Raw genomic sequence first — 57,671 nt, forward strand, 5'->3', positions numbered from 1 at the left:
ATTTCCATACCTTCGGGTGAGAGGCTCCCAGCCAGACTACTGGGTTGATAGGCCAGATGTGGAAGCGCAGTAATGCGTGTAGCTGACTGGTACTAATAAGCCGATGACTTGATAAACACCCCCCTCCGGGGGTGGCATGATTATATTTTTGCTTGCGTCCACTGAGTGGTTCTTGATGTACGGTCGAGAACCCGCAACGATTGCTCGTTGTGCTGATTGAAACATCAATAGTGTTTCGGCGGCCATAGCGAGAGGGAAACGCCTGGTTACATTCCGAACCCAGAAGCTAAGCCTCTCAGCGCCGATGGTACTGCAGGGGGGACCCTGTGGGAGAGTAGGACACCGCCGGACTCCTTTTCAGACGAAAGCCCTGACCAACGCTGGTCAGGGCTTTCGTCGTACCCACACCACAACAACACCCACCCACGAACAAACCGTCCAAACGGCTTGATCGCGGGTGGGTGTTCTGGGTTCAGCTGCGGAGCGCTTGCATCAGCGTCTTCATCAGTCGCGGAATGTTCCCGTCCATGCGGAAACGCGTGAATCCTTCACTCACCGCTGCGCCCGTGCGGCTCGTGACGAACCACGGCGGCTTCGGGAGAATGGTCCTCGCTCCGCCACCCAACGAGCGCGGGAACGGACGGAACGGGCCGGTGAGCACCGACCGCTCGACATGGTCGATCAGCAGGCCGTTGTGCACCACACCGATCCCGCTGCCGACATCCGAGAGGGTGTGTCCCGGGAAGGCGCCCCACGACAGCGTCGGGGCGGTGAAGGAGAACCCCGTCCAGCCATTGATCGCGATGTTGCCGTAGTGAAGGTTGTCGATGGCTCGATCGAATCCGGCCCCGAGCGCGCGCTGTGCCCGCGGATCGATGATGACGTTGGCGCCCAATGTGCCCGCCAGCTTCTCGTTGGCATGTGTCACGGCGGCATCGAGGAATGGCTGGCCCGTTCCGGGAAGGGAGACGACGCCGAGCACGGGCGAGAAGTACTCCGTGTTCTCCAACGCGGTGGCGTCGTCGGTGTCGTCGATGATGACCAGTCGCCGCTCGCCGAAGCGCTCCGCTGCGGGGTACGCCTCATCGGCGGCCGCCAACTTGGGTGCGGAGTTGGGGTACCAGACCGGCCTGTCAGGCGCCGCTGCATAGGCGCGGCGGAGGGCGTCGAGAAAGTCCTCCCGCTGCACCCACTCGGCCGAGAGGATCAGCACCTGCCCCGAGATGCAGTTGTGGCCGCCGTTCTGCAGCCGCATTGTCACCACGTGCTCGGCCTGATAGTCCAGATCCGCCTGCGTCCACTTCCCCGGCACCACGATGATCGGAGCGACGCCGCCCAGCTCGCCTGTGATGGGTGTGTGCAGCAGCGGCTGACCGTTCTTGCGACGCTTCTGTGCTGCGGCGCCGGTGCCCCACACGATCGCGTCGAACGTCACCGCCGAACCCGTGATGTGGACGTGAGCGAAAGCGTCTGACGCCGTGAGGTGCGCGCCCACGGCGCCATCTCCGGAGATGATGCGCACGAACCCGGCCTCGACGAGCGGCAGCAGCGCACGTCGGTACACCGGGAGCAGCCGATCCTGCGTGGGGTTGAGCTTCAGCAGCGAAACGCGGTTGGCTGCCAACAGCTCATACAGAACATCCAGCACCGGGATGGAGGTGATGTTGCCGGCACCGAGCACCAGACCGACGCCGCCCGAGGTGCGCGGGGTGAGCTGCGCGAGGCCGGCGCCCCGGACGGCCTGACCGGCATCGACGCCGGGGCGCAACCAGACCTGTCCCGTGAATCCTGACAGCAGCGTCGCGTCCACGCCGTCCGCGGGGAAGACATCGACGCGGGTCCGACCACTCGGAGAAACCGAGAACTTCTTGCCGTCCAGTGGGCTTCCCCCCGTGGCCAGCGTGCGCAGCGTGCGTTCGTAGGTGCCGAGTGCGGAGAGGACGGCGTATGGACCGCTCAGCCATTCCTCACCGCGGAGGGGGTGACGAGCGTCCAGCCCCTTGGTCTCGGCGGCGATCCTGGCCCAGTCTTCGGCGGCGGCGGACACGCTTGCCTGCAGGCGGCGTAGCAGCGTGGCACGTTGCGCCAGCGTGAGCGTCGACCAGACAGCCGACCCAATCCGCAGCGCATCGATCTCGGCGTCGATAGCCGCGACCGTCTCGGCAGAAACCGACGGACGCGTGGGAGATGCCACTGCGGAGTCGCTGACCGCGGTGGATCGCTGCGGTCGGGGCGAGCTGGACGCGCGCGGCTTGCGAGCCGCCGCCGCGCCGGAGCGCTCGGCCTTCTTCGGCTTCTCACTCGCGCCTTGCGCGCTGCTTCGGGACGCGCGAGCGGGCTTCGCAGATTTCGTCGGGGCTGCGTCGTTCGACTCCGGCGTTGCGTCAGCGGGTGTGCTCACAAGGAACCTCCTGGTCTTCCGTCAGCCTATGCCTCGCCGCCGTCATCCGGCCGGGGTGACGGTGTCGATGTCGTGCTTGGTCAGTCGGTATCGCGACAGGCTCACCAGGCTCAGCAGGGTGAGGGCGGCCGGGATGATGCTGAACGCGATCACGATGCCGGCCACAGCCGAGTCGGGCTGCGTCACCGACATATCCGCGGTGGACGAGATGTAGCCCGTGAGAGCCAGCACCGCGGTGAACGCGGACGCCGAGATCGCGAAGCCGACCGTCTCGCCCGCGGTCCACACCCCGCTGAACGCTCCGGCCGAGGCTGTCCCGTCACCGTCAGCCGAGATCACATCGGGAAGCATAGCCATCGGCAGCGACTGCATCCCGGCGTAGGCGATGCCGGCCAGGGCCACCGGGGCATACAGCCAGTCGCCCGGCGCGAGGAGCGCGCCAGCGATGATGATCGCGGCGACGATGAACAGCGTGGAGGCGAGTCGGAACGCGCGGGTCTTGCCGATGCGCCGAGCGATCACACCCCAGACGGGGGCGGCGATGAGCGCCGGCGCGATGAGTGACACGAACAGCAGCGTGACGGCCGCTTCTGAGTGCATCACCCACGTCGCCAGGTACTGAGCGCCTGCCAGCATGAGACCGGTCGCGAGCGCCTGGAGCACGTAGGTGAGCAGCAGGGCGCGGAAGGGTTGGCTCCGCCGGAGCGCGCGCACCCCCTCGATGTAGTGCGCTCGCACGTCCAACCGTGTGACGTCGGCACGGGGAACCGGCCGAGTCCCGCGCGCGGTGACCGTCGTGGAGATCAGCATGCCGAGCCCGATCAGGACACCCGAGACGGCGCCCATGACGAGGTAGCCGGTGGTGGGATCGCCCGTCAGATCACGGAGGATCGGTCCTCCTGCGCCGAACAGCAGGATCGCAAAGGTCAGCACGATCACCCGCCACGTGAGCAGCCGGGTGCGTTCGTCGTAGCCGGGCGTGAGTTCTGCAGGCAGTGCGATGTACGGCACTTGGAACAGGCTGAAAGCGGTGGCGGTCGCGGTGAATGCGATCAGCACCCAGATCGCGCCGATGGCCGGTGCGAGTCCCGGTGGGACGGCGAAAGTGAGGGCGAAGAGGAACGGCAGTGAACAGGCACCCACCAGCATGTAGCCGCGTCGGCTGCCCGTGTGGGCGCGTTGGCGGTCGGTGAGCGCGCCGATCACCGGGTCGATGATGACGTCCCACAGCTTGGCGATCGTGATCACCACCCCGGCGAATGCCGCGGCGACGCCGAGATTGTCGGTCAGGTAGTACGTCAGCACCAGGCCGGGAAGGGTCGCGAAGCCGCCGGTGCCGAGGGAACCCACGGCGTATCGCGCGATGGTTCCCGCAGACAGGCGGTGCTCGCCGGTCACGGGCGGGTTGGGGGTCGGGTGTGGAGCGCCAGTGCTCATCGCGCCAGTGTATCTGCGCGATCTGGCGTCGTCAGGCGGCGCGCGACAACGGTCGGCCCGTCATCGCGGACCGACTGGGGCACGGACTCAGATCAGGTTGAGCTCGGTGAGCTTCGCCTCGACATCGGCGTTACTCGGCTCGACGTGATGCGAGGAGTCGGGGTACACCACAACGGGGATGTTGGTGCGACCGGAGATGTCCTTGGCGACGTCTGCTGCAGCGGGGTCCGCCTCGAGGTCCACGTACGTGTACGCGACGCCGAGCTCATCCAGCTGCTTCTTCGTGCGACGGCAGTCAATGCACCAAGCGGCGCCGAACATGGTGATCGTGTCAGGTGCGGGAGTGGTCATGTATCCAGGCTACGCCCCGCGTGACGCTACCGGCTCACGCCCGCCCGCAGGTGACTCGCCACGTCATCGGCGGCGAAGGCGGCGCGCAGCTTCTGCCACGCTGTGCCGTCCAGAGCGGCGACCGTGCGCGTGCCGCGTTCGGCATCAGACGTCGCCGCGACCCCGTAGACGACGTTGGCCGCCCCCACCGAGCGCAGCTGGGTCGTCAGCTTCTCCAGCGTGGCGTCACCGAACTCCGGGAGAACGATCACCCCGGTGTCGATCGTCTTTCCGTCCAACGCCGTCGGTGCGCTCAGCAGCCGCGCGGTGCCGTCCAACACCGCCTGCTGCCGCCGGAGGCCGCCCGGATCGGACTCCAGATAGTCGGTCACGGTACTCGGGCTCATCGTGAGAGGTCCGCTGGGAAAGGTGAATCGGTCGGTGGTGATCTCCGACGGATTGACGATGTCGAGGCTTCCGGCGCCGGCAAGGCCCGCCAGCCCCGGCTCGGTGATCACCAGGGTGTGATCGATTCGGATGCCGAGCGACTGCTGCATGGTGGCCCGCAGAGCTGCGGCTCCCCCGAGCACCAGCGCGTCTGACAGTGTGCCCTCGCCGTGTTCGGGGATGGCGGCCCAGGTGTCGGACGGCAGGGAGACGGCGGAGATGCTCGCACGATCGGCGGAGAAGTCCACGAGAGCGATTGCGGTTGCTCCGACACCACCATCGGAAGCAACTGCCGCGGCGTTCTCTTCAGACGCCGCGAACACGATAAGGACGTTCGTCTCGCCGCGACCCGTGCCCAGCATGGCCGCAGCCGAGCCGATGTGGTTCGCCAGCAGGGCGATCACCAGTGCAGTCCCGACCGCGAGCAGAGCGAGCAGCCAGAGGAGCGCGATACGCCGCGGCGTCGTCCTGATCCAGTGCCCCGCGCGCGCGAGCGGAGTCCGCTGGGTGTCGATCACGGTCACATCGCCTGCGAGGACGCGTGAACCACGCGATGATTGCGGCTCGCGATGGTGAGCCCGCGAGCCCGTCGAGCCTCGGACGTCCTGCGCGCGGGCGGACACGGCGCTCCCGTGCGTCACGGGCGCGGGCAGCGTCTCCTCCGGAATCTCGTCATCGTCATCACTGCCATCGGATTCCCGGGCCAGCTCGGCGGAGGGGAGCGGCAACTGCAGGGTGCGAGTACTGACGTTCTCGTTCGCCGGGCGCACATCGGCCGGCGCGGCATCGGGCAGCCCCAGCGCGCTGGCGTCGTCCTCGGACGGGTCCGCCGCGGCGCGCAACGACATGAGGGTCGCGTACGGGATGGTGCTCGCGTCACGGAAGTAGTCGGTGTCGGTGTCGGTGTTGGTGTTGGTGTTGGTGTTGGTGTTGGCGGACGGCGCGTCGGTGCCGGTCGGCGGCGTGGTGGAATCAGAGCTTGTCCGCACGTCTCGTCGCAGGCGACCGGTCGCCTGCGACCCCGCGAGGCCAGCCGCCTCGCGGGATCGGATGAACTCGGCTCGGCTCACCGTTGCCGCATTCTCGGCGAAAGCGTCCGCGTCCGTACCGAAGACCCGTTGGGCGGAGTCCTTCCGGTGCCCCGGCACGTCGCTCCGGTGGGCTGCCGTGTCGCCGTCGACGCTCTCGACGTCGGGACGAGGTGAGGCCGTCTCAGGATTGGGCGCATCTACGTCATTCCCGGTGCGACGCTCTGCGCGGAGCTGCTCGAGAACGTCTCGGCTGATTGTGGCGTCAGCGTCAGCGTCAGCGTCAGCGTCAGCGTCGGCGTCGGCGTCAGCGGCAGCGACGAAAACGTCCGTGTCGGCATTCGCGGCAAAAACGTCCGCGGCGGCGTCAGCATCAGCGTCAGCATCAGTGGCAACAACACCGGTGTCGGTGTCAGCATCCTCGGCAACCGGCTCGGCGCGGTGTGCCGCCGCGAGCTCGGCGCGCATCGCGGCGAGCTGGGCGCGATCGATGGTCGGCTCATCGCCCTCGTCGTCGCGGGAATCAGTTCCCTTCGGGCCAGTGTTCGCCGACCCTTCGGGCGGCGGCTGCGCTCCCCAGCGCGTCATGTCAGTCCCCTTGCGCGACGCATCGTCGTCATCGTTGACGATCGACATCCGATGACGACCGCCCGGTCCTCCCCAGGGCCGTGGGACCATCATGCCCCGAGAACCTGTGCGGATGAAATCTCCGGTGATTCGGTCAGGGAGTGGAGACGGGGCGCTCCAGCACTTCCAGCGCCGCGCGCAGCCGTGTCGAGGACGTGTGGGTCGTGTACGGGAAGTAGACCACTTCGACTCCGACCGCGCGGAATTCGCGCTCCAGCTGCATCCCCCTGCGAGTGCCGCGCCAGTCGTCACCCTTGAAGAAATGGGTGAAGCCCACCTCGCGCCACGTCACCACCTTGTCGGGTTGAGTCTCGATGAACACATCGTCGACAACGCTCAGCGAGCGCACGATCTCCGCCCGCTCGTCAGTGGGCACGATGGGCGTGCGGCCCTTCGCGCGCAGCAGCATTGCGTCATCCACCACTCCCGCGATCAGCCGATCACAGTTCTCCCGGGCGTGACGCAGGATGTTGAGGTGGCCGATGTGGAAGAGGTCCCAAGCCCCCGCGGCGTAACCGATGCGCATCTTTCCTTCTCCTGCACTCATGGCGTCTGCTGACGATCGCGCGCATAGGCGCGGTGAACATGACCCCGAGCGCCGCCGAGCATGCCGCGACCGCGATGGAGCACTCGCCAGCCGCGGGCGTCCAGCTCCGGGCGTGAGGCGAGTCGGCCCGCGCCGCGCATCAGCAGCCCACTGATGATTCGAGCCGTGCCGGTGATCGCGAATCTGCAGCGAAGCGCCGCGATCCGAGACGAAACGGACTCCTCGAGGAGGGCGATGTGCACGGTCGCATTGCCGCGCATGTACGCCCGCTCGCGCGCCCAGGCGCGAGTGAGACGTTCCGGCACCACGGTGTCGACGGCCACCGATTCCGCGCACCACACGATGCGCTCGCCGGCTCGCACAAGAGCGCGGGTGAACAGCGTGTCCTCGCCACCGGTGAGGCTGAGACGTGGGTCGAAGCGAGCTCCCACGCGGCGCACCCGGGACAGATCGAGCAGTAGGTTCCCCGTGGCCGCGGCGGGCATCTCGGTCCCGGTGGCATGAGTCGCGCGACGGAAGGTGCCGGTGGCCACCAGCCAGGGATCCAGATCCGCGGGAAGAACCGAGCGCACGGTGCCCATCACAGCGGCGCAGTCGTACGCGCGCCACGTGTCCACGAGCGAGCGCAGCCAGCCGGGTTCGGGCACTTCGTCGTCATCGATGAACACGAGGACATCGGCACCCGTCTCGCCGATCGCGCGCATGGCGTTGTCCGCCTCGTCGAGGGCGCGATTGCGCACATGCGCGACGCCGGCCCCCGTCTCGACGACGAACCTCGCCGACAGACCGGACTCGGCCACCGTGGGCGCCGCTGATCCGCCGGAGTCGTTGTCCACGACGAGAACGGCCGCCTGGTCTCCGGGGTCGAGTTCGGCGAAGCGTTGCGGGAGCACGGCGAGAAGCGCAGCCAGCAGCTCTGGTCGGCGGAACGTGGGAATCGCGACAACGATCCTCATCGCGACCTCCGGTGCGCGCGAGCCGCCTCGTAGGCGTCTGCGTGCCGACGTCCCGCCTCGCCCCAGTCACGCCGGGACAGGTCGGGGGCGGCATCGGAATCCAGGAGCTCCGCTGCGGCGATGGCCTCCCGCAGCACGGCGCCGTCGAGGCTGTCGTAGCGGATGACCCACTCCTCGCCCACATCGGCGGCCAGCGCGTCGGTGGAAGCCGACCGCGGCACCAGGACCGGTCGGTTGAGCGATAGCGCGGCCAGCGCACTGCCGGAGTTGTGCAGGTCGCGGTACGCGAGCACGACGAGCGACGCCGACGAGACGATCCGGACGAGATCCTCGTCGGGCACGAAGCGCAGATCGAGGGTGACGCCCGCGCCCGCGGTCGCCAGCAGACGCGCGGTGAGCTCCGCCGATGTCGGCCGACCAGCCACCGTCAACGACAGCGCGGGATCGGCGGTGTGCGCCTGGCCGAAGGCCGTCAGGAGATCCTCGACGCCCTTATAGCCGCGCAGCTGTCCGAAGGTGACGACATGACCCGCGCGACGCGGGGGACGGGAGTGACCAGCGAACCAGGCTCGGTAATCGCCATGCGGAATGTCGTGCACGAGGACGCCGGAGTCCACGACGGTCGTGGGGTTGAGTCGGATGACCACATCGGCGTCCGCCTGGATGCGCGCGAGCAGCGATTGCTCGTCGTCCGCGAGGTCCGGCAGATCGGGGTTGTGCGCCGTGCGGACCACGCCGATGCGGCGCGAGTGCCGGTGCCGATGGGCAAGCAGGCGCAGCAGGACCTTCTTGAGACGACGGCGCAGGGGTGAGCCGGACGCCAGCCGAGCCTCGGGCCAGTGCCAGTGAAACGCCTCATACCGACCGATCAGCGCTCGCGGCCAGGAGAACGTGACCAGCTCCACTCGGGGCTCGTCGCGCAGCGATTCGGCGAGCATCGTGATGTACGGGTTCGTCGTGGTGCGAGGAGTCGTGAACGACTGCATGACTCGCAGGCGACGCGTCATTCCGGGTCTCCCAGTGCGGTCAGCGAGCGGTACCAGCGCATCGCGGCCAGCGCGAGAACGGCGACGGTGGCCGCGGCCATGAGGGTGTACAGCGTGGCGAACGGCACCGGAAGCCAGAGCAACAGCATGGCCAGGCAGAGCAGGCCGTAATCGGTGGGGAGGACCGCGAGCGCGTACAGCGGGCTGGACCGATATGCCGCCCCCGATCCTGCACCTGGGGGCGCGCCGGCGGCACGGCGAAGGAAATCGGCGCCGATCATTCCGAAGAAGTACGTGGAGGCCACGGCGCTGTAGACGAGCGGGACGGTCAGCATCGCGGGCGGGAGCTCGTCGGAGCGTGCCCAAGAGATCAGCACGGCGAGATGGATCGTGGCTGCTTTGAGCGCGTCGAAGAAGTGATCCAGCCATTCGCCCGCGGCCGAGCCCGTGCCGGTGAGCCGGGCCAGCTGGCCGTCGGCGGAGTCGAGCGCGTACCCCAGCACGAGGAGTGCGGCTACCGCCACAGACGTCGCTGCGTTCGGTTCCGCCGCTGCGATGAGCCCGATCGCGCTGAACGTGCACAGAGCGCTGAGCAGGGTGACCTGCGTGGGCGTCAGCCCCGCTGCCGCGGCTGCCGCAGCGAGCGGACGACCGAGCGGGCGATTGATGAATCGCGAGTACGCGGCGGCACCGGACGAAGACTTCTGAGCTGTACGCAGCTCGGCCAGTGCGGTGCGAAAACGCCAGCGCGTGCGCGTGCTCGTCACGATTCCCCTCACGACACGGGACGACTGCACCCGCGTCGATTGGTCAGCGTAACCACCCGGCGGTGCCGGTAGCGGCGGCCTGTGGATAACTCGAATCAGCGGGTCGCGGACGACACGATCGCCGATCGCAGCTCGCGCGCAGCGGCACGCCAGCTCGCGTGAGAGAGAATCCGCTCGCGCGCCTGCTCATCGCCCGCGGCATGCCACCGCGCATCGATAGCGGCGGCCGCTGCGGCTGTGTCACCGACCGGAACCAGCTGGGCCCAACCGCCCGCCACCTCCCGGTGCGCCGGCACGTCGGAGGCGACGAGCGGGGCGTCGAACCAGGTGGCCTCCATGGCGGGGAGCGCCATGTTCTCATCAGGGGCCAGGGTCAGCACCAGCGCCGTGTGGCGCAGCATCCAGCTGAGCTCCGCGGGTGTCAGCCGACCCGAGAATCGGATCCGACCGGTGTCCCTTGCCGCGCGGTGGCGTGCGCTGAGGCGCGCCTCGACGGATCGACGGGAGGAATCGACGACCACCACAAGGGGGCTCTCGGGCGTCACCCGCGAGGATGCGAGGGCGGCCGTGACGGCGCCATCGATCCCGTCACGCATGCCCAGCCGTCCCCGGGTGAGGGCGAAGTCGGACACGTCTGCGACGATCCCCGGTCGGATCGGTGATGCGGTGGTCAGCGACGTGCGAGCCGCCACCCCGATGCTCGTGACAGGTGCCAGCGCCCATTCGTGGCGCTCGATGCGCGCCGCTTCGCTGCGCGTGCCGGTGGCCACGATGGTGGCGAAGCGGGCGCTGGGCAGGATCGCCGAAGAGTACAGGCGCTGCGATACCGGAAACCAGGTGGGGTGGTCGCGGTGCATCGCGTCGTGCACGATGGTCGCAGTCGCCCCGCCGAGGGGGGTGAAGTCGTGCACGACGAGCGCTTCTGCACGCACCCGTCGGGCCAGCCGCCCGAGCTCCACGAGGTTGGAGAGCGCGTGGGGTCGCAGGCGCACGGCGACGCGGTTCACCCCGGCGGGCAGGTCGTGGGCCGGAGACTCGGGCCGCAGCGCCACTGACAGGTGATCGCCCGGGAAGCTGCGATGCCAGGCAAGGATGAGCTCCCGCTGCACGGCTCGTGTACCGCGGGCGTCGCCATCCCACCAGTAGCCGTCGAACAGGATGCGCATGACCCTCCCGGTTTGCCTCAATACACTAGACCGCTTGGGGACGAAGGGATGGGACGTGACGCGCAGTGTGGCGATCATCGTCGTGAATTACGCATCGGCGGGGGTGCTGTCGCAGAACCTCGTGGCGACGGCTGCCGCGATGCCTGACGCCGAGGTGTATGTCGTAGACAACCTGCACTCGGCGGCCGAGCGCGCCCGCGTGCAGGAGCTGGCGGATCGGCGGCGGTGGCGGCTGATCGCGCTGCCCGACAATCGCGGATTCGGCGCCGGCGTCAACGCGGGTGCGCGTGAAGCATGGCGCGACGGGGCCACGGATCTGCTCGTGCTCAATCCGGATGCCAGTCTCGATGCCGCGGCGGCGGAGGCGCTCTCCGCGGCGACCGCGGGCGATCGGCGCGTACTGGTCTCCCCCGTGATCCACACACCTGACGGGCGCACGTGGTTCGACGGCTGCGACCTGTACCTCGGCACCGGAGAGACCCGAGGCAGGCGAGCGCGTGACCGATTCCCGGGCGCAGAGCGCGAAGAGTGGCTTGCTGGCACGGCGCTCTGGGTGACCCGAGAGGTCTGGGACCTGGTTGACGGGTTCGACGAGGAGTTCGAGCTGTACTGGGAGGACGTCGACTTCTCGCATCGGGTCCGTGTCGCCGGCGGCACGCTCGCGGTGGTGCCGAGCGCCGTGGCCGTGCACGACGAGGGTGCCACTCACCGCTCGAGCACGCAGCGGTCTGAGGCGAAGAGCGAGCTCTACTACTACTTCAACATCCGTAATCGGCTCCTGTACGCGGCACGCCATCTCGACGACGACGGCATCCGAACGTGGCTCGTGAGCTCCACCGCCAGCGCGCGCGCCATTCTCCTGCGCGGCGGGCGACGTCAGTTCCTGCGCCCGCTGCCGCCGCTGCGGGCCGCGTATCGGGGTCTGCGGGACGGCCGACGCATCGCACGAGCGGAGCTCGCCCGGCGCGCAAAACTGCGCTGAGACGTCATCCACAGGCGCGCGGGGAAGTAATCCACAACCGGGGCCATCCGAGCCGAACCGGCAGTGACCAGCGCGTACTGTTCGTGAGACGGCTCTCATGAGTCGACCGATCTGCTGGGGAGTCGATCGGGCATACCTGGGGAAGGTCGCTTCGTGAATCGTTCTTCGTTGCTCACGCGCTCGCGGGGGGTCGCCGCCCGACGCATCCGTCGTCATGCATTTCGGCGGGCAGCGGTCACAGCTGCCGTGGCCCTGATCGTGGCCGCGGGGCTGGCGGCGTTCGGCGCGGCCGTCCCGGCTGTCGCGGCGGAGTCGCCGGGAGCGAAGGCACCCGTCACCGTGACAGCGGATGCGTTGCCGACTGTGCAGATCAACGGTGTTGTGTGGACGCAGACGGTGATTGATGACTGGGTCTACGTCGGCGGGCAGTTCACCAGTGCACGACCGGCGGGTGCGGCGCGTGGTCAGAACGAGACGCCGCGATCCAACTTTCTTCGCTACAGCCTGACGACCGGGGAGCTGGACACCGATTTCGCGCTGCCGGTGAACGGCGTGGTGAACGCATCGACCGCGTCGCCCGACGGCACGACCCTCTACATCGGCGGCTCGTTCACCACTGTCGGCGGCGAGACCCGGTATCGGGTGGCCGCAGTGGATGTGGCCACCGGTGCCCTGAGTGCTCTCAACGTGGGAGCCAACGCCTCGGTGTACGGCTTGGTGGCAACCGATGATGCGCTCTACCTCACGGGCGGATTCAGCACGATCAACAACGTGGCACGCGCACGCATCGGTGCCGTCAGCACGGCCACGGGGAAGCTCCTCCCTTTCAACGCGGTGCTCAGCGGAACCGGTGTGGGCCGGAGCCTCGTCATCTCTCCGGATCACGGCAAGGTGGTCGTCGCGGGCAGCTTCGAACGGACCAACGGCGGGACCAACCCGGGTGCCGGTATCGCAGCGCTCGATGCCGCGTCTGGCGCGAGTCTGGGCTGGGCGATGAACGCGGTCATCCGCAACACCGGCACATACCGGGGGTTCATGGGCCTCAGCGCTGACGAGTCCGGGGTGTACGGAACGGCCTACTCGGGTACGTCCCTCGGGCTGGAGGGGTCCTTCCACGCGAACTGGGCGGACGGCTCCCTCGTCGCGATGGAGGACTGCCATGGTGACAGCTACTCGGTCGTACGCTTCCGGGGAGTGGTCTATAAGGCCAGTCACGCCCACTTCTGCGGCAACGTTGACGGGGGATTCCCCCAAGAGACCGTGTGGTTCTACAACCATGCGCTCGCCTACACGATGGACGAGGCATCGAAGACTCTGTCCGAGAACCAGACGAGACCGACCTACTACACCTCGTTCGGCGGGCAGCCGTCCGCCAAGATGCTTCATTGGTATCCGCTGTTCACGCCCGGGACGTATACCGGGCAGAGCCAAGCGACCTGGAGCGTCGCCGCCGGTGGCGACTACGTGGTCTATGGCGGTGAGTTCCTGACAGTCAATGGCCGCGCGCAGCAGGGGCTTGTTCGGTTCGGCACCGCGAACGTCGCGCCGAACGCGGAGGGGCCCATCGTTCAAGGCAGTTCCTTCACGGTCAACATCACCAGCCCGAAGAAGGGACAGGCGTTGCTGACATGGACGAGCAACTACGACGCGGACGATGCAGAACTGACCTATACGGTGGAACGTCGCGATAGCGCCGTTCCGCTGTATACGACAACGTCGACCTCGACACGATGGAACCGACCAGCGCTCTCTTTCCGTGACGTGGCACTGACGCCGGGTAGCACCTACGAGTACCGTGTCGTGGTCACCGACCCGCACGGCAACAGCACGCGCGGCGACTGGAGCCGCGTGGTGATCGCCGCATCCGGGGCGGTGAACATCCCACCGACTGCGAGTTTCACGACCGCCGTGGACGGCGGCGAAGTCATCGTGGACGCGTCGGAGTCTGCGGACAGTGATGGCCGCGTGATGTCTTGTGCCTGGGATTTCGGCAACGGCATCACCGGCACAGGACTGGCGCTGAAGTACGCCTACCCGGCTTCCGGTAGCCATACGATCCGGCTCACGGTGACCGACGATGAGGGTGCGACGGCGATGACGACGCGCACGGTGTCAGTGATGCTGCCGGAGGCTCCCGCGGTGACGGTAATCGCGGCGGATGACTTCGCGGGGCAGGCATCGGACGGATGGGGCGACGCCACTGTAGGCGGCCCGTGGACGCTCTCGGGCGGAGCATCGTCGTTCAGCACGGCCGACGCTGGGTTGATCACGCTGGCGCCGTCGCTCACACGCACGGCACGGCTGGACGCCGTGTCGTCGATGGATTCGATCACGACCGTGCGGGTGTCCAGCGACGTGTCGGCCGCAGGCGGAGTGACGAGCGCGACGGTGCTCGGCCGTGTCGTCGGTTCCGATGTGTATTCGGCTCGGGTGCGGTTCGAGCCGGGTGAGACGGTGAGGATGTACCTGTTGCGAGGCGAAACGCCCCTGGGGGCGATGAGCACGACGTTGGCGGGATACACGCCAGGGACAGACGTGGTCGTCGCGCTGAGCGTTCGCGGAGCATCGCCCACCGAGTTGGGCGCGAAGATGTGGTTTGCGTCGGCGATCGAGCCGGCGAACTGGCAGCTAACGGCGACCGACAGCACCGACGCGCTGCAGGGGCCGGGACGTGTCGGTCTGATGGGGTCGTCGAGCTCGCTATCGACGGTGCCGCGTACGGTGCTGAGCTTCCGCGAGTATTCGGTCACCGATGGGCGTCCTGCCGTGGCTGAGGGGGAGAACCACCCGCCGGTGGCGGCATTCACGACGGCAACGGACGGGTTGCGCGTGGTCGTGGACGCGACGGGCGCGACGGATGTCGAGGGCCCCCTGGCCCGGTACGACTGGAATTTCGGGGACGGGACGACGGGTGACGGTGCCGTTGCTGAGCATGTCTACTCCGCCCAGGGCATCTACACCGTCACTCTCAGGGTGACCGACTCCGATGGCGCCACCGATGTCCGGGAGCGGGTGGTGTCGGTGACAGAAGCGCCGACGACCGACCTCCTCGCCCAGGACGGCTTCGGGCGTGAGATCGCTGACGGGTGGGGACTCGCCGACACGGGAGGTGCCTGGTGGACGCAGGGCGGCGACTCCGCTTTCTCGGTCTCGAACGGCGCGGGGCGTATCGCCTTGGCGCCGTCATGGACGCGGTCGGCTCTGCTGTCGGCAGTGCAGTCGGACGGTGTGGTCGTGCGTGCCACGCTGCGTGCCGACACGATTCCGGAAGGAGCCGGTGCCGCAGCGCTCACAGTGGTCGGCCGGCAGACCGAAACCGGCGCCTATCAGGCCCGCGTGCGCGTGGAGGCCGGCGGGACAGTGCGCCTGTACGTGATGCGAGACGAAGCCGCTCTGGGAGGTGCGAGCCTGGTGCTGCCGGCGCGGTACCGCGCGGGCGACCCCCTCCACGTGAAGGTCCAGGTGTCCGGGATGGGCGAGACCACGATCGCCGCCAAGCTGTGGGCGGACGGAACCCCGGAGCCGGCCGGCTGGCAGCTCACGGGAACCGATCGCACGGACGGGATGCAGCAGCCGGGTGTCGTGGGCGTGCGTGGCGCCGTGTCGAGTGCGGTCACCACCCCGCAGATCACATTCACCGTGACGGATTTCACCGCGACGAGCGTGGGGCCGTGATTGTCGTTCGTGAGGTTATCCACACCGCCGCGAGTGAGTAATCCACAATGAGGCCCGCGGGCCTAAGCAGGGGGGCACAAACGCGTAGGGTGCATGAGATGGCTCTCATGAGCCTCCGGTCTGCTGGGGAGTTGACCGTGTACGTCCTGGGGAAGGCCGCTTCTATGACTCGTTCATTGTCGTTCGCGCGAGCGCGAGCGTACGCCGTCGCGCATCGTCGTCCTGCTGTTCCGCGGCTGCTGGCGGTCGGCGTGGTCGCGTTGATTCTGATCACGACGATCATCGGAACGAGCGGGATGTCGGCGCGGGCTGACGATGCGCCGCCTCCTGCGACGGTGAGCCCGGTGACCGCAGACCCGCTCCCCACCGTGCAGATCAACGGTGTGGTCTGGACGCAGACCGTGGTTGGCGACTGGGTCTACGCCGCCGGGCAGTTCACCAGTGCCCGCCCCGCGGGGTCGGCGCGGGGACAGAACGAGACACCGCGGTCGAACCTGTTGCGCTACAGCATCACCACCGGAGAGCTGGATCCGAACTTCACCCTGTCCGTCAACGGTGCGGTCAATGCATCGACGGCATCACCCGACGGATCGACCGTCTACATCGGCGGTGCATTCACTCGCGTCGGAACAGAGACGCGATACCGCGTGGCCGCGATCGACGTGGCCACCGGCGCGCTGTCGCCGTTGAACGTCGGCACCAACGCCACGGTCTATGGCATGGTCGCCACGGACGATGCTCTTTACCTCACGGGTGGGTTCAGCACGGTCAACAACGTCGCGCGCGCACGTGTCGGAGCCGTCAGCACCACCACCGGATCCCTGCTGCCCTTTAACGCCGTGCTGTCCGGCGCCGGGATCGGGCGCAGCATCGTCGTGTCACCCGACCGCGCCAAGGTCGTGGTCGCTGGCAGCTTTGAGCGAGCCAACGGCCTCACGAATCCCGGAGCCGGTATCGCCGCCCTCGATGCGACAACCGGCGCGAGCCTGCCGTGGGCGATGAACTCGGTGCTGCGCAGCTCAGGATCCTTCGCCGGATTCATGGGTCTCAGTTCGGACGAGTCTGGGGTGTACGGCACCGCGTACTCGCAGGCCGCCATGCGCCTCGAGGGTTCGTTCCACGCGGACTGGGAGGGCGGCGCACTCGTGGCGATGGAGGACTGTCACGGCGACAGCTACTCGATCGTGCGCTTCCGCGGCGTGGTCTACAAGGCTTCCCACACTCACTTCTGCGGCAACATCGAGGGTGGTTTCCCACAGGAAAGCACCTGGTTCTACAACCACGCTCTTGCCTACACGATGGATCCGACCACGGTGACGATTCTGCCCAACCGCACCGAGGCGGGATCGTATGCCTCCTACAGCGGTCAGCCTTCGGCGAAACTCCTGCCCTGGTACCCGCACTTCACCCCCGGAACCTACACCGGACAGGATCAGGCCGGCTGGAACGTGACTGCGGGTGGCGACTACGTCGTCTACGGAGGCGAGTTCCTCTCGGTGAACGGATCGCCGCAGCAGGGGCTCGTCCGCTTCGGCACAGCCGACGTCGCACCGAACGCCCAGGGGCCCGTCATTCAGGGCGCGGCCTTCAAAGTGACCATCACCAGTCCCAAGAAGGGACAGGCGCTGTTGAAATGGACGAGCAACTACGACTACGACGATGCGGAGCTGACCTACACGGTCGAACGCCGCGACAGCGCCACGTCGCTGTACACGACTACTTCGACGTCATCGCGGTGGAGCCGTCCCGCCCTCTCCTTCCGTGATGTGGCTCTGACGCCGCGCAGCACCTACGAGTACCGCGTTGTCGTCTCCGACCCGCACGGCAACAGCACGCGCAGCGACTGGACTCGCGTGGTGATTGCCGCCTCCGGGGCGTTCAATGTCGCGCCGACCGCGAGCTTCACGGCAAACGTCGACGGCGGCATGGTCGCCGTCGACGCATCGGCCTCCACTGACAGCGATGGGCGGGTGATGTCGTATGCCTGGGACTTCGGTAACGGCGTCACAGGCACCGGCCTCGCGCTGAAGTACTGGTACCCGGCTTCCGGAACCTACACGATCCGACTCACCGTCACCGATGACGAGGGCAAGACGGGGGTGACGACGCGCAACGTGACGGTGGTGGTGCCCGAGGCTCCGGCGATGACCGTGATCGCGGCAGACGAATTCGCGGGTCAGGCCGTAGATGGATGGGGCGATGCCTCCGTGGGCGGCACATGGACGCATTCCGGCGGAGGGTCCTCGTTCAGCACGTCCGACGGAGGACTCGTCACGCTCGCGCCGTCGCTCACTCGCAGCGCCCGGCTGGAGGGTGTGTCCACGATGGACGCGATCACGACAGTTCGCGTGTCCAGCGACGTGGCCGCGGCAGGTGGAGTGACCAGTGCCGCCGTGCTGGGCCGTGTGGTGGGTCCCGACATGTACTCGGCCCGCGTGCGCTTCGAGCCGGGGGGAACGGTGCGGCTGTACCTGCTGCGCGGCGAGACTCCGCTGGGCGGGAGCAGTGTGGTGCTCTCCGGTTACACCCCTGGCAAAGACGTGATGGTCGCGCTGAGCGTTCGCGGTGCGTCGCCCACGCAGCTCGGCGCGAAGATGTGGTTCGCCTCCACTGTGGAGCCGGTCGAGTGGCAGCTCACCGCGACCGACAGCACCGATGAACTGCAGGGGCCGGGAAGTGTCGGCCTCATGGGCTCGTCGAGTTCGCTGTCGACGGTGCCGCGCTCAGTGCTGCGCTTCAGCCAGTACTCCGTGCACAACGGCCGTCCCGCGGTGGCCGAAGGGGCGAACAACCCGCCCGTAGCAGCTTTCACCACCGCGACCGACGGACTTCGCGTGGTGGTCGATGCGACCGGATCCACGGATACCGAGGCGCCACTTGCTCGTTACAGTTGGGACTTCGGAGACGGCACGACGGGCGAAGGCGCCGTGGCCGAGCACACCTACGTTGAGCAGGGCGCCTACCCCGTCACGCTGACCGTCACTGACTCCGACGGTGCCACCGATTCCCGAGAGCGGGTGGTATCGGTCGCCGATGCGCCCGTAGGCGACGCGCTCGCCGCGGACACCTTCGGACGGGACGTGACCGATGGGTGGGGAATCGCCGATACCGGTGGCGAATGGTGGACGCAGGGTGGGGCCGCGGCGTTCTCGGTTGCGGGCGGTGCCGGACGGATCTCACTCGCTCCGTCATGGACGCGGGCGGCCGCCCTGTCCGCAGTGCAGTCGGATGCAGTCGTCGTCTCAGCCACAGTGCGCGCCGACGCGGTTCCGGAAGGGGCCGGTGCCGCGGCGCTGACACTGATCGGCCGACAGACAGACACCGGCGCCTACCAGGCTCGCGTGCGCATCGAAGTCGGGGGCGCGGTGCGCCTCTACGTGATGCGTGACGAGGCGGCACTCGGTGGTGCCAACTTTGTGCTGCCGGACAAGTATCGGCCTGGCGACCCGATCCACGTCAAGGTGCAGGTCACCGGGACCGGAGAGACCACGGTTGCGGCGAAGATGTGGGCGGATGGAGCACCCGAGCCGACCGCCTGGCAGCTGACCGGCACGGATCGCACGGACGGTCTGCAGCAGATGGGGACGGTGGGCGTGCGCGGCTCCATGTCGAGTGGTGTCATCACCCCGCAGCTCACGTTCACCGTGACCGAATTCGCGGCATCGAGCGTGGCGCAGTGACGGCCGCGCACGAGGAGGCCGCGGGCGGCCGTCGAGGTGGCGCACGCAGGCGCGTCGCGCTGATCGCGCTCGCCGTCGTTGCCGTCGTTGCCGTGGTCGTGGTGATCCTGGCCTTGCGAGGCAGCGGAGAGGATGCTGGGGTCGCGGGTGCCACCCTGGCTCCGTCTGATTCGCGCTCTGCGACCGCGACTGCATCGGCCGCCGCACCCACGGCTGAGCCGGAGCCGGCGGAATCCATCGCGCCGCTGCCGCCGCCGACACCGCCCGAGGGTGCGCAAGAGCAGCCCATCGCACCGGAGCAGGAACCGGTGGCGCCGACGGAGACGGCGATGGGCGCGGACGGAGCGAGCGTGGCGTTGGTGGGGACCGAGGCTCTCGACGTGGTCGGACAGCTGCCCGGGGAGGTATCGGGTGCAGGCATGAAGGTCACGGTTGAAATCACCAACACCACGGATGCACCCATGAACATGGACTACGTTGCGGTGAACCTCTACACCGGGAATGAGCGCACGCCCGCGCTGCCGATTCCGTCCGCGGACTCCGGCGGATTCGGAGGCGAACTCGCCGTCGGCGAATCCGTGACGGCAAGCTATGTCTTCCTCCTGGATGAGGACGTGCGCGGAGACGTGTTGATCGGTGTCGACTACCTTCCGGGCGCTGCAACGGTGACCTTCCGGGGCTCACTCGATGGCTGAGCCTGTCGTCGGCCATCGGCACGAGGGCCGGAGTAATCCACAGGAAGCACGACCGAGCCACAACGCCCTCCGGTCAGCCCGTAGGGTGCCGGAGGGTGGATATCTCGAGTCCGCCTCGGTCCGCTGGGGAGCCGACCGAACGAATCCGGGGAAGGTTCGCTCACGTGGCACGACTGTATTCATCCGCTCGACGGTCGCATAGCCCCTCGGGCCGCCCCCGCAGAGGCGCGCTCATTCGGGCGATCGCCGCCGTCGTGGGCGGAGTGCTCATCGGTGCGCTCGCGGCCCCACCCGCGTTTGCGGATGCCGGTGTGGTGGTCCGTGCAGAAGGGGACGAATCCGCGCCCGGAGCCGCAGGCGTCGCTGCTGGAGCCGCGGGCGTCGCATCCAGCGCGGCGGGCGTCGCTGTTGGAGCCACGGGCATCGCGTCTGGCGCAGTCGATCCAGGTGCGGGCACGCCTGTCGGAGCGGATGCCGCGGTCGCGGCTGCCGCGGACCCCGCACTGCCCGCCACCGTGACGGCCGACCCGCTGCCCACCGTGCAGATCAACGGCGTGGTGTGGAAACAGCTGGTTGTCGGCGAGTGGGTCTACGTGGCCGGACAGTTCACGAGCGCCCGTCCCGCCGGTGCCACGGCAGGGACCAACGAGGTGCCGCGTCAGAACCTGCTGCGATACCGCCTCAGCACGGGTGAGCTGGACCGCGGGTTCGCGATTCCCGTGAACGGGGCCATCTACGCGCTCGCACTGTCGCCCGACGGTCGCACGATCTATCTCGGCGGTGCGTTCACTCAGATCGGGACGGAGACGCGCTACCGGATCGCAGCGCTCGATGCGGCGAACAGCACCATCCTTCCGCTGAACGTGGGGGCGAATGCCGGTGTGTATGGCCTGGCGGTGACCGACGACACGCTGTACGCCATCGGTGGCTTCAGCACGCTCAACAATCAGCCGCGGGCTCGGGTCGGTGCGGTGAGCACAATCACGGGGAAGCTGCTCCCGTTCCAGGCGACGCTCGCGGGCAGCGGGATCGGCCGCAGCGTGATCGTGTCGCCCGATCGGTCGAAGGTCGTCGTGGCAGGTAGCTTCGAGTCCGTCAACGGCTCGACCACGCCGGGTCGCGGCATCGCCGCGCTGGATGCGCAGACCGGTGCCGTCCTGCCGTGGGCCATGAACGCTGTCATCCGCAACGCGGGGTCGGCGACGGGCTTCATGGGACTCACCTCCGACGCCACCAGTGTCTATGGCAGTGGCTACTCCTTCGAGGGCGGCGGATTGGAGGGGACGTTCCGCGCCTCCTGGAGCGACGGCAGCCTCATCACGATGGAGGACTGCCACGGCGACGTGTACGACGTCGCGCTGTTCGGCGGTGCGCTGTACGACGCGGCCCACACCCACGCGTGCGAAACCATCGAGGGCGGCTTCCCCGACGAGGTTCCCGAGTTCCATAACCATGGCTTGGCCTTCCTGATGGAGCCGAGCGGACGTGTGCTCGCTGAGAATCGAGTTCCCGACTACGCGACCTTCGGCGGGCAGCCGGCGGCCACGCTCCTGCACTGGTATCCGATCTTCAAGCCCGGGACCTTCACCGGACAGAACCAGGCCACCTGGACCGTCACCGCGGCCGGGGACTACCTGATCTACGGCGGAGAGTTCCTCACCGTCCAGGGCGTACCCCAACAGGGGCTCGTGCGATTCGCGACCAGCGCGGTCGCTCCGGAGAAGCAGGGGCCTGTGCTCACGGGCGGCGGCTTCGCGGTGCACGTGGCGAGTACCACCAGCGGAGAGGCCCTGCTCACATGGACCAGCAATCACGACCCTGACGATGCCGTGCTCACCTACACCGTGGAGCGGCGAGGGACGGCGACGCCGGTGTTCACCACCTCGTCCCGGTCGACGCGGTGGGATCGCCCGACGCTGACCTATCGAGACACCGGGCTGGAGCCGGGGTCCACTCAGGAGTATCGCGTGGTGGTGGCGGATCCACATGGGAACAACACCGCGACGGATTGGGCGCGCATCGTGGTCAGCACCGGCGGCACGCCGGAATGGAACATCATTGCTGCCGACGCCTTCGGGCGCAGCGAGACGGCCGGCTGGGGGAATGCCGCGGTCGGCGGGCGGTGGCTCACCAACGGTGGTGCGGCCGCATTCGGGGTGTCCGACGGGCGCGGGCAGGTCGCACTGTCTCCGGGACAGACTCGCAGTGTGCTGTTAGACGGTGTCTCCACCACGGACAGCATCAGCACCGTGCGCGCCTCTGTCGATCGGGCATCGGCCGGCGGCGTCGTGAGCGGAATGGTCCTCGGGCGAGTGGTGGGATCAGCCGTGTACTCGGCACGTCTCCGGTTCGAGCCCGGCGGCACGGTTCGCCTCTATCTGCTGCAGGGCGAGACCCCACTCGGCGGCAAGAGCATCGTGATCTCCGGCTACACACCCGGCGACGACGTCAACGTCGAGCTCAGCGTCCGCGGAACATCGCCGACCCAGCTGGCCGCGAAGATGTGGTCCAGTCGAACTGCAGAGCCGGGCGAATGGCAGCTCACCGCCACCGATGCGACGGCCGCCCTGCAGACTGCCGGTCCCATCGGCCTGGCCGGTTCCTCCAGCTCGCTGTCCAGCGTGCCGATCACCACCCTCAGCTTTGATGACTACGAGGTGTCCGACGGCCGTCCGGCCGTGGCGGACGGTGAGAACCACCCACCACGCGCGGACTTCACCGCGACCACCGACGGTCTCCTGGCGTCCTTCGATGCGTCCGCCTCCTTCGACGACGAGGGGCCGATCGCCAGCTACCAGTGGGACTTCGGCAACGGGACGCGGGGGGCTGGCGCTTCCGCGCAGGCCACGTACGCCCAACAGGGGCAATACACCGTCACTCTCACCGTGACCGACTCTGACGGAGCCAGCGACAGCCGATCGCGGAACATCGCGGTCACGGCCCCGCCGATCGGGGAAACGTTGGCCGCCGATACATTCGCCCGCACCGCCACCGGAGCGTGGGGACTCGCTGATACCGGTGGCCCCTGGCAACTGAGCGGCGGCGACACGGCGTTCAGCGTCGCGCCGAGAGCCGCCGGCATCCTGCTGCAGCCGTCGTGGACGCGCGCCGCTATGCTTCCCGCCGTCCTCAGCGATGCGGTAAGCGTGTCGACGTCATTCCGTGCGGACAGTGTGCCGACCGGAACCGGTGCCGTGGCGCTGACGGTCGTGGGCAGACAAACGTCGACCGGTGCCTATCAAGGACGAGTTCGTGTGGAGACCGACGGGGCGCTGCGCTTGTACATCATGCGCGATGAAGCCGCACTGGGCGGCGCGAGCGCCGTGCTGCCGGGGGCCTACCGACCCGGGGAGCTGATCCACGTGCGGCTCCAGGTGACCGGTACCGGACCAACCACCCTCGCCGCGCGCATGTGGCGCGACGGAGAGCTGGAACCGACCGCCTGGCAGCTGACGGCGACCGATCGCACTGACGGCTTCCAGCAGCGCGGGAGTGTAGGACTGCGCGGGACGATGTCGTCGGCAGCCACGACCCCACGCATCCAGGTGACCGTCACCGACTTCCACGCGACAGCCGTCGTGCCCTAACCCGGCACCCCTGGCCCGGGCACCGCACCGCGTGGCACGGGTCCGCACCCCTGTCTGGCGTGCCCCTTTCCGGGATCCCCGTCGGTGCACTGCTTGTTGTGCTAACCGCGAGACTCCCGTCTGTGGGCGATAATCGCCGCGTCGCCCAGATTCTCACCCACAGACGGAAGTCTCGCGGATGATGGTGGGGGCCGAGACGACACGGTGCTGTGGTGCCGTGGCGGTGTGGCCGTGTGGTGGTGTGGCGGCCGAGACGACACGGTGGCGTGGTGGCGTGGTGGCGTGGTGGCGTGGTGGCGTGGTGGCGTGGTGGCGTGGTGGCGGTGTGGCGCCGTGAACGAGGGCGTGTGGCGTGATCAGCGGCGCGGTGGTGAGAGAGACGACGGTGAGAGCTCCACGCGAGAGCGGGGGAGGCGTGCGCGTTCGGTGTTTGAGAGCAGGGCGCACGCGAGCAGCAGGGCAAGGGTGTTGTAGCTCGTGAGGAGTGGGCTGAAGAACATGTCCCACACGCCGAGGGCGAGCAGCAGAGCCAGCAGCGCTGACCCGCGACGCAGCGACACTCGCACGGCCGCCGCGTGCACCGAGACGGCGAGCAGCAGCAGAGCGAAGAGCGCCCCGGGCAGCCCGAACCGGATCCACAGATCGCCCAGCACGGAGTGAACCTCGAAATGGCCGCCGAACAGGTACCGATCGACGTAGCCGTTGTCGGGGTCGTAGGTGAGGGCCTCCATTCCGCTCTTTGCGATGATCACGTCCATCGTGTTCGGCAGAGTCCCGCTGCCGTATCCGAGAGGCTGCGCGCTGAGCAGTGCGGTCGAAGCCCCGAGCTCGGGCCTGCCGCCGGTGATCAGCGAACCGCTCGCATCCAACTGTGCCTGGGTGCGCTGCTGGGCCACAGAACCGAGCACGCCCTCCACCAGCAGCGTCTGGGTCACGAGGAAAACGGTGATTCCCAGCACTGCCAACCCGCCGAGCGTGAGCCATGGGCGCGATCGGAGCTGACGGGGAGGCACGAGCTGCATCAGCACCAGAGCCCCGGCGATGAGTGCGAACGAGGAGAAGGACCGAGAATCCGCTGCCACCGAGATGACCGCAACGACTCCCAGGATCAGAAGCTCGCCCCACCGACGGCGACGCATCGCCAACGCCAGAGCGAGGAAGGCGAGAGGAAAGGACAACGAGAACTTCCAGAGGTTGGTGGTGTTCCCGCCCGTGATCGCGACGTTCACCAGAGCTCCGAGGGCGAACGCGATCGCCAGATGGGAGGTGGCGAGCTGGGTGCGGGCCCACAGCAGCAGGCCGATGCCCGAAAGCATCGACAGCAGCGTGAACGACTCGCGCAGGAGCAGTGATTCGTCGACCACACGGTCGCCCGTGAACACCAGAGACAGAACAGCGCCGCTCGCCAGGGCCAGGGTGCCCAGGATCATCAGCGATCGTGCCCACCGGAACATCCGCAGCGCCGGCCACCACACCGGGAGAAGCAGGAGCGCCGCGATGATCGGAAGCGTGAGCCCCGGTCCGAAGGCGAACCGCATGCCGACGAGAGCGGACGCGACTGCGGCCAGAGCCCGGCTGGTGCCGGTGCGCACGGCCGGCGGCGTGTTCGTCGCGGTCATCTGTCGGCACCGTTCCCTGTGGCCAGATGTGGGGTGCGCATGGTTGGCGGCGTGTTCAGCGTGGTCATCTGTCGGCCCCCTTCGCTGCCGCCAGCGCCGACGTGGGTGTGCGCCGCGGACGACGGTGTCATGACTCTCCACCGCTTCCGACCGTCGGCATCAGCCGATCCCGATGGCGGTGGATCGCGATCACGTACGGCACGATCTGACACACCAGCACCGCCGCCGCATTGGCGAGCGGTGGGCCGGCCGCACCGAGCGATGGCACCAGCAGCACCGCGCCGATGAGGCTCAGCACCGCCATCGCGAGGGTCGGGATCACCTGGAAGCGAATTCCCGCGGGGTCCATGAGGAACATGCCGAGGGGATACAGCACCGCCTGGCAGGTGGCCATCGTGCCGAACGCGAGGATGGTGCCGAGGCCCACCTCGAACACGCCGTGCGTGGCGAAGCCGAAGAGCCAGGGCCCGACCAGGGCAACGCAGAGTGATGCAACGGCAGCGCCACCACCGAACGCCACCGCGAGCAGGCCCGGCCCACGTCGCAGCTCACCGCGGGCGCGCGCCCGCGCCCAGAACGGCCACAGCGCGACGCCCGCCGCCGAGATCAGACCGATCAGCGCAAAGAAGACCTGCGCGGCGGCGTTGTACTCGGCCAGGCGGGTGACGGTCCCCTGTTGCGCCACCGCGTATCGCTGCGCGGCCAGTGCGAGCGGCGGCGAGATCAGCTGCGCCAGCATCGGCCAGCCGATGTCCATCACCCGCGCCCCCGGGTAGCGCCGCGGACGAGGGACCCGCCGCAGCGCGATCCCCACGAGGGGGCGCAGGGTGAGCGCCGTCATCGCCAGCCCGACGCCGGCGGCCGTGAGCGCGGCGACGAACGACCCCACCGCAAGAAACGCGGCGTCTGCGCGGACCTGCGTCCACACCCAGACGAGCAGGAGGGTGAGAGGCGAGACGAGTCCCTGCACCAGGATCACGATGTGATTGCGTCGTGCACCGAGGAGGAGGCGCGTCCAGACACCCAGCGGCACGGTGGCAGCGTAGAGCGTGCAACACACCAGAGCCGCATCCTCTGCGCCGGGCAGATCCCCCGCGGAGCCGAGCAGCAGGCGCCAGCCGCCTGTCAGCCGCAGGGTGATCCCCACGATCAGCACAACTCCCGCGAAAGCGCAGAGGATGCGTTCGACGGAGGTCAGCTGATCGCGCACTCGTGCGTCCCGCCGGGGATCGTCGCTCGCCGCCACCGAGCCCACCAGTGCCGCCCCCGCGCCCAGATCGCTGAACGTCAGCAGCGACGGCAGCGCGGTGAGGACACCGAACAGCGCGTAGAACGCTTCCCCCGCACCGCCCGTGATCACGCGGACGGTGAGGATGCCGCACACGAACGCGACGAGCGTGGTGGCGGCCTTGGCGAGAACGGAGGCGAGTGCGTTCACAGGCGCCGGCGCACCCACCCGAGGAGGCGGCGCCCGCGGGGAGCCGGTGGCTCGTCATCGCCGTAGTAGACGCTGCTGACCGCGGTACGAGAGTCGTTGAGGACGATCCCCAGGGCACGCCGATCTCCGACGGTGAGGGCACGCAGCGAGCGCTGCAGGTTGGCTCGTGGCGTGCGTCCCGATCGCACGATCAGAATCGTGCCGTCCACGATCGGCAGCAGCCACTGCGCATCGCTGACGGCGATCACGGGCGCCGTGTCGACGATGACGTAGTCGTAGCTCGACCGCGCCTGCGCGATAACCGCTCGCAGCTGGTCGGTGGCGAGTACCTGCCCGGGGTTCGGCGGCAGCAGTCCGCTGGTCAGCACGCGAAGATTCGGCACCGCCCAGGTCTGCACCGCGCTGTCCAGAGTCTCCTCCCCGAGAAGCACGGAGGTGAGACCGACCGCGGACTCCAACTGGGTGAACTCCGCAGCGGATGGCCGACGAAGATCAGCCTCCAGATACAACACGCGATAGTTCATCTCCGCGAGGGTGAGGGCGAGGGCGAGGCTCACCGAGCTCTTGCCCTCGGCGGCATCCGCGGAGGTGATCATGAGCACGCGGTGCTTTTCCTGCAGGTCCAGGAACCGCAGGGATGCGGTGACCTGTCGCATCGCCTCGGCCAGTGCGCCGTCCGGGGTGACGCGGACGGTGCCAGCGAGGGTGCGCCCGTCGGCGACATGACCCACCTCGCCCAGCACGGGCGTGTCGGTGAGCGTCTCGATGTCGGTGCGCGTCGCGAGGCGGGCGCTGAATCGCCGATCCGCCACCGCCGCGAGCAGACCCAGTGCCAGCCCGAGCACTGCTCCGCCGCCGATGAAAACGCGCGTGTCCGGGGCGAAAGCCGCGGTCGGCAGCGTCGCGGGCGCGATGATGTCGACGCGCACCGCGGCGTCTCCTCCCGACACCCGTGGCGACGCATCCTCGACCGCAACGGTGAGCTCGGCGGCCACGGCGTCCGCGATGCGCTGGGCGGCCTGCGGATCCTCATCCACCGCCTGCAGATCGATCACCACGGTTCCGAGACGTGCCGACGCGGACACGCGCCCGGCGAGCTCCTTCGTGGTGGTGTCGATCCCGAGCTCGGTGATCACGGGATCCAGCACGAGCGGCGAGGATGCGAGCACCGTATATGTCTGCACCAGGCTCTGTACGTACGTGGCACCCTGGACGAGCTCGCTCGTGGTGTCGCCGCGGTCGGCGATCACCATCACCGAAGCCTGGGAACGGTACTGGTCCGGCAGGAACTGCGCGGTGGTGAAACCGACCGCTCCGCCGAGCACGAGGAGCAGCAGGATGACGATCGCATGGCTGCGAATCGCTGCGGCGTAGTCGTGTAGGGTCATGCCTCGGGTTCTCCGATCGACTGGGACAAACGATCCGGATGGGACCGCGGCGGAAAGGATGGTGCGGCATGGGGAACCGCATGCTCTTCGTCTGTCACGCGAATGAGTGCCGCTCGCCGGTGATGGCGGGCACGATGATTGCGGCTCTGGAAGCCGCTGTTCGCCAGGACGATTGGCGGGTGAGCAGCGCCGGCACGGACTCGCGCGGTGGATCGCTGTGTCCGGTGGCGGTCGGTGTTCTCTCGGACACGATGGATCCCCAGCTCCTCGCCGATTTTCAGGACCACTTCGTCTCGACACCGATCGCGCAGCGCACCCTGGAGCGCGCCGACCTCATCATCACGGCGTCGCGCGAGGAGCGATCGGCGATCGCGCTGCGCGTGCCGGCGGCGCGCCCGCGCACGTTCACGCTGCGGGAGGCGGTGAGCCTCGGTGCCGGCGATGGGGAGAGCGCGGTGGACCTCGCAGAGTATGCGGATATCCTTCATGAGCGGCGTGGTCTCACCGGTGCCGCATCTCACCGCCGACTTCTGGCCCTCAGGAAGAGCAACGATCCGAATGACATCCCGGACGTCCACCATGCCGCCCTTCGCGCGCACCGCGCGGGACTGCAGGAGGTGCGGGAAGCCGCGCACGCCCTGGCTTCGGGCATCCTCGCGGCGATCGGGGAGTGACGCGTGACCGAAGAACGAGCGGGCACGCCCGTCCTGAGCATCATCGTTCCCACCTTCAACGAGGCGGGAAACGTCGCCGAGCTCGTCACCCGCGTGAGCACCGCGATGCGCGGCACGGCCGTGGAGGTCATCTTCGTCGATGACTCCACCGACGACACTCCGCAGCGCGTGGAATCGGTCGCCGGCACCGCGCCGATCTCGGTGCGGCTGATCCATCGCGATCAGCCGCGTGGCGGACTCGGCGGTGCCGTGCTGGAGGGTATCGCCGCAGCGCATTCCGACCTGTGCGTCGTCATGGACGGAGATCTGCAGCACCCGCCGGAGACCATCTCCGCGCTGCTCGCGAAGCAGCAGGAGGGCGACTACGACGTGGTCGTGGCCTCGCGCTACACCGGCGACGGTACCGCGGCCGGCCTCTCGGACCGCATGCGCGTCTTCGTCTCGCGCATGTCCACGCTGGTGACCAAGGCGATGTTCCCGATCCGCCTGCATACCGTGAGCGACCCGATGACCGGGTTCTTCCTGCTCGATCGCACGCGCATCGACACAGAGCGACTGAAGCCGCGCGGCTTCAAGATCCTGCTGGAGATCCTGGCGCGCCAGAACCTGAACGTCGCCGAGGTGCCGTTCAACTTCGCCGGTCGTCATGCCGGAGAGTCGAAGGCCTCGGTGAAGCAGGGCTTCCGTTTCCTCACCCAGCTCGCCTACCTGCGCTTCGGCCGCATGAGCGCGTTCGCGGTGATCGGCGGAATCGGCGCACTCGCGAACCTCGGCATCATGGCCGGACTGCAGGAACTCGGCATGGGCTACGTGTGGGCCGCCATCATCGCGGCCGTTCTCACGATCATCGGGAACTTCCTGCTGATCGAGCGGTTCGTGTTCCGCGACATGCGCGAAGGTGCCTCGACGGTGTGGTCGCGACTGGTCAAGTCGTTTACGTTCAACGCTGTCGAAGCGGTGGTGCGCATCTTCGTGATCTGGCTGGCCGTGCAGACGTGGCATCTCGCCCCGGTGCTCGTAGCCGCCGTCACGCTGGTGATCGCGTTCGTGGTGCGCTACGTGTTCCACGCCCTGGTGGTCTACGCACCCCGCACGGGAGCGGACGTGTCGGCACGCGAGCGCAGCGAGGTCTGACACCGCCTCAGGCATCGACGCGCTCGACAACCTGGCGACGCAGCAGCTTCGCGAGCGGATGGATCGTACGCCCCGCGACCAGGTCGCGGGCGAGAGCTTCATACCCATCGGCGACCTCGTCCCAGCGGAATGCGGTGCGTGCGCGACGCTGTCCGGAGGTGGCGGCGGCGCGGACTGCCTCGATGTGCGCTTCCACGTCGGTGAGAGCGGCGACGACGCCGTCGGCGTCCTGGAAGAACCACCCCGTCTCATTCAGCGTCTCGCGGTTGAAGTCGACGTCGTAGGCGATGACGGCGGTCCCGGCGCCCATGGCGCGCAGCAGGGACGGATTGGTGCCGCCGACGGAATGGCCGTGCAGATAGGTGTGCGCGTGGCGATAGAGGTCATCGAGCTGACTCTGCTCGTACACGCCGCCGAGGAGCCGGATGCGGGAGTCGTCGTCGGCGATCCGCTGAATCTCGGCCGTGTAGGCCGCACCGTAGGGCGCGGATCCCACCACCACGAGGGGCAGGCGCGCGGCGGAGCGCCGGTACCCGTCGACGATCTCCCGCACGTGATTCTCCGGCTCGAAGCGGGCGACCACCAGGTGGAATCCATCGGGCTGGAGGTCGTACTTCCGAAGTGCCGATGACGGCGACGCATCATGCTCGAGGATCGGGGCGCCGTAGCGGAGCAACTCCGTGGGCACCCCGAACTCCGCCCGGTAGTAGTCGGCGATTCCGGGAGCATCGGCGATCAACGCGTCGGCGGTGCGGACTCCGCGACCCTCCGCCCACCGGTAGTAGTCGCGTCCACGCCCGCTCCACTTTGCCCGTCGCCACTCCAGACCGTCCATGTGCAGCGCCGTCGGGACCCCGCGCACGCGCAGCAGCGGCAGGAAGGGCGCGTTGGCCGCGTTGAAGACGAACGCCACATCGGGTCGATGCGCCATCGCATGCAGCGTGGACAGCGCGGTGTGGCTGAGGGTCTCGGCCTGCTTCACGGGGAGCGCGGGCAGATGCACCAGGCGCATGCCGTGGTAGCGCTGGGCGCGATGGACCGAGCCGCGACAGTACACGGTGACTTCATGTCCGCGCTCGGCCAGGCGCCCCCCGATCTCCTCGACCGCTGTTTCGAAACCACCGTAGGCGGCGGGAACGCCGCGGGTGCCGATCATCGCAATGGACAGCGGTGCGGGCATCAGTATGCTCCTCGTGCGAAGAACATCACGCGGACGGTGCGCCACATGATGATGAGGTCAGATAGCAGGGACCAGTTCTCCACGTAGCGCAGGTCGAGGCGCACGCTCTCGTCCCAGGTCAGGTCGCTCCGGCCGGAGATCTGCCAGAGGCCGGTGATACCCGGCTTGATGTAGAGCCGACGCGACACGACGCCCGAATAGGTGACGACCTCTTCGGGCAGCGGCGGGCGCGGACCCACGGCGCTCATGTCGCCCTTCAGCACGTTCCAGAACTGCGGCAGCTCATCGAGCGAGAGACGCCGGAGCACGCGGCCGATGCGCGTCACGCGCGGATCTTCGCGCATCTTGAACAGCGGACCTGCACCGTCGCTCGCGTGGACCAGAGCGGCGATCTCCGCATCGGCTCCCACGCGCATGGTGCGGAACTTGACCATGCGGAACGACTTTCCGTCGCGGCCGATGCGCTCCTGGCGATAGAAGAGGGGGCCGCGTGAATCCAGCGGGATGAGGATCGCCAGCGGCACCGTGATCAGTGCCACCACCACGAGACCGACGAGGGCCACCGCGATGTCCAGCGCCCGCTTGAGGACGAACTGACCTCCGTCGAATGTCGGGATGCGAACCTGTATGAGCGGCAGGCCGTCGACCGGGCGCAGCGAGATGCGAGGGCCGGCGACGTCAGCGAGTCGGCTGCCGAGGATGAGCTCAGCGGCGGTCCCCTCCAGCTCCCACGACAATCGCTTCACGTAGTAGGGGTCATCGTCGTCCTGGCTGACGACGATGATGGTGTCGGCGGCGAGCTCGGCGGCCGTGCGCGCGGCAGTGCGTGCGCTGCCGACCACCGGATAGGGTCGGCCGTCGACCACGAGCGATGCGAGCGCGCTGCGAGCGTCTCGGTCGCCGGTGAGCACGGCTCCCACCACCAGATGTGCTCGTTGACCGTCGCGATGCAGCGCTTCGATCACATACTCGACATCGCGGGTCTCGCCCACCACCAGGGTGCGAGAGACGTAGTGACCGAACAGTCGTTCATGCAGTAGCCATCGCCGCCAGCCCCACCGTCCGATGAGGAGCAGGAACAGCCCCAGCGGCAGCGAGACGAGAAGCTGCAGTCGCAGCCCTTCGGCCTGCACGACGACGAACGCGGCCGCAAGCGCGCCGAAGGCGAGCCCCGTGGCGCCGAGCACGCGGGCGTACTCGGTCGTGCCGCTGCCGAAGACGGCTGCCTCCCGCGACCGGAAGAGAACCAGCGTGATAAGCCAACACGCCGCCACGAGGAGCGGGAGGGCGAAGGCACCGCTCAGGACCTGAGCCGTCTCCGCCGGCGACAGCGCCGGGATCGGGAAGAACAGCAGCGCTCGCGGCCCGATGGTCGCAGCGAAGACGGCGAGGATGTCCGTCCAACGGATGCGGCGTCGGTAGCGCCGCTCCCAGCGCCGCCGGATATCGAGCGCCGAGCCCGCCGTGGGGGGAGATGCCGCGGTTCCGAAACGGGGCACCTGCGGCTCACGCCCGGAGTGGGGGGAACGGGACGTGGTAGCACCGGAGTGAGTCGCGGCGAAGCGAGCGGCGCCGGAGTCGCCTCCTCCGGACTGATCCGTACGGTCCTGATCCGTACCGTCCCGATCCGTGTTGTGCTGGCCTGTACTGTCCTGATCCGTGTTGGGCTGATCGACACTGTCCCGCGCGACATCGTCCCGATTCGCGCCGTCCCATTTCGCTGCCGAAACAGCGCGAACACCGCCATCCGGGACGCTGCGTGGAATCGTGTCCTCATCGATGGAGTCCCCGCCGCCTGGCCATCCGCCGCGCGGGAGGAGTCGCGCGTCGAGGTGTCCTCGGCGCGCGTCAAGTCGGTGTCCGGTTCCGCGCTCCAGCGCGGTCATCGTTGCATCCCCTGCACGTTCGTGTCCCCACATCACACCGTGCCCGCCCCAGCGGGTCACACGTCATCCCCATGACGTGTATCGCGCGCGCTTCGAGATCGCGTACGCAAGTTCGAGCACTCTACGGGGGATCGCCAAGCGGGGTCGGCGTCTATCCACAGGGGTGGATCAGGCCGTGTGCTCCAGGTGTGCCACCAGGCGTTCGCGTGCGCGCTGCAGATGACCCCGGAGGAGGGCGGCCGCGCGATCGGCGTCACCGTCGGTGATCGCGCTCAGAATCTGATTGTGCTCGCGGGTGATGTCGGCCACGGTGAGCAGATCGGCGCTCTGCGTGCGGGTCATGCACAGCCGCACCTCATCCGCCAGCATGCGATACACCCGCGAGGTTCGGGGACTGCCCACCGCGTCGACGAGTGCAGAGTGAAAGCGCATGTCGACGTCCACGATAGTGAGCGGATCCGCGTCCGTCAGGTCGGTGAGGAGCGCGTTGGCTCGCTCGCTCTCAGGTGCGCTCGCGCGGCGCCGGGCCAATTCGCGCACGACTTCGGCTTCGATCCGCTCGCGGGTGGAGTAGATGTCGGCGGCATCAGCGGGGCCGAGCTCCGCCACCCGCGCGCTCTTGTGAGCCCCGCGCGTGAGCAGCCCCGCAGCCACGAGCGCCTCGATCGCGGCGCGCACGGTGGGTCGTGCGACGCCATAGTGCGCGGCCGTGTCGACCTCGCCGAGAGGCTGACCCGCCGCCAGGGTGCCGGACAGAATCCGGGTGCGCAGGTCGGCGGTGACGGCATCGACGATCGACACGACGCCCAGATCCGCTGCTGACACGTTGCTCCTCCCGGTGGAGACTGAGTGTATCGACTGCGTATGATCGTCTGCACAGCATACTTGTCTGACAATCTGGAGGATCGATGTCCGGTCATCGGGTTTCCGAAGCCCCCGCGGGTGTTCCCGCCGGGGTCGTGGCGGCCGTCGCGGAGGCGGATCGGATCCGCACGCGCGCCATCGATCGATATGCGTACGCCAGCGACGCATCGCACTACCTCCATGTACCCGACGCCGTGGTGATCGCGAAGGACGCGCAGGAGGTGGCCGCAATCCTGCGCGGCTCCGCCGGTGCCGCGCACGTCACGTTCCGCTCCGGCGGCACCAGCCTGTCCGGTCAGGCCTCCGGCAGCGGGATCCTCGTAGACACGCGTCGCGAGTTCCGCCGGATCGAAGTGCTGGACGGCGGAAAGCGAGTACGCGTGCAGCCCGGAGCCACGCTCCGATCCGTGAACGCGCGCCTGAACCGCCACGGCTATCGCCTCGGTCCCGACCCCGCCAGCGAGGTCGCCTGCACCATCGGCGGTGTGGTGGCGAACAACTCCAGCGGCATGGCGTGCGGCACGGAGGAGAACTCCTACCGCACGATCGAATCCCTCGTACTGGTGCTTCCCAGCGGCACGATCGTCGACACCGGTGCGCCTGATGCGGACGAGCTTCTGCGTGCCCGCGAACCGGAACTTGCGGCGGGGCTCGAGCGACTGCGGGATCGCGTACGGTCCAATCCCGCGTCCGTCGCTCTGATTCGTCGTCAGTTCGCGCTGAAGAACACGATGGGCTACGGCATCAACGCGTTCCTCGACTTCGACTCGCCGGCCGAACTGCTGGCTCACCTGGTCATCGGATCCGAGGGGACGCTCGCCTTCGTCGCGGAGGCCACCTTCCGCACGGTGCCGATCCGACGCGAGATGGCGACCACGCTCGCCGTGTTCCGCAACCTCGACGAGGCGACGCGGTCGCTGCCCGACCTCGTCGCGACCGGCGCTGCCACGCTCGAGCTGATGGACGCCACCTCGCTGCGGGTGGGGCAGAAGCTGCCCGGCGTGCCCGACGCCATCCTCGGGTTCGACGTCGATGCGCAGGCTGCGCTCCTCGTCGAGTACCACGCCGATTCCTCGGACGAGCTCGCGCTGGGAACTGCGGCAGGCGAACGCGTGCTGGCGGGATTCGACCTGCGCGATCCCGCGGTGTTCTCCAGCGATGCCGCTCGTCGGGCCGCAGCGTGGAAGTTTCGCAAGGGGCTCTACGCCTCGGTCGCGGGTGCACGGGAGCCCGGAACCACGGCGCTGCTGGAGGACGTCGTCGTCCCCGTCGAGCGCCTCGCCGCCACCTGCGAATCCCTGCAGGGGCTGTTCGCCCGCTATGACTACGACGACAGCGTGATCTTCGGGCATGCGAAGGACGGCAACATCCACTTCATGCTCACCGACCGGTTCGGTGATGCGGCCAGCGAGAAGCGCTACCTGGGCTTCACGGAGGACATGGTGCAGGTGATCCTCGATGCGGAGGGCAACCTGAAGGCCGAGCACGGCACCGGCCGCGTGATGGCGCCGTTCGTGCGGCGTCAGTACGGCGATGAGCTCTATGACGTGATGGTGCAGCTGAAGCGCCTGTGCGATCCGCGTGGCGTGCTGAACCCCGGCGTGATCATCACCGAGGAGGAGGTCCACCTCGCTGCTGTGAAGCCGGCACCGTCGATCGAGGTCGAGGCCGATCGCTGTGTGGAGTGCGGCTACTGCGAGCCGGTGTGCCCGTCTAAGGACCTCACCCTCACACCGCGTCAGCGCATCGTGGTGCGCCGCGCGATGGCCGTGGCCGAGGAGGCCGGCGATCACGCGCTGGTGGCCGAGCTGGAGAAGGACTACGACTACTCGGGTGTGCAGACCTGCGCCGTGGACGGCATGTGCCAGACCACCTGCCCCGTGCTGATCAACACCGGTGCGCTCGTGAAGCGACTCCGCCGCGAAGATGCCAATCCCGTGCTGGCCGCCGGGTGGAAGGCTGCCGCCGCGGGCTGGGGACCGATGACCACGGTGGCGTCGGCCGCGCTGACGGTGGCCGACGCGATGCCGGTGGGACTCGTCGCCGGCGTCACCAAGATCGGTCGGGCTGTGCTGGGTGCCGACGTGATGCCCGAGTACTCGGCCGACCTCCCCGGCGGCGGTGCCTCGCGCGCGAAAGTGCGCGGGATTCGCGGCTCCGGCGAGGTGCGCGCGGTGTACCTGCCCGCGTGCGTGAACGAAATGTTCGGACCCGACGGCGACGGACCCGGCGCCACCAGCGCCCTGCTGACACTGCTCGACCGCGCCGGCGTCGCGGTGGTCGTCCCCGACGGGATCGGCTCGATGTGCTGTGGCACGCCGTGGTCGTCCAAGGGCTACCAGGCTGGGCACGACCTCATGGCGGACCGGGTTCTCACAGCCGTGCGCGAGGCGACCCGCGGGGGCGAACTGCCGATCATCACCGATGCGTCCAGCTGCACCGAGGGCTTCCACCGGATGCTCGACGGGCAGGGGTTCCGGCTGGAGGACGCGACGACATTCGTCGCGCGCGAGGTGCTGCCGAAGCTCACCGTGGCCGATCGGATCGACTCGCTCACGCTGCACCCGACGTGCTCCTCGGTGCAGCTCGGGATCGATCCCGACGTGCGCGTGATCGCCGATGCTGTGGCGGACGTCGTGAACGTCCCCGCCTCGTGGAACTGCTGCGGCTTCGCGGGGGACCGCGGCATGCTGCACCCGGAGCTCACTGCATCGGCCACCGCGGCGGAGGCCGCCGAGGTCGCCGAACTCGATGCCACAGCGCACGCGTCCTGCAACCGCACCTGTGAGCTGGGCATGGCTCGCGCGACCGGGCGTCCCTACTCCCACATCCTGGAGCTGCTCGCCGCCGCCACGGTATAGTCCGGAGGAAAAGCGGAACGGCCGCGGACACCCCCCAGGGGTCCGCGGCCGTTCTCCTCTCAGCGGGAGTTCTCGGGCTGGCTCAGCTCGCCGGAGGCATGAGGACCGTGTCGATGAGGTACACGGTCGCGTTGGCGGTGTGGACGCCACCGCAGATCACCTTCGCGTCGCCAACCATGAGGTTGTCGCCGCTGCCGGTGACCGTGAGGTCAGCGCCCTGCACGGTCTTGTGAGTGCCCACGATCATCGACGGATCGATCTGACCGGGCACCACGTGGTAGGTGAGGATCGACGACAGCGTGGCCGCGTCGGTCTTCAGGCCGTCGATTGTCGCCGCCGGAATCTTGGCGAAGGCGTCATCGACCGGCGCGAACACGGTGAACTCGCTGCCGTTGAGCGTGTCGACCAGGTTCACGTCCGGGTTGAGCTGGCCGCTGACCGCCGCCACGAGCGTCTTCAGCAGCGGGTTGTTGGACGCGGCTACTGCGACCGGATCCTGCGACATGCCTTGGATCGATCCTGCGCCGTCCGGAACCGCGCTGGCGTAGTCGGCGCAGCCGGGGCCGACCAGGTCTGCGGCGGGGTCCATCGTCATGGCGGGAGCGCTCGTCTCGGCCTTCGTGGGCATCGACGATGCCGCCGGGGTGCTCGCCTCAGCGGCGCTCGACGATCCTGCGGAGCTCGATCCTGTCGTGCAGCCGGACAGGACGAGCACCGCCGCGAAGCCGAGCGATGCGGCTGCGGCGAACTTCTTCTTGGTGCTGAACATCATCAACCTCCGTGTGTTTCGTCGCGGCATTCCCGCGGCGTCGAGGGTTCTTCGGAGTGCGTCGTCGATCGGATGGGAAGAATCTCAAAATTCTTCTGACCAATCCGAATCGCCCCGACATCCGAACTACTCGAGACGAAAGGCGAAGCCATGGATCTGATCATCATTGGTGTACTGGGCGGTCTCATCACCGGGATCTCCCCGTGCATCCTCCCCGTGCTCCCGGTCATCTTCTTGACGGGTGGTGCGCAGTCCGCGGGGTTCGAGACCGACGGCGGGGTGATTCCCGCACGTCGCTCGCGGCCGTACCTGGTGATCGCGGGCCTCGTGCTCAGCTTCAGCCTCGTGACCCTGCTCGGATCCCTCGTGCTGGGACTGCTGAATCTGCCGCAGGACGTGATCCGCTGGGCCGGGATCGCGGTGCTGCTGATCCTCGGCATCGGTCTGATCGTTCCCCGCTTCGAGCAGCTCATCGAGAAGCCGTTCCAGTGGCTCCCCCGTCGCAACGTCGAGAACCGCGGCAGCGGATTCGGGGTCGGTCTCGCGCTCGGCGCAGTGTTCGTCCCCTGTGCGGGCCCCGTGCTCGCTGCGATCATCGTGGCGGGCGCGACCGGGAGGATCGGGCTGGACACCGTGCTACTCACCGTCTCGTTCGCGATCGGGGTGGCGGTTCCGCTGCTGGTGTTCGCTCTCGCCGGTCGTGGTGTGGTGCAGCGTATCCGCGCGTTCCGCACTCGGGAGCGCGGGCTGCGCATCACGGCCGGCATCGCGATGATGGCGCTCGCGGTCGGCCTGGTTTTCAACCTGCCGCAGTACCTCCAGCAGCTGCTTCCCGACTACACCGCCGGTGTCCAGCAGGACCTTCTGGACTCCCCGCAGGGTGAGTCGCTGGGGCTGGGCGGTCTGGTCACCGATGAGAACCGCGATCTCGACAAGTGCGCGAACGACGCGACCGAGCTGCAGAGCTGCGGTACCGCTCCGCAGATTCGTGGGATCGAGGAGTGGCTGAACACTCCGGACGGCGAGGCCGTGAACCTGGAGAGTCTGCGCGGCAAGGTGGTGCTGATCGACTTCTGGGCATACTCCTGCATCAACTGCCAGCGCTCCATCCCGCATGTCGTGGCCTGGAACAAGGCCTACGCCGACGCGGGCCTGCAGGTGATCGGTGTGCATTCTCCGGAGTACGCGTTCGAGAAGAACCCCGCCAACGTGGCCGCCGGAGCGCGTTCCTTCGGGATCGACTATCCGGTCGCGCTGGACAACTCCCTGTCCACCTGGACCGCGTACCGTAACCGGTATTGGCCGGCGCACTACCTGATCGACGCGCAGGGCGTCGTCCGACACATCTCCTTCGGTGAGGGCAACTACGCGACCGCCGAGAAGCTGATCCGCGAGTTGCTGGCCGACGCGAATCCCGGCGAGCAGCTGCCCGCGGCCACCGACGTTGCCGACAACACGCCCGAACTCGGCTCCACCACGCGGGAGACGTTCCTCGGGGCGACCAAGGCGCTCAACTTCGGAGGCGGTGCGACGTATCGCGCCGGAGTGACGTCGTTCTCGTTCCCGGCGGATCAGGCAGCGGACACGTTCGCCCTCGCGGGGGACTGGGACGTGCAGACGCAGTACGCGGCGCCCGCTTCCGGCGATGCGCAGGTGCGGCTGCGGTACCACGCCCGCGAGGTGCGTGTGGTGCTGGCAGGGTCCGGGGATCTCACCGTCACCGATCAGTCCGGCGCTTCCCAGACGATCAGCGTGAGTGGGACGCCGCGATCGTATGAGCTGCTCTCCGGCGGGTCGGGGGACGCCGGGGAGTTCACGCTGACGGTGCCCGCCGGGGTGCAGGTCTACTCGTTCACCTTCGGGTGATCGGGCTGTGGGCCAACGGACGTGACGTGGATTGTGCGTGAAGGCGAGGAGGTGAGGCATGCTGGACCTGATGGTGATCGACGATGTGGAGCATGCCGAACAGGACGGCGGCGACGATCCGTCGACGGCGCTCCTGGTGCGGATCGCCGACGGCGACCAGACCGCGTTCGCCCGGCTGTACGACATGCTGTCGGCTCGGGTGTTCGGCCTCATCCTGCGGGTGCTGGTGAATCGCTCGCAGAGCGAGGAAGTGCTGCAGGAGGTCTTCCTCGAGGTGTGGCAGAGCGCCGCGCGATTCTCGCCCGACCGAGGCCGGGGACGCACCTGGGTGCTGACCATCGCGCATCGTCGAGCTGTGGATCGGGTGCGTGCATCGCAGGCCAGCGAGGACCGTGACGTTCGCGTCGGGTTCCGCGATCTGGATGTGGCACACGACAGCGTGGCCGAGCAGGTCGAGATGTCGATCATCGGGGAGCGGGTCGTCGAGACGCTCGCGGCCCTTCCCGAAGCGCAGCGTGAGACCCTCGTGCTGGCGTACTACGGCGGCTACTCGCAGAGTGAGATCGCCACAATCACGGGAACGCCGTTGGGGACGGTGAAGACCCGGATGAGAGATGGACTCACGCGCCTCCGGGCGCACTGGGGGGTGAACGCATGAACGAGTCGGAGTTCGCAGAGCTGTCCGCAGGACACAGCCTCGGCTCGCTGAGCGACGCCGATGAGCGCCGCTACCGCGAGGCACTCGCAGAGCACCCGCAGTGGCGATCTGTAGCCGATGCGGACGCGGAGACGGCGGCGCTGCTTGCCGACGGCGTGAGCGAGGTGGCCCCGCCGGCGGCTGCGCGGGATGCGCTGCTGGCGCTGATCTCGAAGACGCCGCAGGAGGGTGCTGACTCTTCGGTGCCGTCCGCTGTCGCCCCGCGGCCCAGCACGGAGGGACCGTCATCGGTCGACCGCCCCGCCGCAGAATCCCCGACCGTGCCGTCGTCGGACGCTGCGTCGGCGAGCGAAGCCGCAGCGGTGCCTCCGAAGCGGCGCCGTCGGGCGTTCTTCGCGCTCGCGGCCTGCCTGGCGATCCTCGTGGGTCTGGGAGTGAGTGCCTCGATGATCGTGCCGCAGCTGCTGCGTCCTGCCGCCGTGGTCGCCCTCGACCGCATCGAGGGCGCCCCCGACGCGCAGGAGCGCACCGTTTCGCTCGAGACCGGGGGGTCCGCGACCGCGCACTGGTCGGCATCGATCGGCGAGGCCGTGCTGGTGACGGATGGACTCGATCGGCTTGACGAGAATCAGGCCTACGAACTGTGGTTCGTGCGCGGCGACGGGGCCGTGTCTGCGGGTGTGTTCGATGCGGCGGACGGGCCGACGACGGCTCAGCTGCAGGGAGCGATGAAACCCGGTGACGCGATCGCGGTGACGATCGAGCAGGCGGGTGGGTCATCGACGGGCGTGCCCACGAGTGACCCGATCATCGTCATCCCCACGGCCTGAGGCCTCGCGATGTCCCCTCGTGCGTGATTGCATGGAGGGATGAGGCAACCCGTTCCCGTCGACCTCGCCACGTGGCCGCGCCGCGAGCATTTCGAGCACTACTGGCGCCTGTCGCCGTGCAGTTACGCAATGACCGTGGAGCTGGATGTCACGGCATTCGTCGAGGCGCTCGGCCGTTCGGACCGGAAGACCTACCTCGCCCAAGTCTGGGCCATCGCGAACGTCGTGAACCGCCACGACGAGTTCCGCATGACGATCACCGATGACGGGACGCCCGCGATCTGGCCGGTGTCCGATCCGGCGTTCACCGTGTTCAACGCCGCGCGCGAGACGTTCGCGTGCGTTCCGGTGGCCTACGACGCCGACTTCGGAGCCTTCCACGATGCCGCTGCTCCGCTGCTGCAGGACGCGGCGAGTGCGGAGACGTTCTTCCCGCTCGGTGCCCCATCGCCCAACTCGTTCGACGTGTCGAGTCTGCCGTGGGCGTCTTTCACCGGGTTCACGCTGCAGATCGAGGGTGGTCTGCGCCACCTCGCGCCGATCTTCACGCTCGGGCGATACGTGGAGCGCGAGGGGCGGACGCTGCTGCCGTTGGCGATCCAGATCCATCACGCCGCCGCTGACGGGTTCCACACCTCACGCCTCGTGAACGAGCTGCAGGAGCTCCTGTCGGACCCGGTGTGGGTCGACGCCTGACTTACACTCCGTCGGTAGCCCGGCGGGCTTCGTCGGTGACTGCGGCAACCCGCGAGACTTCCGTCTGTGGGTGACAATCGGCGCGTTGCGGTGATTCTCGCCCACAGGCGGAAGTTTCGCGGGGTCCGGACTCGAGATCTCCGGCGCGCGGGTCCGCCCGCTCGGACCTCGTGGGATCAGTGAGCGAACGCCGCGGCGACTGCGGGGTTGGTGATCGCGCCGGCGTGGGTGTTCAGCCCCGCCGCGAGGGCGGCGTCCGCGGCGAACGCCTGCTCCCACCCCTTGTCGGCCAGTGCGACCAGATACGGCAGCGTCGCGTTGGTCAGCGCGCGGGTCGAGGTCTCGGGAACGGCGCCCGGCATGTTCGCGACGCAGTAGTACACGGTGTCGTGCACGGCGAAGGTCGGGTCGTCGTGGGTGGTCGGGTGTGAGCCCTCGAAGCAGCCGCCCTGATCGATCGCGATATCCACGAGCACCGCGCCCTTCTTCATGGTGCTGACCATCTCGTCTGTGACGAGCTTGGGGGCCGAGGCTCCCGGGATCAGGACCGAGCCGATGACGAGATCGGCGCGGCTCACCTGATCGGCGATCTCCCACCGGTTGGAGACGCGGGTCTCGATGCGGCCGTCGAAGCGACGCTCCAGGTCGCGCAGTCGCGGCAGGGAGATGTCGATCACGGTGACATCGGCACCCATCCCGAGCGCGGTGGCCGCGGCGTGCTCGCCCGCGACGCCACCGCCGATCACGACGACCTTCGCGTTCGGCGTGCCCGCGATGCCGCCCATCAGCGCTCCGCGTCCGCCTGACGCTCGCATCAGCGTGTGCGAACCGACCACGATCGACAGGCGACCAGCGACCTCGCTCATCGGGGGAGAGGAGGGGGAGCGTGCGATCGGGAAGCTGGACGGTTTCGTAGGCGATGGCCGTGGTGCCTGCGGCGAGGAGCGCTTCGGTGAGCGGGCGGTCGGCAGCGAGGTGGAGGTAGGTGAAGAGCACCTGGTCGCGGAGGAAGCCGTACTCGGAGGACACCGGCTCCTTCACCTTGACCACGAGGTCGGCGCCCCAGGCGTCGCCCGCGGTGGGGACGATGGCTGCACCAGCCGCGACGTACATGTCGTCCGTGATGCTGGAGCCGACGCCGGCGCCGGTCTGCACCAGCACCTCGTGTCCGCGGTGGACGAGAGCATCGACGCCGGCCGGGGTGATGGCGACGCGATTCTCGTTGTTCTTGACCTCGGCGGGGATCCCCACACGCATGATGGCCTCCATTGGCTGACGCGATCGCGCTGTTTGCGCGTGCTTCGAGGATCGCAGAACATTCGTCGCGACGGGAGATCCCATGAAGGATCATCGGAGTTGATTCGATGATGAGGCGTAGGATTCGGAAAATGGCACCGTCTGCGAGTTCTGGACCGAATCCTGTTCGATCGACTGAGGTTCGTACCGTCGAACTGGATGAGACGGATCGCCGCATCGTCCAGCTCCTCTCCCGCGACGGTCGCATGACCAATGCGGAGCTTGCGGGCGCGCTCGGGGTCGCTGCATCTACCGCTCACGCCCGTACTCGCTCGCTGCTCGAAAGGGGCGTCATCACGGGATTCCACGCCGGTGTGGATCAGGCGGTGCTCGGGCGGGGGCTACAGGCGATCATCGGAGTGACGCTGCGCGGCGGATCGCGTCAGGAGTCGATCGAGGCGTTCGCGGATGCGATCCGGGGTCTGCCGCAGGTGATCCAGCTGTTCTTCCTGGGTGGGGCGGACGATTTCCTGATTCACATCGCGGTGCCGGATTCGTCTGCGGTGCGGGCGTTCGTGGTGGAGCATCTGTCGGCACAGCCGAGTGTGGCGTCGACGCGCACGAGCCTTATCTTCGACTATCACCGCAACGCGGTCGCGGCACCGTTCCGTTGAGTCGCCTCGCGTCGAGTCAGGCACGAGGAGACGCCTCGCCCTACGCTCGTGCGGTGACTGTCGGATCGTCGGCTGTCCCGTCGCGCCGCCACACGGTGACCTGACCCCGCGGGTGAGGGGCGAAGCCGGCCTCATCGAGATACCGTCGCGCGCGGGCTGACAGCGGACGCATGTCATCGCGGGCATCGTCCAGAACCGAGGCTGACGTCCGAAGCCCCCACGTTTCCGCTGCCGTTTCCACATCGATTCCGGGGATGAAGCGTCGCCGCACCGCGATAGTCCGCACTCGGGCAAGCGGGACGAGGATATCGCCGCGAGAGTCGGTCCAGCGGATCGATCCGGAACTGATCGACAGCACGCCCGGACGTCGGAACGGGCGGGCGAAGACGATCACCAGGCCCGCGATGACGAGGAAGACCGACCCGCCGAGGAGCAGGAGCGGTTGCGGGCCGATCACGCCGCCGCGCGCGTCCACGATGACGAAAGCGACGATCGCCGCGGCGAATGCGAGGCCCAGCGCTATTCCGAGGATCGTCTGCATCGCGAGCGCCCGGGCGCGCAGCGCCGTCATCGCGAGTTCGGCACGTCCATCGCGCACCGTCCACTCGCATGTCGCCATGGCACGAGTCTGTCACGCGAGTGCACCCCCGCCCGGCGATGCGGCGGTGCGCGCAGCCGCCGCCGGACCACGATGGAGTAATGGCACAGATGCGCGACGTGACCGCGAAGATCCCCGGGATGCTGCTCGCTGCGGGCATCGCGGCCGTGGCGACGGTGATCGGCGCCTTCGTCCCGCTTGTCGGGTCTGCTCTGCCCGCGATCGTCATCGGCGTCGTGATCGCCCTGATCCGCCGCCCGGGTGGGCCGTTCGCCGCGGGTCTGAAGTTCTCCAGCAAGATGGTGATGCAGATCGCCGTGGTGCTGCTCGGCAGTCAGCTCTCCCTGGCGCAGGTGGCGAAGGTGGGCGTCGAGTCGTTCCCCGTGATGATCTCCACGCTCATCGTCTGTCTGCTCGCCGCGTGGATCCTCAGCCGCCTGCTGCGCGTGGAGTCGGATCTCGCCGTGCTCATCGGCGTCGGCACCGCGATCTGTGGTGCCTCGGCCATCGCCGCTGTGTCGCCGGTGATCAAGGCGCGGAACGCGTCCATCGCGTACGCCGTGTCGACGATCTTCCTCTTCAACGTGCTCGCCGTTCTGCTCTTCCCGCCGCTCGGTCGTCTGCTCGGCTTCACACAGCACGAGTTCGGGCTCTTCGCGGGGACCGCGGTCAATGACACGTCGTCGGTGGTCGCGACGGCGGGAATCTACGGCACAGCGGCGCTCGGGTTCGCCGTGGTGGTGAAACTCGTGCGCACGCTGATGATCATCCCGATCAGCATCGGCCTCGCGATCCACACGGCGCGGCGAGAGGGTTCGCGTGTGGCATTCACGCCGCGTGGCATCCTCACGTTGGTGCCCTGGTTCCTGATCGGATTCCTGGTCGCGTCGCTCGTGCGGTCGATCGGCGTGATCCCCGACGCTGCGCTGGCGCCGATCAGCGCGGCGGCGATGTTCCTCATCGCGATGGCGATGGCGGCGATCGGTCTGTCCACGGACATCGCCGGCTTCCGCAGCGCCGGCCTGCGTCCGCTGGTGCTCGGCGGGCTGCTGTGGATCGTGGTCACGGTGACGGCGGTGATCGCGATCCTGCTGTTGCGGTAGCCGGAAAAAGACCGAGGCCGGCTCGCGTGGTTTCCCACGCGGCCGGCCGTTCTCGCACCCCCCTGAACGTCACCGACCCTCGAAGCCCCCTGCATTCGATTCGCGGTATTGCTCAGTGCGATGACTCAACGCTAGCAAGCCCAGCGTGCCCGTCACAGCCAGATCGTGTCGGATCTTTGGGGGACAAAACGTCCCCCACGAGATGGGACGATGGAAGCATGAAGCTTCTCCTCGCCGCCCTGGATGTCGAACTCGTCGCGTTCCCGGAGCACATCGACGGATTCGAGCGCGTCGTCACGGGCGCGGGCAAGCTGAAGGCCGCCCACGGCCTCACCCGGGCGCTGGAGCGCGGTGAGTATGAGGAGATCGTCGTGCTGGGAACCGCCGGCGCGGTCGTGCCGGAACTGCAGGGGGGCGTGCACGAGATCGCCGCCGCAGTGCAGCACGACGTCTGGGATGGCGACCACGTTGTCGGTCAGCACGTCACGTTGCCGTCGCGTATGGAGACTGGCCGACCCGGCGAGGTGATCGCGACCGGCGACCACTTCGTCGACACGGCCGCGGGCCAGGCGACCGTGCTGGCGCTGGGCGCCTCGCTGATCGACATGGAGACCTACGTCTACATCTGGGTCGCACAGCAGTATGGCGTGCCGATCCGTGTGATCCGCTCCGTGTCGGACGCCGCCGACGAGGGAGCCTTCCTCGAGTGGGACGTGGTCGTCGCCGCGTGCTCGGCGCAGCTGTGGGAGTGGTTCCAGCGCGAGTACGGCATCTGAACAGTTTGTCATCTGAGTAACGCTCGACCTGAGCGCTCTGCTCATGCTTCAGAATGGAAGCATGACAGAAAGCGCGCTTGAGCCCATCACCGTGGCCATCGAGCGTCGGATTGACCCCGAGCGCGCGATCGAGGCGACCAGCTGGATGCAGGCGGGAACCGACCTCGCCGCCACGTTCCCGGGGTTTCTCGGGTCCGGGTGGGTGCGCGCCGGTGAGGGCAGCGAGCTCTGGTACATGCTGTATCGCTTCCGCGACATCGCGACCCTGGAGAAGTGGGAGACGTCGCCGCAGCGCACGTGGTGGCTGGATTCCGGCAACGCGTTCGCGCGCGAGGTTCGAGTAGAACGACGCACGGGGACCGAGGGCTGGTTCGATGCCGCCCAGGCGACAGGCATCGAGACGCGCGTGACGCAGTCGCTCGCGACCGGATCGGTGGCGGTTCAGCCGGTCGTCCCGCCGCGGTGGAAGCAGGCCACGACCATCTGGCTCGGCTTCTTCCCCGTGAACCTGCTCGCGACGTTCCTGCTCGGCTTCATCCCGGGATTCACGGAACTGCCGCTGGTCCTGCGCGTGCTGATCACCACTCTGATGCTCACGCCGATCATGGCGTACTGGGTGCTGCCCGCCGTCACGCGACTGCTGCGCGGCTGGCTGCAGCGCTGATCACTCGTCCCGCTCGGCTGAGTCCCCGTCGAGGCCCGCGAGACTTCCCTCTGTGGGCGACAATCGCCGCGTTGCGTGGATTCTCGCCCACAGACGGAAGTCTCGCGGGATGAGAAACGGGCCGCGGTGAGATGGCGGCGAGAGGACGCGATGATGAGAGGCGTCGAGCCTGGCCAGCACGGGGGTCAGCGGGACGCGATGATCGACCGCACCGCACCGCAGCGCGTGGGGGTCACCGTGCGGGGGTCAGCGGGTGAGGTAGTCCGCGACGGTGCCCTCGCGATCCCAGGGCTTGCCGTCGGTGGCGAGGGTGGGCGTGTAGAACGCCGTGCGGCCCTCAATCGTGGTGCGCAGTGACTCGTCCTGCGCTACGCGGTTGGTCGCCGCCTCCACCCAGCCGCGGTAGGTGCCGTCGGTGACGCACGTCGCGAGCTCAGGGTCCGTCACCCCGGCTTCGCCGATGATGCGGATCATGTCCTCATTGCTCAGTCCGGCCGTGCCTTCGGCGGGCTGAGCGGCGAACATGCGCTCCTGCACGTCGAGGAAGGAGTCCGGGGCGAGGTCCGCCACGCACGCGGCGGCGTTCGCGCCACGGGTGGCGTAGTCGGTGCTGTACGCGCGATCCACCACCGCGAGCGGGAACAGTTCCAGGGTGATCTCGCCCGAGGCGACAGCGTCGGTCAGCAGGTCTGCGTTCTGCTCCTCGAATGCCTTGCAGGCGGGGCAGGCCCAGTCGAGGTAGAGCTGCACGTGCTTCTTGTCGGCGTCGTCGCCCGTCCACTCGGTAGCCTCGGGTGAGGCGGTCGCGGCGGTCGCGTCGGTACGCACAGCCGTGATGTTGCCGTCGCTACCGGTGAGCGCGATGCCCCAGGAGGCCATGTTGGCCGGGCCGGCGTCAGTGGTGACGATGTCCTTCGGCTTCAGCGCGATTCCCAGCGCCACGCCCCCGAGGATCAGCACGATCGCCGCGGCAACGCTGGAGGAGATGATGACGCGGCGCCGGCGCATGCCCTTCGCGGCCAACTCCTGCGTGCGCTTCGCCGCCTCACGAGCCTCTGCCGCCATGCGGTTCTCCGTCTGAGCGCGGTTGGGGCGCTTGGCCATTGGGGGACCTCCTCCGTCGAGTCATTGAACCATGGCCGACCTGGCGGAAAACCGTGCGCGTGTCGGCGTCGCGTTGTCCCTTCGTCCGCTTCACTTGTCGCATGGCCCGAACCCGCGCACGCGTCTCGAAGCGACAGCTCCGCCGCCAGCAGCGCGCACCCCGCCCGCCCCGGCGAATGCTGAAGACGATCCTGCACTGGGTGGTGCAGTTGGGGATCGCCGCGGTGGGTGTCTACGCCGTGATCTGGGACCCTGGCCTGGTCGACGCGCTCCTGGTGTGGTGCCTCCTCGCTACGACCTATGCCATCATCGCGATGACCGTACTGGGGCGGATGGCCCGTCGCGGAGCCGCGGCCGTGGGGGAGCGGGCACCGATGCCCGACGGATTCGTGCGTTTGCGTTCCATCCTCACCGTCGCGTTCACCGTCGTGCCAGCGACGATCGGTGTCACTGCAGCGCTCACCGTCATCATGTTCGGCAAGAGGACTTCTATCGGCCTCCTCCTCGGAGTCACCCCGGACGATCTCGGTGGCACACTCCTCGTGAAGATCGTGGGCGTGTGGGCGATGATCCTCGCCTGGGGAATGCTGCACTGGGGCTTCGCTCAGATCTATGCCCACCGCTCGGAGGCGGTCTGGCCCGAACGTGTACTCGACTTCCCCGATACCCCCGCGCCGACTCTCGTGGACCACGTCTACTTCGCCTACACGCTCGGCATGACCTTCGCGGCTTCCGACGTCAGCATCCTCAACTCCCGAACACGATGGACGGCGACACTGCACTCGGTGCTGTCGTTCCTTCTGAACGCCCTGATCATCGCGCTCTCGTTCAACACGATCATGTCGGCGGGCGGGAGCTGACGCTCGTTCCGCGTCAGCGCGGGTCTGAGCTCACACGCGCGACGCTGCGGTGCAGGTGATCCACACCGCCCGCGATCGCGCGCTGCCGCACCTCGGTGAGCCCGGGGTACTCGGCGTGCCCGGCGGGCAGCACCATCAGTTCCCGATCTCGGAAGCCAGCGGCCACCCCGAACTGGCCCGGCGGCGGGACATGCGCGTCCCAGAGCGCCGCCTCGATCCGCACCGGTACGCGGGCGAAGGTCGCGGCGCTGGACGCGTCGAAGAGACGAAGCACGCCCCGCGCCTCGGGGTGCTCGGCCGCATACCGGCGCACCGCCTCTCCACTGCCATGACAGGGAGCCACGAGCCGCTCGTCGTACTGTCCGAAGCTCGGCACCACGAGAGTCGCCCCGATGAACCGGTCGTCCCACGGCAGCGCCAGCGCGCCGACACCGCCGCCGAAGCTCTCGCCCACCAGGTAGTGCGGCAGCGGACCCCAGAGTTCATCGGCGATGTTCTGCGTCAGCCACAGATCCCGAACGCAGGCCCCCAGCACGTAACTCTGCGGATCGTCTATGCCGAACAGGACGTGCTCGTCCCGCTCCGACGGAGCGCCGACGCCGGTGTTGAGAGCGCCGAGCCCCCGCGCCAGCGGGAACACGACGGCGGCGTCGTCGGGAACACGCGCGAATTCGGGCCGCTCCCGACCGCCGTAGCCGTGCGAATGCACCACGACGACCCGCGGCGCACGATCCCGGGGACGCGCGATCCAGGCGCCCAGCACCGTGCCGTCGCCGGCGGTGTAGCGGATCTCGGCAGCCTCATGAGTTCCGAACGACGCGTACTCGCCCGCCTCGAAGCGCGGAGCAACGGCTCGGATCCGAGCGTTCCACCCCCGCCAGAGTGCGGCGAACCCCTCCGGCGCGGGAACCGGGGCCACGCGCCGGAGCGCCCCCTCATCGAAGCCGTAGGTGCCGTCGATCTCCTCGTCGGGAAACCAGGTCGGGTAGTCGGCGGCGATCATCGACGCACCTCCGGGGTCGGTGAGCCCGGCAGCACGCGCATGGCAGACTGGCCGAGGCAGGTGGAAGAAGGAGTCCGAGTGCTCGTCGAGGAACGCAGGGCGCAGCTGATCGACGCGGTGCGTCGTCGAGGTGCGGCCACTGTCGCAGAACTCATCGCGGAACTCGACGTCAGTGCGATGACCGTGCGCCGCGATATCGATGCGCTCGCGGCGGAGGGGCGCCTGCGCAAAGTTCGTGGTGGCGCGACCATCGAGCACGGTGCCACCGTGAGCACCACGATCGAGGCGCGACGCGCGCGCATGATCGAGGAGAAGCGCGCGATCGCCCGCGAGGCCAGGCGGCTCGTCGAACCCGGCATGGTGATCGGGCTGTCGGGGAGCACCACGACCTGGGTGCTCGCACAGGAGCTGCGCGCGATCGCCGACCTCACCATCGTCACGAACTCGCTCCCGGTGGCCGATCTTTTCGCGCGCCCGCAGCGTGCCGATGAGCCGTATCTGCAGACCGTGGTGCTCACCGGCGGCGTGCGCACGCCCGCCGACTCGTTCGTGGGGCCCGTCGCGGTGCGCGCGCTGGAGCACCTGCACTGCGACATCGTGTTCCTCAGCGCCACCGGAGTCGACGCACACGCGGGACTCACCACGGCCAATCTGCTGGAGGCGGAGACCGACCGCGCGCTCGCTGCGGCGGGTCGCGAGGCCGTACTGCTGGCCGACCACGGCAAATGGGGCGTGGTGAGTCTCACCACCGTGATCGAGCTCGGCCAGGCCGATCGGATCATCACTGACTCCGGAATGTCGGAGGGCGGGTTGGACGTGCTGCGCGGGCTCATCGCCGACGTCCGGGTGGCCGAGGTCTCCTGACGCCGGGCCCCAGCCCCGACGAATCTGACGTTCACCGCCCGGTGCTGGCGCGGGCGATGACGCGCGTCATCACCGTGACGTGCTGCACCGGCATGTCGCGCCCGGGGGGCGTGCGCATCTGGCGGTCCAGCTCGTCCAGCGCCGCCGACGCGATCGCATCCTTGTCCGGGGCGACCGTGGACAGCGGCGGGGACGCGAACTCGGTCGCGCGGACGCCGTCGATGCCGATCACGGCCACATCCTCGGGCACACGGAGTCCCGCGCCCTGCAGCGCGCTGATCACGCCGAACGCGATCGAGTCGTTGGAGCAGAACACGCCGTCGAACGTCGCCCCCGAAGCCAACAGCTGCGCGACACCGCGCGCTCCCTCAGCCGCGGTGAACGCGTCCACCGACACGGTCAGCTCCGCGTCCGTGGCCAGATCGTGTGCGGCGACCGCCTCGCGATAGCCGGCGTAGCGCTGATCGGCCGCATCCGACGGCCGGGAATCGCGTGGCCCGATGAACGCGACACGGCGGCGGCCGACGTCTGCCAGGTGCGCTGTGGCGTCCGCAGCCGCCCGACGGTTGTCGATGGTGATGTGCGTGAACGGGCTGATCTTGATGTGCTCGCCCAGGAGCACCAGCGGCCCCGGGGACGTGCGACGAGTGAGGTCGGCGACGGTGAGGGCGCGGGGGATGTGGATCAGTCCGTCGGTGTCGGGAAGACCGACGCCATTCGCGATGTCCACCTCGCGCTCGTGATCACCCTCGGTCTGCTGGATGAGGATGGCGAGGCCGCGGTCGTTCGCGCGCCGGCACAGCAGCGCGGTCAACTCGGCGAAGTACGGCTCCTCCAGGTTGGGCACGGCGAGGGCGATGACTCCGGTGCGCCGACGGCGCTGGGGAAGATCACCCTGTGCTGCTGCGCTCACTGCCCCGCTCCTCGACGCGGCCGCTCGGGATGCCGCTCTTGCACTCACCGTAGCGGTCCGGCCTGGCACCCGCGTCATGACTGCACCCGCAGCGCGACGATGCGTGCCTCCGGGGCGCCGTTGGTCGCCGTGACGACGACGCGCAGCGCGTCAAACGGTGCGGACGGCAGCGGGTGGATCCGGTGGCGGTGGCGGTTGTCGGCCACCTCGATCACCGTGTGCCACCCCGCTTCGTCGTGCGTTTCGATGCGGTAATCGCGCACGAGCTGCGGGAGGACCTCATGAGGACTGCGGTGATGGTGCAGGGTGTTCAGCTCCAGATCCACGTCGTCGTCGAAGACGAGGCGCACCTCGCGCGCGGTCACGGCGGCATCCCAGTCCAGGCGCAGCTCGGCATCGCCGTCGGCGAGCGGCGCGGACGCCCACAGGTTCGGGCCGCCGAATGGACGCTGATAGCCGCCGACCGCGCGTTCGGGAGCGAGGCTGCGAGACGCCGGCTCGGCGCGGAACACGATCGCCCGCCCGCGCAGAGGCTTGGTGGGCCACTGCACAAGGAGCTCGTCGGTGCTGATCGACACGTTCTGGTCGTCGCTGTCGAGGCGGTGCACCAGCGTGAGGGTGCCCGGCGTGAGGGCATCGGTGTGCGCGGTGATGGCCCGGTTGGCACGCAGCACCACCACCGCGTTCTGCGGTTCGGTCGGTGCGAAGACGGCAGGCACATCGATCCAGCGCGCGGGGCCGGCCGACACCGGCACCGTCACGGTGTGCTCGCGGTGCGCGGGAACCACATTCTGCCGACGCCCGGTGCTGAACACCTCGACGGTCAGGGTGGTGTCTTCGGTCGCCGCGATCCACAGCTGGACGGATTCCAGCACGGGATCCACCGGGATCACGATGCCGAGGTCATCGGCCAGCGGCAGCTCCGCAGCGGTCGCGGGCTCGCCCGCCGCGATGATCTCGCGATGACCGGACGCTGTCACGGTCGCGGCGCGGGCGAGATCCTCCGCATCCTCGTTTCGCACGCCGAGCACCGACGCATCCCAGCGCAGGAGCCGCTGGCGCAGATCCTCGCGGGCATCGTCGTGCAGCTCGCGCGGCGTGATGCCCCTCTCGATGCACATCGCGGCGGCGGTGCCTGCGGCCTCGCCCATGGCGGCGCAGGTGGCCATGACCCGCGCGGCGCCGAAGGCCACGTGCGTGGCGGAGACATCACGACCCGCGAACAGCAGGTTCTCGACGTTCTGCGAGTACAGCGAGCGGAACGGGATCTCGAAGAGGCCATCGGAGAAGCGCTGCAGTGCGCCCGCGCCCTCCGCATACATCCCCGCCGCCGGGTGCAGGTCGATCGACCAGCCGCCGAAGGCCACTCCGTCGTCGAACGCGGTCTGATCGATCACGTCCTGCTGGGTCAGCGTGTAGTCGCCGATGAAGCGGCGGTATTCGCGCTTGCCGGGCAGATTGCCGATCCACTCGAGGGTGAGGGTGTCGGCGTCGAAGCGCCCGGAGTTCTTGATGTAGTCCCAGATCCCGAGGATCACACCCCGCAGCTCATCGCGGATGCGCTCGTTGTCATCCACGATGTCCAGCTCACCGCCCCACTCGATCCACCAGTAGTGCGCGCCGGAATCGCCGGAGCGGATGACGCGCGAGGTGGGGATCGGGGTGCGTGAGATATCGATGGCCGAATCGGGCGCCACGTACTTGACCGGTCGGCCGAGATCCTTCGTGTAGAAGAGGAGCGTGGAGCCGAGGAACTCGCGCACCGGCTCCTCGGGAGCCCACTCCTCGCCGAACTCCGCGCGGCCCTCCTTGCCGAGGCGGTGGCGCGCGCCCGCGATGGCGCCGATAAGACCGTCGCCCGTGCAGTCCAGCACGATCGGGGCGGTGAAGCGGGTGCGCACCTCGCTGCCCATCGTCCACCCCGTGACCGCATCGATGCGGCGCGCGCCCTCAGGGCCCGACGCCTCCACCTCGGACACCTCGGTGTTCAGGAAGAGACGGATGTTCTTCTCGCGGCGCACGGTGTCCAGCACCACGTCATCCCAGTAGACGGGGTTGCCCTCGGGGTTTCGGAACTGGTTCTCGACATACAGCTCGCCGATGATCCCGCTCTCGCGAGCCCAGCGCTGGTTGCCGTGCGCGGTGGCGCCGCAGACCCAGACACGAACCTCCGAGGACGAGTTGCCGCCGAGGACGGGGCGGTTGTTGATGAGGGCGACGGAGCGACCCTGCCGCGCTGCGGCAACGGCTGCGCTCACACCGGCCAGGCCTCCTCCGACGACGATGATGTCGGCTTCGACGGTCTGGGTGCGCATGATGGCGGTGTCCTTTCGGGACGGATGCTGCGTCTCTGTGGACGGTGCAGCGGTGGTGCGAAATCGGAGGGGTGCCCGCCGACGCGTCACGCCGGCGGGCACCGGGTCAGGCGATCAGCTTCTGCGCGGCCTCGCCGGCGGCCTTCATCGCGTCGGCGGGCGTCGCGGAGCCGACCATGACGGCCTGCACCTTCTCGGCGATCGCGCTCTCGATCTGCGCGTACTGCGGGTACTGCCAGAACGGGTTGGTGGTCGCGGTGGCGGTGATGCGCTCGCTGAACAGCGCGCCGAACGCGTCCGAGGTCACGGCTTCGGACGTGAGCGCCTCGGTGGTGACCGGCGGCAGTCCGCGGTTGGCGTAGTCGGCGAGCACCGTGTCGAGGTCGCTGGTGGCCCACTGACCGAACTCGGCGGCGGTCTCCGATCCTGCGCCGGTGATGACGGCGATCGCGCCGCCCCAGACCAGCGCCCGCGGAGTGTCGCCGGACTTCAGCACCGGACGCGAAACCGGGACGAGCTTGTCGGCGAGGCTCGCGTCCGGCGAGTCCTTGAGCACGGAACTGCGCCCGACAGGAGCATCGTCGTAGATGGCCGTACGGCCCTGCGCGAACAGCGAGCGAGCGTCGAAGCGATCGACGTCGGCCGCGATCAGACCCTGGTCGTACAGGCTCTTGTACCAGGTGACCGCCTCGATGCTGGCGTCGTCGCCGATGGTGACGGTGCCGTCCTTCACAAGGGTCGAGCCGAACGTCTGCATCCAGATGAGGATGTCCTTCAGCTGTGCGGCCTTCGTCGACGCCGCGTACGGGATGAGTCCGTTGCTGAGTCCCTTGAGCTTCAGCAGAGCGGCCTCGAAGTCGTCGATCGAGGTGGGGAAGGCGTTCGCGTCGATGCCCGCCTTGCCGAGGATCTCGGAGTTGGTGACGAGGCCGATCGCGCCGATCGTCCAGGGGAACGCATACTGCACGCCCTGGTACTGCGCGGCCTCCAGGGCCGAGTCTGTGTAACCGCGGCCCTTCGTGAACGCGGAGACGTCGGCCAGCTTGCCGAGGGCGGCGAGCGATGCCAACCAGGCGACGTCGACATGGGCGGCACCGGTGAACTGCCCGCCGCGCACCTGCAGCATCAGCTGGTTGAAGTACTCGTTGTAGGGGAACGAGGTCTGCTTGATCGAGATGGAGTCCTTCGACTCGAATCCGGCGAGCAGCTCCTTGATGGCGGGGGCGGATGCCTCCTCGGTCAGCGACCAGCTGGCGAACGAGAAGTCCGTCGGCTTGGCGGCGCTGCCCGTGGACAGGGCGGCGCCTGGTGCGGCGCCGGATCCGGTGGGAGCGCACGCGGCGAGCGTGGCGGCTGCGGCACCGAGGCCGAGCCAGGTGAGGGCCTGACGGCGGGTGATGGGCGTGCGGAGCACGGGGGTCTCGGACATGAGTCCTCCTCTTCGAGGGTGTGTGATGCGATGGGTTGGGATCAGCCCTTGACCGCGCCGGCGGTCATGCCGCCGACGAGGAAGCGCTGCAGGGCGATGAAGGCGATGGCGACGGGCAGGGACACCACGAGCGAAGCGGCCATCAGCTCGGGCCAGGCAGTGGAGGCCTCACCGATGTAGGTGTTGACCAGGCCCGGAGGCAGAGTCTGCTTGTCGGGGCCGGCCAGGGTGAGGGCGAACACGAAGTCGTTCCAGCCGCGGACGAAGGCGAACAGACCTGCCGCGATGAGTCCCGGAGCCGACAGCGGCAGGATGATCGAGTGGATGATGCGCAGGCGAGAGGCGCCGTCCACCCGGGCTGCTTCGATCAGCTCGTCCGGGATCGTGTCGAAGAATCCCTTCAGCATCCACACGCACAGCGGCAGCGTGAACGTGGTGAACGACAGCACCAGCGCGGTGTACGTGTTCAGCAGGTTGTAGGCGGCGAACACGGTGTAGAGCGTGACCAGCAGGAGCGCCTGCGGGAACATCTGCGAGGCCAGCACGAAGTACATCAGGGATCGGCGTCCGCGGTAGCGGAACTTCGAGAACGAGTAGCCCATGTACGCCGACACCAGCACCGACAGCACGGCGGTGACCACCGAGACGATGACGCTGTTGCCGAGGTAGGTGAACAGCATGGGGTTGTTCACGAGCGACGTGTACGCCTCGAACGAGATCTCGCTCGGCCACAGCCGCGGCGGGAACGCGAACACCTCGGTGCGCGGGGTGAGGGATGTGGCCAGCAGCCAGTAGATCGGCAGCAGGGCGAAACCACCGCAGACGATCACGGCGATCCAGGCGCTGATGCGGACGCCGCGGCTCTCGGAGCGGAGCGGGTTGGCGCGACGCGGGCGCGAGGTGGCGGTGCTCATCGGGGTCTCCGTGGTGGTTGCGGGGGTGGGGCGCTCGGTGATGGTCATCACTTCTCCCCCTTCTCCGAGAAGCGCACGTACACGACGACGAGACCCATCAGCAGGATCATCCAGAGCAGGCCGAGTGCGCCGGCGTGGCCCAGGTCGAAGCCGCGGAAGGCGGTGTCGTAGACGGCCGTGGCGAAGGTCTGAGTGGAGCCGGCGGGACCGCCACCGGTGAGCACGTAGATGATGTCGAAGTGCTGGAAGTTCCAGATGAACTCCAGCAGGAGGACGAGCCCGATGATGCCGCGGATCTGCGGAACGGTGATCGAGAAGAAGCGACGGATGGTGCCGGCGCCGTCGATCTCCGCGGCTTCGTGCAGTTCCTTCGGCACGGTCTGGAGGCCGGCGAGCAGCATGACCATCATCCAGGGGAAGGACTGCCACGTCTTGGCGACGATGACGGCGATCATCGCGGTCGTGGGCTGCGCCAGCCATGCCTGCGGTTCGCTGATCAGGCCGAGCGCCTGGAGCAGCGCGTTCATCACGCCGTAGTTGGCGTTGAAGATCCACATCCACAGGAACGAGACGACGACGCCGGGGATGAGCCAGGGCAGGAGCATCAGACCGCGCAGCGTCTTGCCGCCCGGGATGCGTGTGTTCAGGGCCAGGGCGAGGGCCATGCCGATGATGAACGGGAAGATCGTCGTCCCGAGCGTGAAGACGAGGGTCTGACCGAGCAGCCGGCCGAAGTCGCCGGTGAGGATGTCGATGATGTTCTGCAGGCCGACGAACTCGCGACCCGGCAGCACGAGGCTCTGCTTGAAGAAAGCGGTCACCAGCGCGGTGATGAGCGGATAGACCACGACGGCCAGCAGCAGGGCGAGCCCGGGAGCGGCCAGGAGAACGGCGAACATCCCGTCGGAGATCCGGCGCGGCTTGGTATCTTTTGTGATGTTCTGTTCTCTATTGAGGGTGAACGTCATGGGGAGTTCCTCGGCGTCGAGGGGCGCTACGCGACGATGCGGCGGTTGACCCGGATAATCAGTGGAGTTTTCAGCATGCCGGGGTGAGTGGGGATCCGTCAACTCCAGATCCGCCTGTGGTTGATATTGGTGGGAGTTGAGTGAATGTGGTGCGAATTGAGCTGAAGTGTGTCTGGAGCGATGCGCTGTGCGGGCGACGACAGGGCTTCGGTGCCGGTGTGGACGTCGGCCGCTCCGGTGCCGGTGTGGACGACGGCTGCTTCGGTTGCTGAGGTGATCGGCGCGCTGGTCTCAGAAGATGTGCGTCGGGGTCTCCGATCCGACGGTTGCTGAGACCAGTCGGCAGGCTGGTCTCAGATATGGGCCCGTTGCACCGGTAAGCGAGCACCTTCTGAGATCATCCGGCTGGTTGGCTTCGCCCGGCCGGATCCGCCTGCGACGGCTCCGCCTGCGGGTGCTGCGAGGCTGCGGGCGACCGTGCATCGAGCGCGGAGGCGCTCAGAACCGGAAGCGGCGGCCCGGGCGTGTCACTCCAGCAGGCCGCGGATATCCGACGCGGTGAGTTCGCCGGCGAACAGATCGCCGCCGTCGATGACCTCGTCGAAGAGTCGCTGCTTGCGCTCGCCGAGGGCCAGGACCTTCTCCTCGATGGTGTCGCGCGCGACCAGTCGGTAGACCATCACGGGTCGGGTCTGTCCGATTCGATGGGTGCGGTCGATGGCCTGCGCCTCCGCGGCGGGGTTCCACCACGGATCGAGGAGGAACACGTAGTCCGCCTCCGTGATGGTGAGCCCCACCCCACCCGCGCGCAGACTGATCAGGAACACGGGAGCCTCTCCGGTGCGGAAGTCCTCGATCACCGCGGAGCGTCGTCGGGTGGCACCGTCCAGGTATTCGTGATCGATCCCTGCCGCGGTGAGTCGTTCGCGCACGAGCGCGAGGTAGCCGGTGAACTGGCTGAACACGAGGGCGCGGTGCCCCTCTGCTGCCAGGTCGGAGATGCGGTCGATCAGCTCGTCCAGCTTCGCCGACGGGATCTCGTGCGGTGACTGTTCGTCTTCGGTGGGGATGAGACG

General features: G+C 68.3%; 44 protein-coding genes, 2 rRNA genes and 1 pseudogene (1 of these 47 running past the window's edge). 21 read left to right on the plus strand and 26 right to left on the minus strand.

Annotated elements, in window-relative coordinates; translation table 11 throughout:
* Positions 1–116, plus strand: a 23S ribosomal RNA gene (locus ACI3KU_RS05980); the annotation flags it as partial.
* A 118-nt stretch (positions 117–234) separates the two neighbouring features.
* Positions 235–351: ribosomal RNA gene (gene rrf, locus ACI3KU_RS05985) — 5S ribosomal RNA — on the plus strand.
* A gap of 121 nt (positions 352–472) precedes the next feature.
* On the opposite strand, the gene ACI3KU_RS05990 is transcribed toward rrf, so the two are convergent.
* The 9 genes from ACI3KU_RS05990 to ACI3KU_RS06030 form a co-directional block, all read right to left on the minus strand.
* The gene (locus ACI3KU_RS05990) at positions 473–2,401 is read right to left on the minus strand and encodes an aldehyde dehydrogenase family protein (RefSeq protein WP_404921383.1); all 1,929 of its coding nucleotides are present in this window, start codon (positions 2,399–2,401) and stop codon (positions 473–475) included.
* Between the two features lie 42 nt (positions 2,402–2,443).
* The gene (locus ACI3KU_RS05995; RefSeq protein ID WP_404921384.1) at positions 2,444–3,838 is read right to left on the minus strand and encodes an MFS transporter; all 1,395 of its coding nucleotides are present in this window, start codon (positions 3,836–3,838) and stop codon (positions 2,444–2,446) included.
* A gap of 87 nt (positions 3,839–3,925) precedes the next feature.
* The gene (locus tag ACI3KU_RS06000) at positions 3,926–4,189 is read right to left on the minus strand and encodes a glutaredoxin family protein (RefSeq protein ID WP_404921385.1); all 264 of its coding nucleotides are present in this window, start codon (positions 4,187–4,189) and stop codon (positions 3,926–3,928) included.
* A gap of 26 nt (positions 4,190–4,215) precedes the next feature.
* On the minus strand, positions 4,216–6,231 hold the full coding sequence (locus tag ACI3KU_RS06005) for an LCP family protein (protein ID WP_404921386.1): 2,016 nt from the start codon (positions 6,229–6,231) through the stop codon (positions 4,216–4,218).
* A gap of 133 nt (positions 6,232–6,364) precedes the next feature.
* On the minus strand, positions 6,365–6,817 hold the full coding sequence (locus ACI3KU_RS06010) for an adenylyltransferase/cytidyltransferase family protein (protein ID WP_404921387.1): 453 nt from the start codon (positions 6,815–6,817) through the stop codon (positions 6,365–6,367).
* On the minus strand, positions 6,814–7,773 hold the full coding sequence (locus tag ACI3KU_RS06015) for a glycosyltransferase family 2 protein (RefSeq protein WP_404921388.1): 960 nt from the start codon (positions 7,771–7,773) through the stop codon (positions 6,814–6,816). Before ACI3KU_RS06015 ends, ACI3KU_RS06010 begins: the two co-directional genes overlap by 4 nt.
* Positions 7,770–8,780 carry a glycosyltransferase gene (locus tag ACI3KU_RS06020; RefSeq protein WP_404921389.1) on the minus strand — a complete coding sequence of 337 codons (1,011 nt, stop codon included), beginning with the start codon at positions 8,778–8,780 and terminating at the stop codon, positions 7,770–7,772. The genes ACI3KU_RS06015 and ACI3KU_RS06020 overlap by 4 nt, the downstream gene beginning before the upstream one ends.
* The gene (locus ACI3KU_RS06025) at positions 8,777–9,526 is read right to left on the minus strand and encodes a CDP-alcohol phosphatidyltransferase family protein (protein ID WP_404921390.1); all 750 of its coding nucleotides are present in this window, start codon (positions 9,524–9,526) and stop codon (positions 8,777–8,779) included. Before ACI3KU_RS06025 ends, ACI3KU_RS06020 begins: the two co-directional genes overlap by 4 nt.
* Positions 9,527–9,621: 95 nt before the next feature.
* Positions 9,622–10,692 (minus strand): glycosyltransferase, encoded by a 1,071-nt coding sequence (locus tag ACI3KU_RS06030; RefSeq protein ID WP_404921391.1) that lies wholly within the window; start codon positions 10,690–10,692, stop codon positions 9,622–9,624.
* Positions 10,693–10,747: 55 nt separating this feature from the next.
* Between ACI3KU_RS06030 and ACI3KU_RS06035 the strand changes: the two genes are divergently transcribed.
* The 5 genes from ACI3KU_RS06035 to ACI3KU_RS06055 all read left to right on the plus strand — a co-directional run bounded on the left by ACI3KU_RS06035 (position 10,748) and on the right by ACI3KU_RS06055 (position 23,311).
* Positions 10,748–11,674, plus strand: coding sequence for a glycosyltransferase family 2 protein (locus ACI3KU_RS06035; protein ID WP_404921392.1), 927 nt, complete (start codon positions 10,748–10,750; stop codon positions 11,672–11,674).
* Between the two features lie 246 nt (positions 11,675–11,920).
* The gene (locus ACI3KU_RS06040) at positions 11,921–15,349 is read left to right on the plus strand and encodes a PKD domain-containing protein (RefSeq protein ID WP_404921393.1); all 3,429 of its coding nucleotides are present in this window, start codon (positions 11,921–11,923) and stop codon (positions 15,347–15,349) included.
* A gap of 164 nt (positions 15,350–15,513) precedes the next feature.
* Positions 15,514–19,029, plus strand: a complete 3,516-nt coding sequence (locus ACI3KU_RS06045; protein ID WP_404921394.1) for a PKD domain-containing protein — start codon at positions 15,514–15,516, stop codon at positions 19,027–19,029.
* The gene (locus ACI3KU_RS06050; protein ID WP_404921395.1) at positions 19,026–19,724 is read left to right on the plus strand and encodes a hypothetical protein; all 699 of its coding nucleotides are present in this window, start codon (positions 19,026–19,028) and stop codon (positions 19,722–19,724) included. The genes ACI3KU_RS06045 and ACI3KU_RS06050 overlap by 4 nt, the downstream gene beginning before the upstream one ends.
* A 164-nt stretch (positions 19,725–19,888) precedes the next feature.
* The gene (locus ACI3KU_RS06055) at positions 19,889–23,311 is read left to right on the plus strand and encodes a PKD domain-containing protein (RefSeq protein ID WP_404921396.1); all 3,423 of its coding nucleotides are present in this window, start codon (positions 19,889–19,891) and stop codon (positions 23,309–23,311) included.
* Between the two features lie 356 nt (positions 23,312–23,667).
* Here ACI3KU_RS06055 and ACI3KU_RS06060 read toward each other — a convergent pair whose 3' ends face one another.
* The 3 genes from ACI3KU_RS06060 to ACI3KU_RS06070 all read right to left on the minus strand — a co-directional run bounded on the left by ACI3KU_RS06060 (position 23,668) and on the right by ACI3KU_RS06070 (position 27,756).
* The gene (locus ACI3KU_RS06060; RefSeq protein ID WP_404921397.1) at positions 23,668–24,930 is read right to left on the minus strand and encodes a hypothetical protein; all 1,263 of its coding nucleotides are present in this window, start codon (positions 24,928–24,930) and stop codon (positions 23,668–23,670) included.
* A gap of 127 nt (positions 24,931–25,057) precedes the next feature.
* Positions 25,058–26,368 (minus strand): hypothetical protein, encoded by a 1,311-nt coding sequence (locus tag ACI3KU_RS06065; protein WP_404921398.1) that lies wholly within the window; start codon positions 26,366–26,368, stop codon positions 25,058–25,060.
* Positions 26,365–27,756 (minus strand): polysaccharide biosynthesis tyrosine autokinase, encoded by a 1,392-nt coding sequence (locus ACI3KU_RS06070; RefSeq protein WP_404921399.1) that lies wholly within the window; start codon positions 27,754–27,756, stop codon positions 26,365–26,367. The genes ACI3KU_RS06065 and ACI3KU_RS06070 overlap by 4 nt, the downstream gene beginning before the upstream one ends.
* A 68-nt stretch (positions 27,757–27,824) precedes the next feature.
* Between ACI3KU_RS06070 and ACI3KU_RS06075 the strand changes: the two genes are divergently transcribed.
* Together ACI3KU_RS06075 and ACI3KU_RS06080 are read left to right on the plus strand one after the other, a co-directional pair.
* Positions 27,825–28,430, plus strand: a complete 606-nt coding sequence (locus ACI3KU_RS06075) for a hypothetical protein (RefSeq protein ID WP_404921400.1) — start codon at positions 27,825–27,827, stop codon at positions 28,428–28,430.
* Between the two features lie 3 nt (positions 28,431–28,433).
* The gene (locus ACI3KU_RS06080; protein WP_404921401.1) at positions 28,434–29,564 is read left to right on the plus strand and encodes a glycosyltransferase; all 1,131 of its coding nucleotides are present in this window, start codon (positions 28,434–28,436) and stop codon (positions 29,562–29,564) included.
* Between the two features lie 7 nt (positions 29,565–29,571).
* Here the strand turns inward: ACI3KU_RS06080 and ACI3KU_RS06085 are convergent, their stop codons facing one another.
* The 3 genes from ACI3KU_RS06085 to ACI3KU_RS06095 all read right to left on the minus strand — a co-directional run bounded on the left by ACI3KU_RS06085 (position 29,572) and on the right by ACI3KU_RS06095 (position 33,455).
* Positions 29,572–30,744 (minus strand): glycosyltransferase, encoded by a 1,173-nt coding sequence (locus ACI3KU_RS06085; RefSeq protein WP_404921402.1) that lies wholly within the window; start codon positions 30,742–30,744, stop codon positions 29,572–29,574.
* Positions 30,744–32,630: a sugar transferase gene (locus ACI3KU_RS06090; RefSeq protein ID WP_404921403.1), complete on the minus strand. Its 1,887-nt coding sequence runs from the start codon at positions 32,628–32,630 to the stop codon at positions 30,744–30,746. Before ACI3KU_RS06090 ends, ACI3KU_RS06085 begins: the two co-directional genes overlap by 1 nt.
* Before the next feature lie 168 nt (positions 32,631–32,798).
* Complete coding sequence (locus ACI3KU_RS06095; RefSeq protein ID WP_404921404.1) at positions 32,799–33,455, minus strand: GntR family transcriptional regulator; 657 nt, start codon at positions 33,453–33,455, stop codon at positions 32,799–32,801.
* Positions 33,456–33,538: 83 nt separating this feature from the next.
* Here ACI3KU_RS06095 and ACI3KU_RS06100 point away from each other — a divergent pair, with 83 nt between their 5' ends.
* On the plus strand, positions 33,539–36,355 hold the full coding sequence (locus ACI3KU_RS06100; RefSeq protein ID WP_404921405.1) for an FAD-binding and (Fe-S)-binding domain-containing protein: 2,817 nt from the start codon (positions 33,539–33,541) through the stop codon (positions 36,353–36,355).
* A gap of 82 nt (positions 36,356–36,437) precedes the next feature.
* On the opposite strand, the gene ACI3KU_RS06105 is transcribed toward ACI3KU_RS06100, so the two are convergent.
* Positions 36,438–37,124, minus strand: coding sequence for a fasciclin domain-containing protein (locus ACI3KU_RS06105; protein WP_404921476.1), 687 nt, complete (start codon positions 37,122–37,124; stop codon positions 36,438–36,440).
* A gap of 150 nt (positions 37,125–37,274) precedes the next feature.
* Between ACI3KU_RS06105 and ACI3KU_RS06110 the strand changes: the two genes are divergently transcribed.
* The 4 genes from ACI3KU_RS06110 to ACI3KU_RS06125 are packed head-to-tail and all read left to right on the plus strand — an operon-like array spanning position 37,275 to position 41,174.
* The gene (locus ACI3KU_RS06110) at positions 37,275–38,990 is read left to right on the plus strand and encodes a cytochrome c biogenesis protein DipZ (protein WP_404921406.1); all 1,716 of its coding nucleotides are present in this window, start codon (positions 37,275–37,277) and stop codon (positions 38,988–38,990) included.
* Between the two features lie 58 nt (positions 38,991–39,048).
* On the plus strand, positions 39,049–39,648 hold the full coding sequence (gene sigK / locus ACI3KU_RS06115; protein ID WP_404921407.1) for an ECF RNA polymerase sigma factor SigK: 600 nt from the start codon (positions 39,049–39,051) through the stop codon (positions 39,646–39,648).
* A complete protein-coding gene (locus tag ACI3KU_RS06120; protein WP_404921408.1) occupies positions 39,645–40,478 on the plus strand; it encodes an anti-sigma factor domain-containing protein in 834 nt (277 codons plus the stop codon). The genes sigK and ACI3KU_RS06120 overlap by 4 nt, the downstream gene beginning before the upstream one ends.
* A 39-nt stretch (positions 40,479–40,517) precedes the next feature.
* Positions 40,518–41,174, plus strand: coding sequence for a CatA-like O-acetyltransferase (locus tag ACI3KU_RS06125; RefSeq protein WP_404921409.1), 657 nt, complete (start codon positions 40,518–40,520; stop codon positions 41,172–41,174).
* A gap of 176 nt (positions 41,175–41,350) precedes the next feature.
* Here the strand turns inward: ACI3KU_RS06125 and ald are convergent.
* Positions 41,351–42,431: pseudogene (gene ald / locus ACI3KU_RS06130) on the minus strand (alanine dehydrogenase).
* Positions 42,432–42,562: 131 nt separating this feature from the next.
* Here ald and ACI3KU_RS06135 point away from each other — a divergent pair.
* Positions 42,563–43,084: an Lrp/AsnC family transcriptional regulator gene (locus ACI3KU_RS06135; protein ID WP_404921410.1), complete on the plus strand. Its 522-nt coding sequence runs from the start codon at positions 42,563–42,565 to the stop codon at positions 43,082–43,084.
* Positions 43,085–43,124: 40 nt separating this feature from the next.
* Here ACI3KU_RS06135 and ACI3KU_RS06140 read toward each other — a convergent pair whose 3' ends face one another.
* The gene (locus tag ACI3KU_RS06140) at positions 43,125–43,703 is read right to left on the minus strand and encodes a hypothetical protein (protein WP_404921411.1); all 579 of its coding nucleotides are present in this window, start codon (positions 43,701–43,703) and stop codon (positions 43,125–43,127) included.
* An 80-nt stretch (positions 43,704–43,783) separates the two neighbouring features.
* Here ACI3KU_RS06140 and ACI3KU_RS06145 point away from each other — a divergent pair, with 80 nt between their 5' ends.
* The 3 genes from ACI3KU_RS06145 (at position 43,784) to ACI3KU_RS06155 (ending at position 46,225) form a co-directional block, all read left to right on the plus strand.
* Positions 43,784–44,785 (plus strand): YeiH family protein, encoded by a 1,002-nt coding sequence (locus ACI3KU_RS06145; RefSeq protein WP_404921412.1) that lies wholly within the window; start codon positions 43,784–43,786, stop codon positions 44,783–44,785.
* A gap of 218 nt (positions 44,786–45,003) precedes the next feature.
* Positions 45,004–45,561: a nucleoside phosphorylase gene (locus ACI3KU_RS06150; protein ID WP_404921413.1), complete on the plus strand. Its 558-nt coding sequence runs from the start codon at positions 45,004–45,006 to the stop codon at positions 45,559–45,561.
* Between the two features lie 61 nt (positions 45,562–45,622).
* Positions 45,623–46,225 carry an antibiotic biosynthesis monooxygenase gene (locus ACI3KU_RS06155; protein WP_404921414.1) on the plus strand — a complete coding sequence of 201 codons (603 nt, stop codon included), beginning with the start codon at positions 45,623–45,625 and terminating at the stop codon, positions 46,223–46,225.
* Positions 46,226–46,471: 246 nt separating this feature from the next.
* Here ACI3KU_RS06155 and ACI3KU_RS06160 read toward each other — a convergent pair whose 3' ends face one another.
* Positions 46,472–47,329: a DsbA family protein gene (locus tag ACI3KU_RS06160; protein ID WP_404921415.1), complete on the minus strand. Its 858-nt coding sequence runs from the start codon at positions 47,327–47,329 to the stop codon at positions 46,472–46,474.
* Between the two features lie 101 nt (positions 47,330–47,430).
* Here ACI3KU_RS06160 and ACI3KU_RS06165 point away from each other — a divergent pair, with 101 nt between their 5' ends.
* Complete coding sequence (locus tag ACI3KU_RS06165; RefSeq protein WP_404921416.1) at positions 47,431–48,189, plus strand: DUF1345 domain-containing protein; 759 nt, start codon at positions 47,431–47,433, stop codon at positions 48,187–48,189.
* A 13-nt stretch (positions 48,190–48,202) separates the two neighbouring features.
* Here ACI3KU_RS06165 and ACI3KU_RS06170 read toward each other — a convergent pair whose 3' ends face one another.
* The gene (locus tag ACI3KU_RS06170; protein ID WP_404921417.1) at positions 48,203–49,192 is read right to left on the minus strand and encodes an acetylxylan esterase; all 990 of its coding nucleotides are present in this window, start codon (positions 49,190–49,192) and stop codon (positions 48,203–48,205) included.
* A 78-nt stretch (positions 49,193–49,270) separates the two neighbouring features.
* On the opposite strand from ACI3KU_RS06170, the gene ACI3KU_RS06175 reads away from it, so the two are divergent.
* Complete coding sequence (locus ACI3KU_RS06175; RefSeq protein WP_404921418.1) at positions 49,271–50,056, plus strand: DeoR/GlpR family DNA-binding transcription regulator; 786 nt, start codon at positions 49,271–49,273, stop codon at positions 50,054–50,056.
* Between the two features lie 31 nt (positions 50,057–50,087).
* Here ACI3KU_RS06175 and ACI3KU_RS06180 read toward each other — a convergent pair whose 3' ends face one another.
* From ACI3KU_RS06180 to ACI3KU_RS06200, 5 genes are all read right to left on the minus strand, one after another.
* Positions 50,088–50,969, minus strand: coding sequence for a LacI family DNA-binding transcriptional regulator (locus ACI3KU_RS06180; protein ID WP_404921419.1), 882 nt, complete (start codon positions 50,967–50,969; stop codon positions 50,088–50,090).
* Positions 50,970–51,043: 74 nt separating this feature from the next.
* Entirely contained in the window at positions 51,044–53,284 is a 2,241-nt protein-coding gene (locus ACI3KU_RS06185; protein ID WP_404921420.1) for an FAD-dependent oxidoreductase, read from the minus strand.
* A gap of 106 nt (positions 53,285–53,390) precedes the next feature.
* Positions 53,391–54,713, minus strand: a complete 1,323-nt coding sequence (locus ACI3KU_RS06190) for an ABC transporter substrate-binding protein (RefSeq protein ID WP_404921421.1) — start codon at positions 54,711–54,713, stop codon at positions 53,391–53,393.
* A gap of 41 nt (positions 54,714–54,754) precedes the next feature.
* Positions 54,755–55,675, minus strand: coding sequence for a carbohydrate ABC transporter permease (locus tag ACI3KU_RS06195; RefSeq protein ID WP_404921422.1), 921 nt, complete (start codon positions 55,673–55,675; stop codon positions 54,755–54,757).
* Positions 55,675–56,595: a carbohydrate ABC transporter permease gene (locus ACI3KU_RS06200; protein ID WP_404921423.1), complete on the minus strand. Its 921-nt coding sequence runs from the start codon at positions 56,593–56,595 to the stop codon at positions 55,675–55,677. The genes ACI3KU_RS06195 and ACI3KU_RS06200 overlap by 1 nt, the downstream gene beginning before the upstream one ends.
* A 149-nt stretch (positions 56,596–56,744) precedes the next feature.
* On the opposite strand from ACI3KU_RS06200, the gene ACI3KU_RS06205 reads away from it, so the two are divergent.
* A complete protein-coding gene (locus tag ACI3KU_RS06205; RefSeq protein WP_404921424.1) occupies positions 56,745–56,867 on the plus strand; it encodes a hypothetical protein in 123 nt (40 codons plus the stop codon).
* Between the two features lie 255 nt (positions 56,868–57,122).
* Here the strand turns inward: ACI3KU_RS06205 and ACI3KU_RS06210 are convergent, their stop codons facing one another.
* Positions 57,123–57,671: the final stretch of a DEAD/DEAH box helicase gene (locus ACI3KU_RS06210; protein WP_404921425.1), read on the minus strand. The gene runs 2,241 nt beyond the window's last position; the window shows 549 of its 2,790 coding nt (coding positions 2,242–2,790); the start codon falls outside the window, past its right edge — the gene reads right to left on this strand; the stop codon is at positions 57,123–57,125.

Source organism: Microbacterium sp. ZW T5_56 (assembly GCF_044987425.1).
GTDB lineage: Bacteria > Actinomycetota > Actinomycetes > Actinomycetales > Microbacteriaceae > Microbacterium.

Bases quoted from the DNA above. Each gene is read 5' to 3' on its own strand.
- ACI3KU_RS05995 (WP_404921384.1), bottom strand. From the start codon at position 3,838: ATGAGCACTGGCGCTCCACACCCGACCCCCAACCCGCCCGTGACCGGC.
- ACI3KU_RS06000 (WP_404921385.1), bottom strand. From the start codon at position 4,189: ATGACCACTCCCGCACCTGACACGATCACCATGTTCGGCGCCGCTTGG.
- ACI3KU_RS06005 (WP_404921386.1), bottom strand. From the start codon at position 6,231: ATGACGCGCTGGGGAGCGCAGCCGCCGCCCGAAGGGTCGGCGAACACT.
- ACI3KU_RS06010 (WP_404921387.1), bottom strand. From the start codon at position 6,817: ATGAGTGCAGGAGAAGGAAAGATGCGCATCGGTTACGCCGCGGGGGCT.
- ACI3KU_RS06015 (WP_404921388.1), bottom strand. From the start codon at position 7,773: ATGAGGATCGTTGTCGCGATTCCCACGTTCCGCCGACCAGAGCTGCTG.
- ACI3KU_RS06020 (WP_404921389.1), bottom strand. From the start codon at position 8,780: ATGACGCGTCGCCTGCGAGTCATGCAGTCGTTCACGACTCCTCGCACC.
- ACI3KU_RS06030 (WP_404921391.1), bottom strand. From the start codon at position 10,692: ATGCGCATCCTGTTCGACGGCTACTGGTGGGATGGCGACGCCCGCGGT.
- ACI3KU_RS06045 (WP_404921394.1), top strand. From the start codon at position 15,514: ATGACTCGTTCATTGTCGTTCGCGCGAGCGCGAGCGTACGCCGTCGCG.
- ACI3KU_RS06060 (WP_404921397.1), bottom strand. From the start codon at position 24,930: ATGACCGCGACGAACACGCCGCCGGCCGTGCGCACCGGCACCAGCCGG.
- ACI3KU_RS06070 (WP_404921399.1), bottom strand. From the start codon at position 27,756: ATGACCCTACACGACTACGCCGCAGCGATTCGCAGCCATGCGATCGTC.
- ACI3KU_RS06075 (WP_404921400.1), top strand. From the start codon at position 27,825: ATGGGGAACCGCATGCTCTTCGTCTGTCACGCGAATGAGTGCCGCTCG.
- ACI3KU_RS06085 (WP_404921402.1), bottom strand. From the start codon at position 30,744: ATGCCCGCACCGCTGTCCATTGCGATGATCGGCACCCGCGGCGTTCCC.
- ACI3KU_RS06090 (WP_404921403.1), bottom strand. From the start codon at position 32,630: ATGACCGCGCTGGAGCGCGGAACCGGACACCGACTTGACGCGCGCCGA.
- ACI3KU_RS06100 (WP_404921405.1), top strand. From the start codon at position 33,539: ATGTCCGGTCATCGGGTTTCCGAAGCCCCCGCGGGTGTTCCCGCCGGG.
- ACI3KU_RS06105 (WP_404921476.1), bottom strand. From the start codon at position 37,124: ATGTTCAGCACCAAGAAGAAGTTCGCCGCAGCCGCATCGCTCGGCTTC.
- ACI3KU_RS06110 (WP_404921406.1), top strand. From the start codon at position 37,275: ATGGATCTGATCATCATTGGTGTACTGGGCGGTCTCATCACCGGGATC.
- sigK (WP_404921407.1), top strand. From the start codon at position 39,049: ATGCTGGACCTGATGGTGATCGACGATGTGGAGCATGCCGAACAGGAC.
- ACI3KU_RS06120 (WP_404921408.1), top strand. From the start codon at position 39,645: ATGAACGAGTCGGAGTTCGCAGAGCTGTCCGCAGGACACAGCCTCGGC.
- ACI3KU_RS06125 (WP_404921409.1), top strand. From the start codon at position 40,518: ATGAGGCAACCCGTTCCCGTCGACCTCGCCACGTGGCCGCGCCGCGAG.
- ACI3KU_RS06135 (WP_404921410.1), top strand. From the start codon at position 42,563: ATGGCACCGTCTGCGAGTTCTGGACCGAATCCTGTTCGATCGACTGAG.
- ACI3KU_RS06140 (WP_404921411.1), bottom strand. From the start codon at position 43,703: ATGGCGACATGCGAGTGGACGGTGCGCGATGGACGTGCCGAACTCGCG.
- ACI3KU_RS06145 (WP_404921412.1), top strand. From the start codon at position 43,784: ATGGCACAGATGCGCGACGTGACCGCGAAGATCCCCGGGATGCTGCTC.
- ACI3KU_RS06150 (WP_404921413.1), top strand. From the start codon at position 45,004: ATGAAGCTTCTCCTCGCCGCCCTGGATGTCGAACTCGTCGCGTTCCCG.
- ACI3KU_RS06155 (WP_404921414.1), top strand. From the start codon at position 45,623: ATGACAGAAAGCGCGCTTGAGCCCATCACCGTGGCCATCGAGCGTCGG.
- ACI3KU_RS06160 (WP_404921415.1), bottom strand. From the start codon at position 47,329: ATGGCCAAGCGCCCCAACCGCGCTCAGACGGAGAACCGCATGGCGGCA.
- ACI3KU_RS06165 (WP_404921416.1), top strand. From the start codon at position 47,431: ATGGCCCGAACCCGCGCACGCGTCTCGAAGCGACAGCTCCGCCGCCAG.
- ACI3KU_RS06170 (WP_404921417.1), bottom strand. From the start codon at position 49,192: ATGATCGCCGCCGACTACCCGACCTGGTTTCCCGACGAGGAGATCGAC.
- ACI3KU_RS06185 (WP_404921420.1), bottom strand. From the start codon at position 53,284: ATGCGCACCCAGACCGTCGAAGCCGACATCATCGTCGTCGGAGGAGGC.
- ACI3KU_RS06190 (WP_404921421.1), bottom strand. From the start codon at position 54,713: ATGTCCGAGACCCCCGTGCTCCGCACGCCCATCACCCGCCGTCAGGCC.
- ACI3KU_RS06195 (WP_404921422.1), bottom strand. From the start codon at position 55,675: ATGACCATCACCGAGCGCCCCACCCCCGCAACCACCACGGAGACCCCG.
- ACI3KU_RS06200 (WP_404921423.1), bottom strand. From the start codon at position 56,595: ATGACGTTCACCCTCAATAGAGAACAGAACATCACAAAAGATACCAAG.